The sequence below is a fragment of the Glycomyces harbinensis genome (assembly GCF_900101745.1).
GTDB classification, from domain to species: Bacteria; Actinomycetota; Actinomycetes; order Mycobacteriales; family Micromonosporaceae; genus Glycomyces; species Glycomyces harbinensis.
On sequence record NZ_FNAD01000014.1, the window covers coordinates 1 to 56,603 of the forward strand.

At 70.6% G+C, this 56,603-nt stretch carries 52 protein-coding genes (1 of these 52 running past the window's edge); 31 read left to right on the forward strand and 21 right to left on the reverse strand.

Annotated features, from left to right (window positions below; genetic code table 11):
- On the forward strand, positions 1-758 hold a 758-nt coding region (locus BLQ63_RS19915; protein WP_143015002.1), incomplete at its 5' end, for an MFS transporter.
- An 86-nt stretch (positions 759-844) separates the two neighbouring features.
- Here the strand turns inward: BLQ63_RS19915 and BLQ63_RS19920 are convergent.
- The 5 genes from BLQ63_RS19920 to BLQ63_RS19940 are packed head-to-tail and all read right to left on the reverse strand — an operon-like array spanning position 845 to position 5,385.
- A complete protein-coding gene (locus BLQ63_RS19920; protein ID WP_091039234.1) occupies positions 845-1,300 on the reverse strand; it encodes a MaoC family dehydratase in 456 nt (151 codons plus the stop codon).
- On the reverse strand, positions 1,297-2,781 hold the full coding sequence (locus BLQ63_RS19925) for an AMP-binding protein (protein ID WP_091039423.1): 1,485 nt from the start codon (positions 2,779-2,781) through the stop codon (positions 1,297-1,299). Before BLQ63_RS19925 ends, BLQ63_RS19920 begins: the two co-directional genes overlap by 4 nt.
- Positions 2,782-2,783: 2 nt before the next feature.
- Positions 2,784-3,659, reverse strand: coding sequence for an amidohydrolase family protein (locus tag BLQ63_RS19930; protein WP_091039235.1), 876 nt, complete (start codon positions 3,657-3,659; stop codon positions 2,784-2,786).
- On the reverse strand, positions 3,656-4,561 hold the full coding sequence (locus BLQ63_RS19935) for an SDR family oxidoreductase (protein WP_091039237.1): 906 nt from the start codon (positions 4,559-4,561) through the stop codon (positions 3,656-3,658). Before BLQ63_RS19935 ends, BLQ63_RS19930 begins: the two co-directional genes overlap by 4 nt.
- Positions 4,561-5,385 (reverse strand): PaaX family transcriptional regulator, encoded by an 825-nt coding sequence (locus tag BLQ63_RS19940; RefSeq protein WP_091039239.1) that lies wholly within the window; start codon positions 5,383-5,385, stop codon positions 4,561-4,563. Before BLQ63_RS19940 ends, BLQ63_RS19935 begins: the two co-directional genes overlap by 1 nt.
- Positions 5,386-5,493: 108 nt before the next feature.
- Here BLQ63_RS19940 and BLQ63_RS19945 point away from each other — a divergent pair, with 108 nt between their 5' ends.
- The 3 genes from BLQ63_RS19945 to BLQ63_RS19955 all read left to right on the forward strand — a co-directional run bounded on the left by BLQ63_RS19945 (position 5,494) and on the right by BLQ63_RS19955 (position 8,925).
- Positions 5,494-6,783 (forward strand): MFS transporter, encoded by a 1,290-nt coding sequence (locus BLQ63_RS19945; protein WP_091039241.1) that lies wholly within the window; start codon positions 5,494-5,496, stop codon positions 6,781-6,783.
- Between the two features lie 97 nt (positions 6,784-6,880).
- Positions 6,881-8,167, forward strand: coding sequence for an extracellular catalytic domain type 1 short-chain-length polyhydroxyalkanoate depolymerase (locus BLQ63_RS19950; protein WP_091039243.1), 1,287 nt, complete (start codon positions 6,881-6,883; stop codon positions 8,165-8,167).
- Positions 8,168-8,274: 107 nt separating this feature from the next.
- The gene (locus BLQ63_RS19955; RefSeq protein ID WP_091039245.1) at positions 8,275-8,925 is read left to right on the forward strand and encodes a VOC family protein; all 651 of its coding nucleotides are present in this window, start codon (positions 8,275-8,277) and stop codon (positions 8,923-8,925) included.
- 46 nt (positions 8,926-8,971) lie between these two features.
- Here the strand turns inward: BLQ63_RS19955 and BLQ63_RS19960 are convergent, their stop codons facing one another.
- The gene (locus tag BLQ63_RS19960; protein ID WP_091039247.1) at positions 8,972-9,763 is read right to left on the reverse strand and encodes an AraC family transcriptional regulator; all 792 of its coding nucleotides are present in this window, start codon (positions 9,761-9,763) and stop codon (positions 8,972-8,974) included.
- A 70-nt stretch (positions 9,764-9,833) separates the two neighbouring features.
- Here BLQ63_RS19960 and BLQ63_RS19965 point away from each other — a divergent pair, with 70 nt between their 5' ends.
- Together BLQ63_RS19965 and BLQ63_RS19970 are read left to right on the forward strand one after the other, a co-directional pair.
- The gene (locus tag BLQ63_RS19965; RefSeq protein WP_177155024.1) at positions 9,834-10,649 is read left to right on the forward strand and encodes a phytanoyl-CoA dioxygenase family protein; all 816 of its coding nucleotides are present in this window, start codon (positions 9,834-9,836) and stop codon (positions 10,647-10,649) included.
- Positions 10,646-10,906 (forward strand): hypothetical protein, encoded by a 261-nt coding sequence (locus BLQ63_RS19970; protein WP_091039251.1) that lies wholly within the window; start codon positions 10,646-10,648, stop codon positions 10,904-10,906. The genes BLQ63_RS19965 and BLQ63_RS19970 overlap by 4 nt, the downstream gene beginning before the upstream one ends.
- Before the next feature lie 61 nt (positions 10,907-10,967).
- Here the strand turns inward: BLQ63_RS19970 and BLQ63_RS19975 are convergent, their stop codons facing one another.
- The 5 genes from BLQ63_RS19975 to BLQ63_RS19995 all read right to left on the reverse strand — a co-directional run bounded on the left by BLQ63_RS19975 (position 10,968) and on the right by BLQ63_RS19995 (position 17,751).
- Complete coding sequence (locus BLQ63_RS19975; RefSeq protein ID WP_091039253.1) at positions 10,968-13,385, reverse strand: RICIN domain-containing protein; 2,418 nt, start codon at positions 13,383-13,385, stop codon at positions 10,968-10,970.
- Between the two features lie 31 nt (positions 13,386-13,416).
- Positions 13,417-14,658 (reverse strand): mandelate racemase/muconate lactonizing enzyme family protein, encoded by a 1,242-nt coding sequence (locus BLQ63_RS19980; RefSeq protein ID WP_091039254.1) that lies wholly within the window; start codon positions 14,656-14,658, stop codon positions 13,417-13,419.
- A 1-nt stretch (position 14,659) separates the two neighbouring features.
- Positions 14,660-15,487 (reverse strand): carbohydrate ABC transporter permease, encoded by an 828-nt coding sequence (locus BLQ63_RS19985; RefSeq protein ID WP_091039257.1) that lies wholly within the window; start codon positions 15,485-15,487, stop codon positions 14,660-14,662.
- Positions 15,487-16,401 (reverse strand): carbohydrate ABC transporter permease, encoded by a 915-nt coding sequence (locus BLQ63_RS19990; RefSeq protein ID WP_091039424.1) that lies wholly within the window; start codon positions 16,399-16,401, stop codon positions 15,487-15,489. Before BLQ63_RS19990 ends, BLQ63_RS19985 begins: the two co-directional genes overlap by 1 nt.
- 81 nt (positions 16,402-16,482) lie before the next feature.
- Positions 16,483-17,751: an ABC transporter substrate-binding protein gene (locus BLQ63_RS19995; protein WP_091039259.1), complete on the reverse strand. Its 1,269-nt coding sequence runs from the start codon at positions 17,749-17,751 to the stop codon at positions 16,483-16,485.
- Positions 17,752-17,885: 134 nt separating this feature from the next.
- On the opposite strand from BLQ63_RS19995, the gene BLQ63_RS20000 reads away from it, so the two are divergent.
- The gene (locus BLQ63_RS20000) at positions 17,886-18,656 is read left to right on the forward strand and encodes a FadR/GntR family transcriptional regulator (RefSeq protein WP_091039261.1); all 771 of its coding nucleotides are present in this window, start codon (positions 17,886-17,888) and stop codon (positions 18,654-18,656) included.
- A gap of 262 nt (positions 18,657-18,918) precedes the next feature.
- A complete protein-coding gene (locus BLQ63_RS20005) occupies positions 18,919-20,232 on the forward strand; it encodes a ricin-type beta-trefoil lectin domain protein (RefSeq protein ID WP_091039263.1) in 1,314 nt (437 codons plus the stop codon).
- A 77-nt stretch (positions 20,233-20,309) separates the two neighbouring features.
- Here BLQ63_RS20005 and BLQ63_RS20010 read toward each other — a convergent pair whose 3' ends face one another.
- The 3 genes from BLQ63_RS20010 to BLQ63_RS28555 all read right to left on the reverse strand — a co-directional run bounded on the left by BLQ63_RS20010 (position 20,310) and on the right by BLQ63_RS28555 (position 24,378).
- Positions 20,310-21,710: a glycoside hydrolase family 43 protein gene (locus BLQ63_RS20010; protein WP_091039265.1), complete on the reverse strand. Its 1,401-nt coding sequence runs from the start codon at positions 21,708-21,710 to the stop codon at positions 20,310-20,312.
- Between the two features lie 299 nt (positions 21,711-22,009).
- The gene (locus tag BLQ63_RS20015; protein ID WP_091039267.1) at positions 22,010-23,662 is read right to left on the reverse strand and encodes a copper resistance CopC/CopD family protein; all 1,653 of its coding nucleotides are present in this window, start codon (positions 23,660-23,662) and stop codon (positions 22,010-22,012) included.
- On the reverse strand, positions 23,659-24,378 hold the full coding sequence (locus BLQ63_RS28555) for a DUF1775 domain-containing protein (protein WP_177155025.1): 720 nt from the start codon (positions 24,376-24,378) through the stop codon (positions 23,659-23,661). The genes BLQ63_RS20015 and BLQ63_RS28555 overlap by 4 nt, the downstream gene beginning before the upstream one ends.
- Positions 24,379-25,524: 1,146 nt before the next feature.
- On the opposite strand from BLQ63_RS28555, the gene BLQ63_RS20025 reads away from it, so the two are divergent.
- On the forward strand, positions 25,525-28,767 hold the full coding sequence (locus BLQ63_RS20025) for an AfsR/SARP family transcriptional regulator (protein ID WP_091039272.1): 3,243 nt from the start codon (positions 25,525-25,527) through the stop codon (positions 28,765-28,767).
- Between the two features lie 4 nt (positions 28,768-28,771).
- Here BLQ63_RS20025 and BLQ63_RS20030 read toward each other — a convergent pair whose 3' ends face one another.
- On the reverse strand, positions 28,772-29,233 hold the full coding sequence (locus tag BLQ63_RS20030; protein ID WP_143015003.1) for a hypothetical protein: 462 nt from the start codon (positions 29,231-29,233) through the stop codon (positions 28,772-28,774).
- Between the two features lie 266 nt (positions 29,234-29,499).
- Between BLQ63_RS20030 and BLQ63_RS20035 the strand changes: the two genes are divergently transcribed.
- Positions 29,500-30,795, forward strand: a complete 1,296-nt coding sequence (locus BLQ63_RS20035; protein WP_091039277.1) for a PQQ-binding-like beta-propeller repeat protein — start codon at positions 29,500-29,502, stop codon at positions 30,793-30,795.
- Between the two features lie 66 nt (positions 30,796-30,861).
- On the opposite strand, the gene BLQ63_RS20040 is transcribed toward BLQ63_RS20035, so the two are convergent.
- Both BLQ63_RS20040 and BLQ63_RS20045 read right to left on the reverse strand, forming a co-directional pair.
- Positions 30,862-31,143 carry a DUF1905 domain-containing protein gene (locus tag BLQ63_RS20040; protein WP_091039279.1) on the reverse strand — a complete coding sequence of 94 codons (282 nt, stop codon included), beginning with the start codon at positions 31,141-31,143 and terminating at the stop codon, positions 30,862-30,864.
- A gap of 24 nt (positions 31,144-31,167) precedes the next feature.
- A complete protein-coding gene (locus tag BLQ63_RS20045; RefSeq protein WP_091039281.1) occupies positions 31,168-31,545 on the reverse strand; it encodes a DUF1761 family protein in 378 nt (125 codons plus the stop codon).
- A gap of 79 nt (positions 31,546-31,624) precedes the next feature.
- Here BLQ63_RS20045 and BLQ63_RS20050 point away from each other — a divergent pair, with 79 nt between their 5' ends.
- Complete coding sequence (locus BLQ63_RS20050) at positions 31,625-32,260, forward strand: TetR/AcrR family transcriptional regulator (protein ID WP_091039284.1); 636 nt, start codon at positions 31,625-31,627, stop codon at positions 32,258-32,260.
- Here BLQ63_RS20050 and BLQ63_RS20055 read toward each other — a convergent pair.
- Complete coding sequence (locus BLQ63_RS20055) at positions 32,239-32,949, reverse strand: hypothetical protein (RefSeq protein WP_143015004.1); 711 nt, start codon at positions 32,947-32,949, stop codon at positions 32,239-32,241. The two genes, BLQ63_RS20050 and BLQ63_RS20055, sit on opposite strands and share 22 nt — an antisense overlap.
- A 305-nt stretch (positions 32,950-33,254) precedes the next feature.
- Here BLQ63_RS20055 and BLQ63_RS20060 point away from each other — a divergent pair, with 305 nt between their 5' ends.
- Positions 33,255-33,536 (forward strand): hypothetical protein, encoded by a 282-nt coding sequence (locus tag BLQ63_RS20060; protein WP_091039289.1) that lies wholly within the window; start codon positions 33,255-33,257, stop codon positions 33,534-33,536.
- 681 nt (positions 33,537-34,217) lie between these two features.
- Positions 34,218-34,619, forward strand: coding sequence for a YkvA family protein (locus BLQ63_RS20065; RefSeq protein ID WP_091039291.1), 402 nt, complete (start codon positions 34,218-34,220; stop codon positions 34,617-34,619).
- Between the two features lie 64 nt (positions 34,620-34,683).
- On the opposite strand, the gene BLQ63_RS20070 is transcribed toward BLQ63_RS20065, so the two are convergent.
- A complete protein-coding gene (locus BLQ63_RS20070; protein WP_091039293.1) occupies positions 34,684-34,887 on the reverse strand; it encodes a hypothetical protein in 204 nt (67 codons plus the stop codon).
- A 142-nt stretch (positions 34,888-35,029) separates the two neighbouring features.
- Positions 35,030-35,608 carry a hypothetical protein gene (locus BLQ63_RS20075; RefSeq protein WP_091039295.1) on the reverse strand — a complete coding sequence of 193 codons (579 nt, stop codon included), beginning with the start codon at positions 35,606-35,608 and terminating at the stop codon, positions 35,030-35,032.
- Positions 35,609-36,276: 668 nt separating this feature from the next.
- On the opposite strand from BLQ63_RS20075, the gene BLQ63_RS20080 reads away from it, so the two are divergent.
- From BLQ63_RS20080 to BLQ63_RS20120, 9 genes are all read left to right on the forward strand, one after another.
- Positions 36,277-37,995, forward strand: coding sequence for an ABC transporter substrate-binding protein (locus BLQ63_RS20080; protein WP_091039425.1), 1,719 nt, complete (start codon positions 36,277-36,279; stop codon positions 37,993-37,995).
- 60 nt (positions 37,996-38,055) lie between these two features.
- Entirely contained in the window at positions 38,056-39,051 is a 996-nt protein-coding gene (locus BLQ63_RS20085) for an ABC transporter permease (RefSeq protein ID WP_091039297.1), read from the forward strand.
- Positions 39,048-39,929: an ABC transporter permease gene (locus tag BLQ63_RS20090; RefSeq protein ID WP_091039300.1), complete on the forward strand. Its 882-nt coding sequence runs from the start codon at positions 39,048-39,050 to the stop codon at positions 39,927-39,929. The genes BLQ63_RS20085 and BLQ63_RS20090 overlap by 4 nt, the downstream gene beginning before the upstream one ends.
- A gap of 2 nt (positions 39,930-39,931) precedes the next feature.
- Positions 39,932-40,885 carry an ABC transporter ATP-binding protein gene (locus BLQ63_RS20095; protein ID WP_091039302.1) on the forward strand — a complete coding sequence of 318 codons (954 nt, stop codon included), beginning with the start codon at positions 39,932-39,934 and terminating at the stop codon, positions 40,883-40,885.
- Positions 40,885-41,772: an ABC transporter ATP-binding protein gene (locus tag BLQ63_RS20100; RefSeq protein ID WP_091039426.1), complete on the forward strand. Its 888-nt coding sequence runs from the start codon at positions 40,885-40,887 to the stop codon at positions 41,770-41,772. The genes BLQ63_RS20095 and BLQ63_RS20100 overlap by 1 nt, the downstream gene beginning before the upstream one ends.
- A 35-nt stretch (positions 41,773-41,807) precedes the next feature.
- Entirely contained in the window at positions 41,808-42,845 is a 1,038-nt protein-coding gene (locus BLQ63_RS20105; protein ID WP_091039305.1) for a LacI family DNA-binding transcriptional regulator, read from the forward strand.
- 157 nt (positions 42,846-43,002) lie between these two features.
- A complete protein-coding gene (locus BLQ63_RS20110; protein WP_177155027.1) occupies positions 43,003-44,382 on the forward strand; it encodes a cellulase family glycosylhydrolase in 1,380 nt (459 codons plus the stop codon).
- A gap of 81 nt (positions 44,383-44,463) precedes the next feature.
- Positions 44,464-45,006, forward strand: a complete 543-nt coding sequence (locus BLQ63_RS20115; RefSeq protein WP_091039310.1) for a hypothetical protein — start codon at positions 44,464-44,466, stop codon at positions 45,004-45,006.
- Positions 45,007-45,150: 144 nt separating this feature from the next.
- A complete protein-coding gene (locus BLQ63_RS20120; RefSeq protein WP_091039312.1) occupies positions 45,151-46,293 on the forward strand; it encodes a hypothetical protein in 1,143 nt (380 codons plus the stop codon).
- A 45-nt stretch (positions 46,294-46,338) separates the two neighbouring features.
- Here the strand turns inward: BLQ63_RS20120 and BLQ63_RS20125 are convergent, their stop codons facing one another.
- Positions 46,339-46,803 carry a hypothetical protein gene (locus BLQ63_RS20125; protein ID WP_091039315.1) on the reverse strand — a complete coding sequence of 155 codons (465 nt, stop codon included), beginning with the start codon at positions 46,801-46,803 and terminating at the stop codon, positions 46,339-46,341.
- Between the two features lie 249 nt (positions 46,804-47,052).
- On the opposite strand from BLQ63_RS20125, the gene BLQ63_RS20130 reads away from it, so the two are divergent.
- From BLQ63_RS20130 to rox, 9 genes are all read left to right on the forward strand, one after another.
- Entirely contained in the window at positions 47,053-48,897 is a 1,845-nt protein-coding gene (locus tag BLQ63_RS20130; protein WP_091039317.1) for a choice-of-anchor M domain-containing protein, read from the forward strand.
- A 23-nt stretch (positions 48,898-48,920) separates the two neighbouring features.
- Entirely contained in the window at positions 48,921-49,559 is a 639-nt protein-coding gene (locus tag BLQ63_RS20135) for a choice-of-anchor M domain-containing protein (protein ID WP_143015006.1), read from the forward strand.
- A gap of 8 nt (positions 49,560-49,567) precedes the next feature.
- A complete protein-coding gene (locus tag BLQ63_RS20140; RefSeq protein ID WP_091039321.1) occupies positions 49,568-50,191 on the forward strand; it encodes a choice-of-anchor M domain-containing protein in 624 nt (207 codons plus the stop codon).
- An 88-nt stretch (positions 50,192-50,279) separates the two neighbouring features.
- Complete coding sequence (locus BLQ63_RS20145; protein ID WP_091039322.1) at positions 50,280-51,374, forward strand: WxL protein peptidoglycan domain-containing protein; 1,095 nt, start codon at positions 50,280-50,282, stop codon at positions 51,372-51,374.
- Complete coding sequence (locus BLQ63_RS20150; protein WP_091039323.1) at positions 51,371-52,867, forward strand: anchored repeat ABC transporter, substrate-binding protein; 1,497 nt, start codon at positions 51,371-51,373, stop codon at positions 52,865-52,867. The genes BLQ63_RS20145 and BLQ63_RS20150 overlap by 4 nt, the downstream gene beginning before the upstream one ends.
- Positions 52,864-54,273 (forward strand): TIGR03773 family transporter-associated surface protein, encoded by a 1,410-nt coding sequence (locus tag BLQ63_RS20155; RefSeq protein WP_091039324.1) that lies wholly within the window; start codon positions 52,864-52,866, stop codon positions 54,271-54,273. The genes BLQ63_RS20150 and BLQ63_RS20155 overlap by 4 nt, the downstream gene beginning before the upstream one ends.
- Positions 54,263-55,057, forward strand: a complete 795-nt coding sequence (locus tag BLQ63_RS20160; RefSeq protein WP_091039325.1) for an anchored repeat-type ABC transporter ATP-binding subunit — start codon at positions 54,263-54,265, stop codon at positions 55,055-55,057. Before BLQ63_RS20155 ends, BLQ63_RS20160 begins: the two co-directional genes overlap by 11 nt.
- Positions 55,054-55,908, forward strand: coding sequence for an anchored repeat-type ABC transporter permease subunit (locus BLQ63_RS20165; protein ID WP_091039326.1), 855 nt, complete (start codon positions 55,054-55,056; stop codon positions 55,906-55,908). Before BLQ63_RS20160 ends, BLQ63_RS20165 begins: the two co-directional genes overlap by 4 nt.
- Positions 55,909-56,125: 217 nt before the next feature.
- Positions 56,126-56,603: the beginning of a rifampin monooxygenase gene (gene rox, locus BLQ63_RS20170; protein ID WP_091039327.1), read on the forward strand. 956 nt of this gene lie beyond the right edge of the window; only the first 478 of its 1,434 coding nucleotides appear in the window; it begins with the start codon at positions 56,126-56,128; its stop codon lies beyond the right edge, outside the window.

Genomic DNA, 56,603 nt, shown 5'->3' on the forward strand with positions numbered 1-56,603 from the left:
CCGCGCTCAACGCCGTCGCCTTCCTCTTGGCGGGCTTCGCCTTCTGGCGGCTGCGCGGCGACTACACCACCGCCCCGGCCAAGACGGACAAGCCCTCCGGCAGCATCCGCGCCGACATCCGCGAAGGCGCCGCGTGGGCGATGCGCCACCGGGTCGTGCGACTGCTCATCGCCCTCAGCGGCATCGCCAGCGTCGCCTACATGATCCCGTTCTCCTACCTCGTCCTCTACGCACAAAAGGAGCTGGGACTCGACGGGACCGGCTACGGCCTGCTCCTCGCCTTCTCCGCCCTGGGAGGACTGCTGGGCAGCTTCATCGCGACCAGGCTGCGCAAGCGGATCGGCTACGGCTGGTCCATCGTCGCCGCACTCGCCACCGGCGCCGTCTCGTTCGCCGTCATCTCGCTGACGACCGACATCGTCGTCGTGGCGATCGCACTCGCCGTCTACATCGCGCACGCGGTCGTCTGGAACATCATGGCCACCACCGTGCGCCAGCGGGCCACCCCCGACGCGATGATGGGACGGGTCGGCTCCCTGGGCGGTTTCGTCGGCCTGATCGGCCTCGCCCTCGGCGCCGGTGCGGGCGGCCTGCTCGCCTCCGCACTCGGCTACCGGACACCGTTCGCGATCGCCGGCGCGGTCTTCGCCGCCGCCGCTATCCTCTGCCTCGTCTCCATCCGCAGCCTCCACGAATGGGAAGACAACGAGGCACACGCAAGACCAGCGGTGTCCGGCACTGCCCGAAACCCCGCCTAGCGGGAAGAACAGGGAGCCCACCCGTAGCCGGAACGCACCGGCGAACCGCAAGCCGGGAATCTCCGTTCTTCAGGGTGGAGAGGATGTCAACGGTAGTAGCGGTAGACCGCTTGGGCGACGCAGGCCGGTTTGGCGCCGTTCTCGATCTCGACGGCGCAGTCGAGGGTGAGCTGCGCGCCGCCTTCCACCGCTTGGGTCTCGGCCACGACGGCGTGCAGGCGGATCCGGTCGCCGACCTTGACGGGGGCCGGGAAGCGGACCCGGTTGAGCCCGTAGTTGACGCTCGCGGTGACGCCGCCGATCTCGAGGAGCTCGCCGAACATGGGGATGATCAGCGAGAGCGTGAGGTAGCCGTGGGCGATGGCGGCGCCGAACGGTCCCGTCTTCGCCCGCTCTGGGTCGGTGTGGATCCACTGGTGGTCGCCGGTGGCGTCGGCGAACCGGTCCACCCGGTCCTGGAAGACCGCACGCCACTCGGTGCGGCCGAGGTCGGTGCCGGCCAGGGCGATGACCGCCGCGACGCCGTCGGTGCGATGACTCATCGGAACTCCTCTCTCAGGGTGTTGCGCAGGATCTTCCCGGTGGGGGAGCGGGGGAGCTCGTCGGCGAAGGCCACCGACTTCGGGACCTTGTACCCGGCGAGCCTGCCGCGCAGGAACGCCAGGAGTGCGGGGCCGTCCGGCGGCGCGCCGGCCGGGACGACGACCGCCTTGCCGACCTCGCCCCAGGTCGCGTCGGGCACCCCGACGACCGCGCAGTCCGCGACGCCGGGGTGCTCGCGCAGCGCCAGTTCGACTTCGGCGGGGGAGACGTTCTCGCCGCCGGAGATGAACATGTCCTTCGCCCTGTCCACGATGGATATACAGCCGTCGGTGTCGGCGACGGCGATGTCGCCGGTGCGCAGCCACCCGTCCGCGAAGGCCGCCGCCGTCTCCGCCGACCGGCCCCAGTACTCGCGCATCACGTTGGGGCCGTGGACCATCACTTCACCGCGCTGCCCGGCGGCCACCGGACGCGCCGCGGCGTCGACCACCTCGACGTCGGTGAAGAAGTGCGGCACGCCCGCCGTCCCGGCCTTGGCGGCGCTGTCCTGCGCGGGCAGGAACAGGACGCCGGGGGAGGCCTCGGTCATCCCGTAGCCCTGGCTGAAGACGATGCCGCGGTCGAGGTAGGCGCTGATCGTGGCGGCCGGGACCGGGGCGCCGCCGCACGCGAGGCGCCGCAGGCTCGACAGGTCGGCGCCCGCCCAGGACGCGCTGCGCGCCATCGCGTCGAACATGACGGGGACGCCGAACATGTACGTGACGCGGAGGTCCTCCACGAGCCGCAGCGCGCGCTCGGGGTCGAAGGCGGGCTCCAGGACCACCGTGCCGCCCTTGAGGAGCGTCGGCAGGCAGGTCATGTTCAGGCCCGCGGTGTGGAACAGCGGGGCCGCGCACAGCGTCACCTCGTCGTGGGCGAGGTCCATGTCGACCAGGACGTTCACCGCGTTCCAGGTGAGGTTGCCGTGGGTGAGCAGCACGCCCTTGGGTCGGCCGGTGGTGCCGGAGGTGTACATGATGACGAACGGGTCCTCGAGCGCCACGTTCTCGTCGATCGGGGCCGCCGGTGAGTCGGCCAGCAGCGCCTCGTATCCGAGGGGACCGGCGCCGCCGACATCGATCGTCCGGCGCACTTGCGCGCCGGGAACCGATCCGCCATGGCGGATCAGGACTTCGCTGCCGGAGTCCTCCAGGCAGTGCGCGAGCTCCGGTGCGGCCAGGCGGGTGTTGAGCGGCACGACGATCGCGCCCAGGACCCCGCCGGCGAAGAGCGCCTCGAGGAACGTGTGGTGGTTCGGGCCGAGGTAGGCGACCCGGTCGCCGCGGCGGACGCCGAGCCCGCGCAGGCCGTGCGCCAGGCGGTGGACCCGCTCGTGCAGCTCGGCGTACGTGAAGCGGCCGCCGGGGCCGACGACGGCGGTCCGGTGCGGGGTCTTGCGGGCCCGGCGCGCCGTCCACGACCCGATGCCGAAGTCGCGCACGGTCACCCCGCCCCGCTCAGGCCGAGCAGGCGCGCGGCGTTCTCCTTGAGGATGAGCGGGCGCACCTCGTCCTTGAGGTCGAGCGCCGCGAAGTCCGCCAGCCACCGGTCGGGGGTGAGCAGCGGATAGTCGGACCCGAACAGCACCTTGTGCTTGAGCAGCGAGTCCGCGTAGCGCACCAGCAGCGGCGGGAAGTACTTCGGCGACCACCCGGCCAGGTCGATGTGGACGGACGGCTTGTGGACGGCGACGGCCAGCGCCTCCTCCTGCCACGGGAAGGACGGGTGCGCCAGGACGATCGGCAGGTCCGGGAAGTCGGCGGCGACGCCGTCGAGCAGCATCGGGTCGGAGTACTTGAGCCGGATGCCCCCGCCGCCGGGCAGTCCGGCGCCGATGCCCGTCTGTCCGGTGTGGAACACGGCGGGCAGGCCCAGTTCCGCGATCGCCTCGTACACCGGGTAGAACCGCCGTTCGGACGGGTCGAAGGCCTGGAGGCTGGGGTGGAACTTGAACCCGCGGACCCCGTGGTCGGCCGCGAGGCGCCGGACCGCCCGCACCGCCGCGGCGCCGCGCCACGGGTCCACGCTGCCGAACGGGATCAACACGTCCGCGTTGCGGGCGCACGCGGCCGCGACCTCCTCGCTCGGGATCGGCGCCCGGCCGGTGGCGTGCTCGGCGTCCACGGTGAACACCACCGCGGCCATGCGGCGCTCGCGGTAGTGGACGGCGATCTCGTCCACGGTGGGACTGCGGCGCCCGTGCGCGGCGAAGTGCGCGGCGGAGGCGTCGAGCAGCTCGCCGGGGAGCGAGGTGCGCCCGTCCTCGCCGATCTCGGCGTGGACGTGCATGTCGATCGCCGTCAGCTCCGCGAGGTTCACGGCTCCTCCGGCGCTTCGACCGCGGGCACGCCGACCGTCTCGGCCCGCGGCCCGAACACGCTGGGCCACAAGGCGGCGATGTCGTCGGCGGCCCAGCCGCCGTCGCGGCAGGCGGCGACGGTCTCCTGCGGGTGGGTCCACAGCGCGAGCCGGTCGCCGCCGAGGCCGATCGCCTGGCCGGTGACCGCGGCGGCCGCGTCGGACATGAGGAACACCGGGAGCGCCCCGACGTCCTCGGGGGCGCCGAAGCCGGCTCCGGCGCGCAGCCACGCGGGCAGCGGCCGGCCCTCCTCCTCCCAGGCCCGCGCGTACGGCTCGAACGCCGGGATCGTGCGGGTCATCGCGGTGGCGGCCACCGGGATCACGGCGTTGACCGCGATCCGATCCCTCGCGCACTCCATGGCCCAGGTGCGGACCATGCCGACGATCGCGGCCTTCGCGGCCGCGTAGTTGGTCTGGCCGACGTTGCCGCGCTGCCCGGCCGGGGAGCCGACCGCGATGATCCGGCCGCCCTCGCCCTGGGCCCGCATCCGCCGCACGGCGGCCCGCACGCAGGTGAACGTCCCCCGCAGGTGGACGTCGACGACGGTGTCGAAGTCCTCATCGGACATCTTCCACAGGATCCGGTCCCGCAGCACTCCCGCGTTCGTGACCAGGCCGTCGAGGCGTCCGAACGCCGTCATCGCCGTCTCCACGAGCATCTCGGCCGTCTCGGCGGGGCCGACGGCCCCGGGCGCGGCGACGGCCTTCCCGCCCGTCTCGGCGGCCACCCGTTCGGCGGCCTCGGCGTCGACGTCGTTGACGACGACCGAGGCGCCCGCCGCCGCCAGTGCCAGCGCGTACGCCCGGCCCAGTCCCTGTCCGGCGCCGGTGACGATCGCGCTCTTGCCGCTGAGGTCCATCAGTGGTCTCCTTCGTCCGCTTCGGGAGTGGTGTCCAGGACTTCGAACGCGACGGCCCTGGCGCGGGGCTCGAGTTCGGCGTGGAGGCGCCGGAAGAGGCGCTGGGCCCGTTCGGCGGGCCAGTCATCGGGCAGGTGCCGGATCGGCAGGCGCGGGTCCTTGCGCAGCAGGTGCAGCCATTCGGCGGTGAGCAGGAGCTGGCGGGCCAGGGGGTCGGCGGCGTCGGTGTCGGGCGACCACCGCTCGATGAACCGGTGGTAGTGCTTGGCGAGCGCTTCGAGGTCCCAGGCGCTCTCGACGAGGTCGCGCACGTCGGTGGGGGCGAGCGCGCGGGCCTGGAAGACCTTGACGTGCTCGGCCGCCTCGATGCCCTCGAGCAGGGTGTCGGTGTCGACGGGGGAGGGGGCGATCCACAGTCCGCCTTGGAGGCTGCCGAATCCGGCCCACATGAGCCGCGAGCGCAGGAGGTGGCGCTGGCTGCGCTGGGATTCGGGGACGGTGAAGCCCAGGAGGGTCCAGGTGCCGTCCCAGCGGTCGTCCATGACCCCGATGCGCCAGATGCGGACTTCGCCGTCGTTGAGGATCTCGCGGGAGCGGGGGGTGAGTCCGAGGTAGACCTTGCGGCCGTGCCGGTGCCGTTTGAGGAGGCCGTGTTCGGCCATGCGGGCGAGGGTCGACCGGGCGGCGGGTTCGGCGACGCCGACGCGGGAGAGCACTTCCAGGACGCTGCCGGTGGCGACGCGCACGCCGCGGCCGAGCACGTGGCCGCCGAAGAGGGTGAGCAGCAGGCCCTGAGGGCGGACCTCACCGATGTCACTCGTCATGGAATCAGTATATGCAGATCCTTGACTGTCGTCATGTATTTACATAGATTAATTTGTAGGGACCGGCCGTCCGACCGGCCCCGCCCCCAACCCCACCGGAGGCACGCCATGTCTCGGACCGAACCGGCCACGGGGAGCCAGCTCCGCCGCGCCGTCCTCTCCAGCTACCTCGGCAGTCTCATCGAGTTCTACGACTTCCTCCTCTACGCCACCGCCGCCGCCCTCGTCTTCAACAAGGTCTTCTTCACCGACATGGACCCCCTCGTGGGCACCGTCGCCAGCTTCGGCACCCTCGCCGCCGGCTACCTCGCCCGCCCCCTCGGCGGCATCATCTTCGGCCACTTCGGCGACCGCCTCGGCCGCAAGCGCATGCTCGTGATCACCATGGCCACCATGGGCGTCGCCAGCACCCTCATCGGCCTGCTGCCCACCCACGACCAGGTCGGCGCCCTCGCACCGCTCCTGCTCGTCGCCCTCCGCATCGTCCAGGGCATCGCCCTCGGCGGCGAGTGGGGCGGCGCGGTCCTGCTGTCGGCCGAGCACGCCCGCACCCGCCGCGGCCTGTGGGCCTCGTTCACCAACGCGGGCGCGCCCAGCGGCATGGTCCTCTCCACAGTGGTCCTCGCCCTGGTCGCCGCCGGCACCACCGAAGCGCAGTTCCTCGCCTGGGGCTGGCGCCTCCCCTTCCTGCTCAGCATCACCCTCCTCGCCCTCGGCCTCATCGTGCGCTCGCGCGTCGCCGAGACCCCCGTGTTCGAGGACGCCGAGAAGGACGCCGGGGTCGCCGAACGCTGGCCCCTGCGCGAAGTCCTCCGCAACCACCCCAAGAACCTGCTCCTGGCCATCGGGATCGGCTTCGGCGTCTTCGTCGCGCAGTCCACGCTCACCGCGTTCGCCATCGCCTACGCCGTCGAGGCCGGCTTCCCCCGCGGCACCGTCCTCAACGCCCTCGCGCTCTCCTCGGCCCTGGCGGTGATCGCCATCCCCGCGTACTCGGCCTGGTCGGACCGCATCGGCCGGCGCCCGGTCGTCCTCACCGGCGCACTCGCCATGGCGGCCTTCGCCTTCGCCCTGTTCCCGATGATCGACACCGGATCGGTCCTCATGCTCACCCTCGCGGTGGTCCTCGGCCAGGCCGTCGTGCACCCGATGATGTACGGGCCCCTGGCCGCCCTCTACAGCGAGATGTTCGCGACCCGCACCCGCTACACCGGCGCCTCCCTCGGCTACCAGGTCTCCTCCACCGGCGCGGGCGCCTCACCGCTGGTGTTCGCCGCGCTCCTGGCGGGCGGGGCCGGCCCCCTCGTCCTGTCGATCGTGATCGCCGCGTGCTGCCTGCTCACCGCCGTGTGCATCCGCGCGGCCGCCGAGACCCACCGGACCGACCTGACCCGATGACCACTCCGCGCACCGCTGTATCGATCGTCGCGCATTCGACGAATGACCCGGCCGAAGCGAGCACTCGCCTCGGCACGACAGAAGGAGAGCATCCACCATGAAACGAACGAGAGCCGCGTTCGCGGCGGTCCTCAGCGGACTGCTGCTCACCGCGGCCGCCATCGCCCTCGCACCGCCCGCCGCCGCGGCCGCCCTCACCGAGGTGACCGACTTCGGCGACAACCCCGGCAACCTCCGCATGCACCTCTACGTGCCGGACGTCCGCCCGGCCGAACCGGCGATCCTCGTCGCCATGCACGGCTGCGGCGGATCGGGGACCGGGTTCTACTCGGGCTCCGAGTTCGCCGCGCTGGCCGACCAGTACGGCTTCATCGTCATCTACCCCACCGCCACCAAGCAGACGGCGATGGGCAACTGCTTCGACGTGTGGTCGGCGGCGTCCAAGACCCGAGGCGGCGGCAGTGACCCGGCATCCGTCGTCTCGATGGTCGAATACGCCCAGCAGCAGTACAACGGCGACGCGGAGCGCGTCTTCGTCACCGGCAGCTCCTCGGGCGGGATGGAGACCAACGCGCTCCTCGCGCTCTACCCGGACGTGTTCGCGGCCGGCTCGGCGTTCATGGGCGTGCCGTTCACCTGCTTCGCCAACGAGGCCGACTTCCCGCCGCAGACCAGCAGGTGCGTCAACGGCAGCATGGACCGCACCCCGCAGTCGTGGGGCGACTCGGTCCGCCAGGCCTACCCCGGCTACAGCGGACCGCGGCCCCGCGTGCAGCTCTGGCACGGCAGCCAGGACAACCTGGTCCCGTACCAGCTCCTGCAGGAGGCGGTCGACCAGTGGACGAACGTGTTCGGGCTGAGCCAGAACCCGACCGCCACCGATCGGCCGCAACCGAACTGGGAGCGCAAGCGCTACGCCGACACCGCCGGGAACGTCCAGGTCGAGGCCATCACCGCCGTCGGCGCCGGCCACAACCTGCCGCAGTCGGGCATGGCCAGGCTCGCCATCGAGTTCTTCGGCCTCCACCAGTCGGATCCGGGAGGCGGCACGACCCCGCCCGAGGAGACCACCCCGCCGCCCTCCGGCGACTGCACGGCCGCCGTCCGCGTCGTCGGCGACTGGGGCTCGGGCTGGCAGGGCAACGTCGACGTCACCGCCGGCTCGCGCGCCCTCACCGCCTGGACGCTCACCTGGACCTGGCCGGGCGGACAGACCGTCTCCAGCAGCTGGAACGCCCAGGTCAGCACCGCCGGAACCACGGTGACCGCCCGCGACGTCGGCTGGAACGGCGCCGTCGCGGCCGGCCAGACCCGCACCGCGGCATGGGGTTTCATCGCCTCCGGCAGCGCCGTCTCGCCCACCGTCACCTGCGCGGCGAGCTAGGAACACTCCGCGTCCGGGCCGGAGGAATCTCCGTCCCGGACGCGGCACCGACCGTGCCGCCTGTCCGAACCGGTGCCGTTGTCGGAGGGTGCTCCTACGATGGCGCCATGACCGTTTCCATCACTCCGAAGCAGTTCCACGAATCCGGCGGCGTCGACGACTGGCGGGTGCTGTGGTCGGTGGCGTTCGCGCTCTACCGCACGGGCGACTTCGCCACCGGCGTGCGGCTCGTGGCGGAGATCGGCCGTCTCGCCGAGGCCGCCGGTCACCATCCCGACCTGAACCTCCGCTCCGCCGTGCTCGAGGTCCGCCTGATCACCAAGGACCGCTGGTCGCTGACCGACACCGACCTCGAGCTGGCCCGGCAGATCTCCGCGGCGGCCGAGGCGCTCGGCGTCCGGGCCGACCCCGGCTCCACGCGCACCTGGGAGTTCGCGATCGACGCCCTCGACGTCGACAGGGTCCGGGCGTTCTGGTGCGCCGTGCTCGGCTACGAGACGGCCGGCGACTCCGGCATCGCCGATCCGGACGGGCTGTACCCGCCGGTCTACGTGCAGCAGATGGGCGTCATGCGGGAGGGCCGCAACCGCATCCACATCGATGTCGGCGTCCCGCACGAGCAGGCCGAGTCGCGCGTCGCCGCGGCGCTGGCCGCCGGCGGCAGGCTCGTCACCGACCGGTTCGCCCCGATGCACTGGACGCTCGCCGACCCCGAGGGCAACGAGGTGGACCTCGCCACCTGGGTCGGCCGCGACTGAGCGCGCTCCGCAGCCTTCCTCGAGCACAAGTGAGGACCGCGGACGGTCAACCCGGCCCGTCGGGCGTGGTGCCCAGGCCCCGGCGGATCGCCCTGGGCGAGGCGCCGAGCTCGTGGCGGCACGCCTTGTTGAACGCCTGGAGGTCGGCAATCCCCACCGAAGCCGCGATGGCGGGGATGGACAGGGTCGACTCGCGCAGCAGGTGCCCGGCGCGCTCGAGCCGGCGGCGCCGGATGTGGGCCACGACGGTGGCGCCGGTGGCCGTGCGGAAGAGCCTGGTGAGGTGGTTGTGCGAGACGCCCACCGCGGCGGCGACCTCCGGAACGGTGATCGGCAGCGGCAGGTGCTGCTCGATGTGGGCGAGGGCCGCGGTCACCACCTGAGGATTGCCCGCACCGTTCTCCTGGTGCGGCAACCGGACGATGCGCCACAGCGCCGCCCACGCCTCGGCGGACGCCTGCGCCGGCGACTCCGGGGCGGCGGTGATGGCGCGCCGGAACATGTCCGCCAGCATCGGCGCCGCCGACCCGGCGTCCCGCATCGCCGGCGTCACGACCTCTTCCCCCCGCCCGCCCATGCGGAGGTGGAGATAGAGGTGCTCGGACCGGCCCCGGTAGCGAAAGCGCGCCTCGACGCCGGCCGGGATGAGGCTGACGTGCCCCGGCCGGACCGCGTGCAAAGTGCCCCCGATCCACAGGTCGGCCTCGTAGTCGAACAGGTGCAGCTGCCACAGCTCGGGCAGCCGGAAGAGGTCCTCGGCGACGGTCAGGCCGTGCACTCCGATGCCGGCGCCCGTGACCCGCGGGGGCTCGTCCAGGTGAAGTCGAACGTTCTGCACAGTGAAAACCGACCACTAGTTGGTGATTACCTCCAATTGCAAGGGGGAGATTACCTCTTAGTCTCGTCGTATGACAACCACCAAGTATCTACTGACCTCGGTCGAGATGGCACGGTTCGTCGCCAACGGCTTCCACCGGTTGGACGCGGTCGTGCCGGCCGAACTCAACGAGCGGGCCATCCCCGCCTTCGACGCCGGCCAGCAGCCCGGCGTCGCCTACGGCACCCCGGTGAAGGACGCTTTCCCCGAAGGCTCGATCTCGCGGGAGCTCCTGGACCTCCCGGTCGTCGCCGGAGCCCTCCAGAGCCTCCTCGGCTCCGACCCCACGGTCGACCACCACCACGTCCACGTGCGCGAGCCGCACGAAGGCGGCGCGCAGCCCCTCCACGGCGACGCCATCATCGACACCCGCATCGACGCGTTCGACGTGCAGCTCATGTACTACCCCCAAGAGGTCACCACCGACATGGGCGGCACCCTCTCCGTCCCCGGGTCGCACCTGCGGCGCACCAACGAGTCCGACACCGGCCGCTACCAGAACCTCCGCGGCCAGACCCGCCTCACCTGCCCGCCCGGCACCGTCGTCCTGCTCCACCACGGCATCTGGCACGGCGGGCGCCGCAACGACTCCGACATCCGCCGCTACATGTACAAGATCCGCTTCAACCCGACCGTGCCGCAGGTGCGCACCTGGGACGTCGCCGACCTCGGCGACCCGGACGTCGCCCGGGAGCTCTCGGTCTTCCACCCCTGGAGCGAGCACGCCACCGCCCGCCTGGAGGTCTACAACCGCATCAAGATGTGGCGCGCACTCACCAACGACGCCTCGTTCGACATCGACTACTGGGCGACCCGCGTCGCCAACCGCCCCGGGAGGGCCGCATGAAGCAGCAAGTCCTCGTCCTCTACCTCAACACCTCCGCCCTCGACGCCGAAGTGCTGGCCTGGGCCAACTACGACGGCACCGGCCGGACCAACCCCACCACCGGCGACGGCGACGTGCCGCCCTACGAGACCGGAGTGGACGCCCTCAAGGACGGCTGGCGGCTCTTCCAGGCCTCGCAGCTCATCCCGCCCTACCCCGGCCACGAGTACGACACCTCGTTCCTCAAGCACGAGTTCTGGTTCGAGAAGATCGAATAGGCGAACCGACGGCGGCCCCGGCGACGCGCGCGTCGCCGGGGCCGCCTCGTGCCGATGCGGTCTACCCGAGGGTCCACCGCTGATTGGTCCCGCCGTTGCACCCCCACAGGATCACCTTCGTGCCGTTGGCGGTCGCCGCACCCGAGACGTCCAGGCACAGGCCGGAAGCGGCATTCGTGATGGTGCCGTCGGCATTGCGGTTCCAACGCTGATTGGTCCCGCCGTGACACGACCAGATGATCACCTGCGTCCCGTTGGCACTGCCGCCGTTCGAAGCGTCCAGGCACTTGCGGTTCGCACCCGTATAGACGCTCAGCTCGCCGGCCGCCGAATAGGTCCACTGCTGGTTCGCGCCGGTCCAGCAGTCCCAGATCTGCACCTGCGTCCCGTTCACCGTCGACTGGTTCGGCACGTCCAGGCACCGGTTCGCGGCCGCCGAACGCAATGTCCCGGTTCCGCTGCCGCCGCCGTCGCCCCCGTTCGGACCCGCGTCCTCGATGATCTGCGCGGCCGCGGCCGGGATCGACCCGGCGTTGAACGTCGTGTTGTTCCGCACGGTGTTGCCGCGCTGGCCGTCGACGAGCCCGGTGATCGCGCTGTTGGTGGTGTAGTTCCCGGTCACGGACATGTCGCCGGTGAGGTTGCTGTTCTGGTTGTTGGCATGGGCCCACTGGCCGTACGTGTTGCGGAAGACGTTGCCGGTCAGGGCGAAGTACCGCGAGCCCTCGTCGAAGTACATCCCGAGCTGCCCGCTGTTCTCGCAGTAGTTCCCGCTGACGGTGCTGTTGGGGTGCGCCGACAGCGAGTAGATGCACCCGGCGTCGAACAGCGTCTCCACGACATTGCGGACGTGGTTGCCCGTGACGTGGACGTTCTGCGAGGTCGTCGCCGTCTGGTAGATCGGCTGGAAGTCGTACAGGCCCCGGCTCAAGTACTCGGGGCTGCCGCCGGGATCGTTGGCGCCCCAGCCGAATCCGACGTTGATGCCGCTGTAGGGCATGTCGGACACGTAGTTGTGGTCGATCGTGAGCCGGGTGGCGTAGGTCCCCAGGATCGCGGCGTGGTCGAGGTACTCCAGCGCGGTGTCGTGGACGCTGTTGTCGCTGATCACGATGTCGCTGTTGAGCATCCGGGAGTCGGACGGGTGGTGCGCGTCGGGGCGCACCCCGCCCACCACGATGCCGCCGCCCGCGCTGGCGGTGAAGGTGTTGCCGGTGACGAGGATGTTCTTGGCGCCGAGTCCGACGCCGGTGCTGTGCGCGTTGGCGTCGTTGCCGATGCCCAGGCCCACCGAACCGAGGTTGGTGAACGTGTTGTCGGCGAACGTGATCCCGTCGGCGGCCGAGACCTGCACGGCGGCGGGCGTCTGCGCCCAGCCGTTGCGGGCGGCCTCGAAGCCGCGGCAGCCGGACCGGCACGAGGTGAACGCGTCGGAGGGGCGGTTCGCCTGGACGCCGGTGATGAAGGTGCCCGTCTGCTGGTTCGCGTAGCCGTTGTTCGACCCCGGGTCGAGCCACGAGGTGCCGGTGAAGGCGAGCCCGGTGAACTCGAGTGCGCGGACGGGCTGGTCGTAGGTGCCGCCGACCTCGATCAGGGTCTCCAGCCGCGGCAGCTCGACCTTCGCGTTCGCCATGTTCTGCCCGGAGAGCGGCTTGTAGTAGAGCCGCCCGGCGCTCGTGTCGAGGTACCACTCGCCGGCCTGGTCGAGGAACCGCTTGGAGTTGAGCAGGAAGAACTGCGGGTTGCGGAACGGGTTCTGGATCGCGTCGTACCCGTAGGTGTTGTTGTTCCAGGCCGGCTGCTGCATGGTCACCGTGCGCCCGCTGATGCTCTCGACCGGCGCGAACCGGTTGGTGAACGACAGCAGGGCCTGGAGTTCGATGCGCTGCTTGCTCGGCAGCGACGCCAGGTAGTCGAAGTTCCCGTTGTTGAGCGTGAACCCGGTGGCGTTGAGCGTCATGTCCGAGGGCGCGATGCCCGTGCGCGCACGCTGCGCCTGGACGCCGTCCACATAGAGCTGCCGGGTGTCGAAGCCGGTGCCGACGTCGGCCCGGTAGATCCCGGTCGCGGCGTCGTCGAGGACCCAGCCGGTGACGGCCTGGGCTCCGGTGACGACCGGTTCGGCCCCGTCCGCGGCCTGCCAGGTCACGGTGTGGCCGTTGCGGCCGGAGTCGTTCGCGTTGAACCGCAGCGGGGCGCTGAGCCGGTAGGTCCCGTCCATGAGGGTGACGGTGACGTCGCCGTCGCCCGCGGCGGCGGCCTGCCGGGCGAGCTCCTGCGCCTTGGTCAGGGTCTTGAGCGGCTGGCCGGAGGTGCCGGTGTTGTTGTCGTTGCCGGTGGGGGAGACGTAGATGTCGTGCGCGGTCTGCGCGTGTGCCGGGGACGCGCCGGGGCCGGCGAGGGCTCCGGTCACCGCGAGGAGGAGGGCCGCCGCGAGGGCGTGGACGCGGGGGAGGCGTCCGGGGGGTGAATGCCGCATTGCATTCCCTTTCCGTTGTCGGTGAGGCGCTTCAGTGCTCGGTGGCGGGTACGCGCCGGTCGGAGGGCGGTGCCTCGGTGTCCGCCCGCTCTCGGCGCGTAGGGGATCGGTCGGTCTCGGTGGTCGGCTGCGTGGTCGCGAACAGGCGCAGCCCGGCGCGTTCGGGGCGCACGCCCGGTCCTTCGGGCTTCACGGGGCGCGGGCGCAGGCCCAGCTCGGCGATGGACTCCTCGAAGACGGTGAGGCCCAGGCCGGGGGCGTCGCCGAGGATGAAGGCCCCGTCCTCGATGTCGAGGTCGGCGGCGATCCCGACGGGCGGCCGCAGGTCCTGCAGTTCGCTGACGAGGTGGTTGGGCACGGAGGTCGCGGCGTGCAGCAGTCCCACGGGGATGTTGCCGATCGGGCTGACCGGGAGGTCGTGCGCGTGGGCGAGCGCTGCGACGCGCAGGAAGTGGGTGATGCCGCCGACGGCGGCCGTCTGGACGATGTCGAGTCCGCCGGCCCTGAGGAGCGGGCGGAACTGCTCCAGCCCGGTGAGGTTCTCCCCGCTCGCCACCGCCGCATTCACACCATTGTGGACGGCGGCCATGCCCTCGGCGTCCCAGCGCCGCACCGGCTCCTCGATCCAGGTGAGGTCCACGGTGCGCTCGAGTTCGCGCACGTGGCGGACCGCCTGCTTGCGCGACCAGGTCTCGTTCGCGTCGAGCATGAGGCTCGGCCTCGCGCCGCCGCCGGCCTCGGCCAGCACCTCCCGCACCAGTGACAGCCGGTGCCGGTCCTGTTCGACGTCCATGCCGCCCTTGAGCTTCGCCGCCCGCAGGCCGCGTTCGGCGTAGAGGCCGTAGGCCGCGACGAGCTCATCGTCGCCGAGGCCGATGTCGAGCCCCGACGCGTAGGCGGGCACGACCCGGTCGCGCCCGCCGAGGAACCGCCAGAGCGGTTCGTCGGCGGCCTGCGCCTTGATGTCCCACAACGCGGTGTCGAGCGCTCCGACCGTCGCGAACACCGCGCCCGCGTGCCCAGCCTTGAAGGCGTACCGCAGCATCCGGTCGTACAGCGCGGTCACGCTCCGGGGGTCCTCGCCCTCGATCGCGGCGAAGACGCCCGCGACCTCCACGTGCGATCCCAGTCCGACGCCGGTGATGCCCTCGTCGGTGTCCACCAGGACGACCGGGAGGACGGTGACGCCGTCGGCCAGGACGCCGTTGGCGTCGCCGACGGGCCGCGCCCATTCCTGGATCGTCGTCAGCGTCCGGTAGCCGGTGATCCGCATGTCATCCCTTCGTGGAACCGGCGGTGACGCCGGAGGCGATCTGCCGCTGGAAGAACAGGTAGAGCACGAGCACGGGCACCGCCGCGATGAGCACGCCCCCGGCGAAGGTCGGGATGTCCGCCGAGTACTGGCCGCGCAGCGAGGTCACGCCGACCATCAGGGTGCGGTGCTCGGCCGAGGGCATCATGAGCAGCGCGATGAGCACGTCGTTCCAGCAGAACAGGGCGTTGAGGATGCCCACCGAGAGCAGGGCCGGCCGGCCCAGCGGCAGCATGATCCGCCCGTAGACCCCGTACGTCGAGTTGCCGTCGATCCGGGCCGCGTCGATGATCTCGGCCGGTATGCCGCTGTAATAGCTGGTCATCAGGAAGACCGTGAACGGCAGGAACTGCGCGACGTAGGCCAGGATCAGCCCGGGGTAGGTGTCGATGAGCCCGGTCTGCCCCATGGTGCGGGCGAGCGGGACCATGATGACCTGGAACGGGATGAACAGCGCCGCGAGGCAGCCGAGGAACAGCGCGCGCGAGCCCCGGAACCGCAACTGGCTCAACGCGAACCCTGCCATCGATCCGAACAGGAGCAGCAGCGCGACCGAGCCGGTGACCACGATGAGCGAATTGGTGAGGTAGCGGCCCATGTCGGCGCTGCCCCAGGCGGTGGCGAAGGCGTCCCAGCGCAGCGCCTCGGCGGGGGAGAAGCGGTCGAGGACGTACTCGTGCCGGGTCTTCATGGCGACGTTGGCGGTGAACACGAGCGGGTATATGGTGGCGATCGCCAAGGCCGCCATGGGAACGGCGACGAGCCATCTGCCGGCGCGGACCGGTGCCATCAGTCCTCCCTTCCGGAGCGTCGGAGGATGGCCAGTTGCAGCAGCCCGACCGCGAGCATCACGCAGAAGAGCACTGTGGACGCGGCCGAGGCGAGCGCCGGGCGGCTCATCTGGCCCTGCTGGAACCAGATGTAGTACTCCGGCAGGTAGGTCGAGCCTTCCGGTCCGCCGCCGGTCATGACGTAGATCAGGCCGAACATCGAGGTCAGCATCCCGATCATGGTGGTGACGACGACGAACTGGATCGTGCGCGAGAGCCCGGGGACGATCACGTGCCGGATCACGCGCGGCAGTGAAGCCCCGTCGACGCGGGCGGCGTCGATGAGCGAGGCGTCGAGCGTGGCGAACCCGGCGAGGAACACCACCAGCGCCATCCCGAACGTCGCCCAGACGTGGACGGCGACGACGGCGTAGATCGCGACGCCGGGGTCGCCGAGCCAGTCGACCGGGCCGAGCCCGACGGCGCCGAGCAGGGCGTTGGCGGGCCCGTCGAAGGCGAGCAGCAGGTTGAAGATCGCGCCGATGATGACCGGGGACAGCACGGCGGGGAAGAAGTAGACGCTCCGGTAGACCCGGTGCCCGGGCACGCGCAGGTAGATGAACGTCGCCAGGAGACCCGGGATCAGCACGGCCACAGGGAGCAGCAGCACGAGCAGGCCCACGTTCCGCATGGACTCGGTGAACAGCGGGTCGTCGAACAGGATCGCGTAGTTGTCCCATCCGACGGCCTGGCCGTTGCGGTCGCCGTCGCCGGTGAAGGAGAAGTTGACGCCGAGCGCGAGCGGATACAGCCGCAGGCCGGCGATGACGAGGACCGCGGGCGCCACGAGGACGTAGGGGGCGAGGCGTTCGGCGAGGGGGCGGCGGCGCGCCCTCCCGCGCCGAGGCCCCCGCGCCTGCCGGTGCGCCGCCACGGGTGCGGTCGCCTCGGCGGGCCCGACCACGGCGGTCCCGGCCGAGGGCGGCGGACTGCCGGTCTCTTTCTCGAGCACGGCCTAGCCCGCCTGGTCGCTCTCGGCGAGCTGGTCGAGCGCGTCGTCCACGGTGACCGATCCGCTCAGCAGCTCCTGCGACAGGCGCCCCATGAGCTCCAGGGTCTCGGCGGAGAGGGCCACGTGGAGCGCGGGCCGCCCGGTCGGGATCTGCGCGACGATGTCGGCGGTCGCCGGGCCGGCGGTCGAGGCGTCGATCGTGGTGTCGGCGGCGATCGCCCCGGCGTCGGCGTAGAACGCCTCCAGGGCGGCGGTCGAGGTGAGGGACCTGACGAGGTCGGCCGCGAGTTCGGGGTCGCCGGTCCACTCCGCCACGCCGTACCCGATGCCGCCGTCGAAGGGCAGGTTCGGTGCGGCCTCGGGATTCACCAGCGGCGCGGGCATGACGCCGACGTTCTCGGCGCCGATGAACTCGCCGAACTCCTTCCAGTGGCCGATGTCCGACATCAGGCCGATGACGTGGGCGGCCTCTCCGGCGTCGAAGATCGCGAACTCGTCGTTGAACATCGCGGTGGAGTTGACGCCGTCGTTGTTGAGCCCGGCCTGGTCGGCCTCGACCCACAGCTCGAAGATCCGCTTCACCCCGGGGGAGTTCCAGTCGCGGTTCCCGGCGATCCAGTCGTCGTACTCCTGGGCGGTGAGCACGCCCGAGCCCAGCCCCGAGAGGAAGAACTGGATGCCGTAGCCCTCCTTGTTGCCCATCGCGAAGCACTTCGCGCCGGTGGCCTCGGTGATCGTTTCGCAGTCGGCGAGGAAGTCGCCCCAGGTCGCGGCGGGCGCCTCGGGGTCGAGGCCGGCCTCCTCGTACAGCGCCTTGTTGTAGTAGATCGGGTGGCCCTGCAAGGTGACCGGCGCGGCGTAGACGTGGCCGTCGGCGGAGAAGGCCTCCCACCCGGCCAGGCGCTCCATGTCCTCGGCGAGGTAGTCCTCCAGCGGCAGCAGGGCGTCGGCTCGGTCGCGCAGCTGGCCGCCGCCGTTGAAGAGCATGACGTCGGGGCCCTCGCCGGACTGGATCGCGGTGCCGAGCAGGTTGTAGTACTGGTCGAACGGCTGGGCCACGAACTCGACCTCGACGTCGGGGTGCTTCTCGGCGAAGTCGGCCTTCGCCTCTTCGATGTAGGACTCGGCGGTCGCGTCCGCGGACTTCCAGTCCCAGACCACGAGGGTGCCGTCGCCGCCGCCTTCGGAGGATTCCGGTCCCGCGGCGCTGCCGCATCCGTACAGCGCCAAGGGCGCGATGAGGGCGGTCGACCACAGTGCTCGTCGCTTCATTGCAGATCACTCTCCGTGGGGGGTGGGCCGTGGGGGCCGGCTCGCAGGGTCGCCTGCAAACATAACTTGTATGACGTATGACGTCAATGGAGTGACGTATACTGAGCGCGATCAGTGCGGCAGGCGGAGGGCAGATGACGGCATTGCAGGAACCGGCCGCGAGCGGACCGGCCCATCCGGCGTGGGCCCGGCGCCCGGCCAGCCTGGGCAGGGCGGTCACCGCGGAGCTGGTGCAGCGCATCGTCCGCGGCGACTACCCGCCCGACTCCGTGCTGCCGGCGGAGCACGCCCTGTGCGCGGCGTTCTCGGTGAGCCGCACCGTGATCCGCGAGGCCGTGAAGGTCCTGCAGGAGAAGGGGCTGGTGCAGATCCGCCAGGGCTCGGGCACCACCGTGCTGCCGTCGACCTCGTGGAACATGCTGGACGAACTCGTGCTCGCCGCGACCATCGACGAGGACGAGACCCTGGGCATCCTCGACGACCTCGTGGTCACCCGGCGCCTGCTCGAGTCCGACATGGCCAACGTGGCCGCCCGCGTCGCCGATCAGGACGCCCTCGGGAGGCTCGGAGCGCTCGTCGACAGCATGGACGAGCTCGTGGACGACCCCGCGTCCTATCACGAGCACGACCGGGCCTTCCACGACACCGTCATGCGGGCCTCGGGCAACCGCATCGCGCGGGCCGTCGTGCGCTCGCTGGAGAGCCAGGTCATCAACACCGCCAGCTACATGGGCCGGACGGAGCGCTCCCTCTGCGTGGCCTCCAACCGCGGCCACCGCCGCATCTTCGAGCGCATCGCCGCCCGCGATCCCGACGGCGCGGCCGAGGCGATGTTCGCCCACATCACGGACGCATGGCTCGTGCGCCGCAGCGCGAACGGCGATGCGAACCGGCTCGCGCGCTGAATCGAGGGCGCAAAGATCTGATGTCTGCCCTTGCGGGACACGGACATTCGGCGGCAAATATCTTAAATTGCTCTGGTGTTGACTGCATACATCCAATCTATATAGACTAGCGTCAATATTCAAGGCATCGCACGATCCGATTCGACCTGATCTGGGAGCGATCCCAGTCGGTCGGCGAACCGCGTCTCCTCATTGGACCTCTCATGCGTTGCCGGTCCACAGCGCAGTCTTCGATGTGCCTGACCCCAAGGAGTTTCCCCTGATGTCGAGATTCAGATCCGTGTTCACCTGCCTCGCGGCCGCGGTGCTGCTGGCGGTGGCGGGAGGCGCGACGGCCCAGGCCGCCGACGTACCCGCGGCGCCCGCCGCCGACGTGGCCGCCGCGGCCAGCTCCGGCTGCGGCAAGGCCCCGACGCTCAACAGCGGCACCCACACCATCCAGAGCAGCGGCCAGAACCGCAGCTTCATCCTCAAGGTCCCCGCCGGCTACGACGCGAATCGCCAGCACAAGCTGATCTTCGGCAACCACTGGTGGGGCGGTACCGCCAACGACGTCGCCTCCGGCGGCACCGACGGTGCCGTCTACGCCCACTACGGACTCGACGCGCTCTCGAACGGCTCGGCGATCTTCGTCGCGCCGCAGGGCCTCAACAACGCCTGGGCCAACTCCAACGGCCAGGACGTCGTCTTCTTCGACGACATGATCCGGGTGATCGAGGGCGCCCTCTGCGTCGACGAGTCGCAGCGGTTCTCCCTGGGCTTCAGCTACGGCGGGGCGATGAGCTACGCGCTCGCGTGCGCCCGGCCCGACACCTTCCGCGCGGTCATCGCCATCGCTGTCCCGGGACCGGTCAGCGGCTGCACCGGCGGCAGCGGGGACACCGCGTACATGGGCGTCCAGGGCGTCACCGACAGCATGGCCCAGGCGCGGTCGATGCGCGACCGCTTCGTCGCCAACAACGGGTGCACGTCGCAGAATCCGCAGGAACCCGCGGCGGGCAGCGGCAGGCACATCACCACCGCGTACTCGGGCTGCCGGGCCGGGTTCCCGGTCGTGTGGGCCGCGTTCGACGGCGGCCACCAGCAGGGTCCCGTGGACGGCTGCACCGGCTGCGAGAGCGGCAGGAACAGCTGGGTGAAGGGCGAGGTCTGGCAGTTCATCAGCCAGTTCGGCTCCACCCCGCCCGCCGAGACCGACCAGGTGCGCAACTCCAGTGCGAACCGCTGCCTGGACGTCGCGGCGCAGTCGCAGTCGAACGGCGCCCTGGTGCAGCTGTGGGACTGCCACACCGGCTCGAACCAGCAGTGGACCCGGACGGCCTCCGGGCAGCTCTCCGTCTACGGCGGCAAGTGCCTCGACGCGGAGGGCGCCGGGACCACGGCCGGGACCCGGATCATCATCTGGGACTGCCACACCGGGGCGAACCAGCGCTGGAACGTCAACGCCGACGGCACCATCACCGGCGCCCAGTCGGGCCTGTGCCTGGCGACTACCAACGGCGGCACCGCCAACGGCACCGGCGTGGTCCTCTCGAGCTGCAACGGCTCGACGGTCCAGAAGTGGGCCCTGAGCTGACCGCCGAACCGGCGCGCCCGCGGCGCCGGGCATGAGTGAACGGGCCTCCCTCGCAGGAGGCCCGTTCCGCTGCGCCGTCAGGCGGTGAACTGCCACCAGTCCACGTTGTACAGGTAGCCGCTGCCGCCGGTGAACTTCAGGTACAGGTCGTGGTTCCCGGTCGCGCCGCTCACGGGGCAGGTGACGTTCGCCCAGTTCTGCCAGCCGCCGGTGCCCGAGACGCTGCACGTCCCGACCCGCGTGCCGTTGGGCCCGTCGAGCCGGAGTTCGATCGTGCCGCCGGCGGTGGCCGAGGCGACCCGTGCGGTGAACGACGACGCGCCGGTGCCGAAGGCGGCGCCCTCGACCTTGATCGAGTCGCCGTTCTCGATCCATCCGACGTTCATGCCGCCCCCGCTCGCGGGCTCGGTCTCCACGCCCGTGCCCCAGGCGATCGTCTCGGCCTCTTGGCGCACATACGGGTTGAGGCTGCCGACCTGCGGCGCCCCGCCGGTGGTCATGTTGATCGTCGGGATCGTGCCGTCGGCGTTGTAGGTGAACTTCTCGACGGCGACGGAGCGCGTGAAGCCGCCGCCTCCCGGCAGGGCCCCGTTGTGGTAGAAGAAGTACGAGCCGCCCTTGAAGTCGATCACCCCGGCGTGGTTGGTGAAGCTCGAGCCCTGCGCGGGCATCACCGTCCCCCGATAGGTCCAGGGCCCGGTCGGCCCGGGCGCCGTGGAGTAGGCGATGAACTCAGAGCAGCACTGCGCCGCGAACACGTTGTAGTACAGGGAACCGCGCTTGTAGACCCACGGCCCCTCCTCGTAGAGCGTCGGCCGGTCCGTCCCGCCGGGACGCGTGCCGAAGCCCTGGGTGGTGAGGGGGATCTTGGCGGGCGAGCCCGAGTACGAGGTCATGTCGGCGTTGAGCTTCACGTACCACAGGTTCGGGTTGCCCCAGTACAGATAGGCCTGCCCGTCGGTGTCGATGAAGACGGTGGGGTCGATCTCGGCGTTGTCGATCAGCGGGCGCCCGATGGCGTCGCGGAACGGTCCGGTGGGGCTGTCGGCGACGGCCACGCCGATGGCGTTCCTTCCGGTGGCGTCGTTGATGACCGGGACGTACCAGTAGAACTTGCCGTTGCGTTCGACCGCCTGGCCCGCCCAGGCGTCCTGGCGCGCCCAGCTGAACGTGTCGATGTTCAGCGGCGAGCCGTGGTCGGTCCAGTTGACCATGTCGTCGGAGGACCAGACCCGCCACTCCTTCATGGTGAACCAGGTCGAGCCGTCCTCGTCGTGCCCGGTGTAGAGGTAGACGCGGCCGTTGTGGACCAGCGGCGCGGGGTCGGCGGTGTAGATGGTCTGGACGATCGGGTTGTCGGCCTGTACCGGGGAGGGCGACGGGTCGGCGACGGCGCTCAGCGTGGCCGCCAGGAAGGCGGACGCCAGCGTGATCGCCAGGGTTGCGAGTCGGCGCGGACTTCGATTCGGTGTGCTCATGAGAGACCTCTCTGACCGCGCTCGCGCGCGCTCGGCTCGCCGCTCGGGACCCGAGCGTCTGGAAAGATTTCGGCGCTCGCTTCGAAACTTAGAGCGCTGTCCACAGGGTATCCGGCCGAGTCGTCACATGTAAATAGATCAATATCCGGCGATACCTCGCCGCCTAGCCGCGCGGCTTGACGAGAAATCGGGCTGCATCCATCGCTCAGAGGCCTTAAGTTTCGGTACTTCCATGGAAAGTTCAGCGACGAACCGGGTGCGGGCACGTGCGCCAAAGCGATGACGTTCCGGAGGCGCTGTCACCCCACCTCGACGGTCATCGTCGTGGTCACGGACTCGAACTCGGAGAGTCGGGTCTGGACGGTGAGCTCCCACTCACCGGCCAGCGGCAGGTCGACGACGCAGTGGTACTTGCCGAGCTCGAGGTCGTGGACCTGCGCGTTGACGGGGCCGAAGTCGTCCTCGGGGAGGAACGCCGAGACGGTCGGCGCTTCGAGCGGCTGGAACGGAAGCCCTTCGGCGTCGGTCAAGGTCAGCATGACGGTGTTCTCTCCCATCAGGCCCGGGGTGAGGTGTGCTTCGATGCCGCCGTCGCCGAGTTCTTCGTGCACGCTGGTCACCCCGCCGAGCGGAAGCACCGCCGCCGGCGGCGGCTTCTCCACGGCCGGACTGAGGTTGACCAGCAGTCCGGTGAGGACGGCGACGGCCGTGACGACCGCGGCCTCGACCGTGAGGATCCGCCGTAGCCGGGCGAGACCCGCCCGCCGGGCCCCGGCGTCCGCGACGGCGGGGACCAGTCGGAACCGGTTCCAGGCGGCGAGCGCTAGCGCGACGGCGACGAGCGCGAGTTTGACGATGAGGGCGCGTCCGTGGTCGGTTGCGAAGAGGCCGTCCCAGGTCCGGTGGATGGACAGGGCCATGACCAGGCCGCTGGCGCCGAGGACCGCCACGGCGTAGCCGGCCCAGGCGGAGAACCGGGCGACGATCCGAGCGTTCTCGGCTGCATCGCTTGCGCGCCAACGAAGTGCGATCAGCAGCCCGGCCAGGCCCCCGGTCCAGATCGCGCCGGTCGCGAGGTGGACGAGGTCGGCGGCGATCATCAGCCAGCGCTCGCCGAAGGCCATCGAGTGTCCTACCAGGACCGGTGCGGCGACCGCGGCGGCGACGGCGACCAGTGCGACCCGGGTCCGGGGGCCGCGGGTGAAGGCCGCGTACGCCGTGAGGACGCCGACCGCGGTGAGCGCCAGGACGATCAGCGGCGCGGGCTCGACCAGTCCGGCCCATGAACCGGTGTCGGTGATCCGCCCGAACGGGAGCCCGGCGATGTCGAGCGCGCCGAGGGGAACGGCGAGCGCGGCGCCGGTGATCGCGGCCGCCGCACCCGCACGGAGGAGGCGGTGGCGGGGGCGGCCCCGCCGGGCGCCGCGGGCGATCACGATGCGGAAGAACAGCAGTCCCGCGAAGACGAGCAGCCCGACGTAATGGAGTGCGGTCGCGGCCGCGAGCGGCAACGGGACGGTGTCCTCGGGCTCGCTCGGCGGCGCCGGCGCGGCTCCGGCCGGTGGATCGCCGACGGTGAAGGCCAGGACGCCCGCGATCGGGTGGTCGTCGGCGGAGACGACCCGCCAGTTCACGTAGTACCGGTCCTCGCCGAGGTCGGCGGGCAGCTCGATGATCACGTCGTCGTCGCGGGTCGTCGCGGTGAGGGTCCGCTCGGTGCCGGTGCCGTCGACCAGGACGGTGCCGTCCTCGATCGGTCGGACCGGCTCGTTGAAGCTGAGCGTGACCGTCGCCGGGGCCTCGTTCAGGGCGGCGCCGTCGGCGGGGTCGGTGCCCAGCAGGACGGCGTGCGCGGAGGCCGCGCTCGCGGGCGCGAGCGCGAGCGCGAACAAGAGGACTGCCAGGGCGAGCAGCGCGGCCCGCCCCGGCGGTCGTACGGCGTGTGCCCTCACGCGGCGCGGCGTCCTCGCACGAGGGCGATGGCGCCCAGGGCCGCGCCGATCATGCCGATCGCGAGCGCGACGTAGGTGACCGGGTCGGTGCCGCCGTCGTCGCCGCTCTCGGCCGCGTCCTCGGTGTCGGCGGGTTCCTCCGCGGCGTCGACGGCCGCGGTGTCGGCGGCGGTCACTTCGATGAACGGTGCGGGCGACTCGAGTTCGTCGGGGTTCTGCCCCTCTTCGGCGATCTCGATCCAGGGGTGGTCGGAGGCGGTGCAGGTCTGGACGACCGGGAAGTGCAGGGTCTGCCCGGCGGTCTCCTCGGGGAGGCGCAGGGAGAGCTCGAAGGCGTCGCGCAGCCCGTCGGGGAGCGGGGTCTTCGCGGTGTAGACGACCTGGTCGACGCGTTCGGTGATCTCGTTGCCGTGTGCGTCGGTGACGGGTTCGGGGAGGTCGACCATGACGTTCTGGACGTCCCAGTTCGGGTTGACCGAGGGGGTGACGGCGTTGAGGGGTTCGGGGATCTGGATGGCGATCGCGGTGGTCGCCTCGCCGTCGCAGCCGTGCGGCACGGAGACGGTGAGCAGGGTGTAGGTGCCGGCGACGGTGTTCGCGGCGGAGATGCCGACGTGGGCGGAGGCGGGCGCGGTGGCCGCGAGGACGGCGACGGCGGCCGCTGCGGTGACGGCGGCGGTGCGCGCGAGGGCGCGGTGAACGGTGTTCTGGTGCATGACGAATACGGCTTTCTCGATCGAGTTGCGGCACAGGGAGGGCCGCAGGAGGTGGCGGAGGCGGCGGTGCGCGGCGGGCCGCGTCTGCCGAGCGCGCCGACGGCCTCGATCAAGCCTTGCGGCACTTGGGTCTGGGGGAGGGCGGGGCGCGGCAGGCTCGATCGGATCGGCGGGAGGGCCCGCCGCGGCTCGGTCAGCAGCGCGGTGGCGAGCCGTGCCCGCAGGCGCGGCAGCTCGGGTTCGACGCGGACGACCCACAGCACCGCGATCGCGGTGGCGCCCAGGTGGAGGAGCGTCATCGAGGCGTTCTGGCGCGGGTCGTGGGCGGCGTGCCCGGTCGCGGTCATCGTGAACAGGCTGTGCAGGATCGCCTGGGCCACGAGGAAGACGGTGAACAGCCATGCGGCCCTGCGGGGGCCGCGCTGCGCGCACAGGTGGGCGGTGGCGGCGATCGGCATGGCGGCGAACAGGAGTGCTTCGAGGGAGACGGTACCGCCGCCGAGGCGGTGTGCGAGTGCGGCGGCCGGGACCGCGACCAGCGCGAAGGCGCAGGCCTTGGCGGCCTTGGGAAGCGACCCGTGTGTGAGCACGCTCCCATCCTCCCAGAAGATTGAGAAACGTCAATACCTCTGCCGTGTCCTTCGTGCGGCTGCTCCTCAGTGGAGACGCCCTCGGCCGCGAAGGCGAACGCGCCCGCACGGCCGGGCGCGTCTCGAGGTTGAGCCGAAGTGGTCGCACGATGACCACATCGGCTTATCCACATTGACGCATTTGATTGCAAATGTGTCGCTGCCGGGATCATTCGGGCAGTGGGGAACCGGCCGTTTCGAGGCGGGACACCGGCAGAACAGCGGCAGGAAAGCCCCGCCGAATCCCCGAACGAGCCCTGCCCGACAACGTGCCCACGGCAACCTGACGCCGTCCGGCGATCACGCGGCCCACGGGGCGGAGAACCGGGAAATGGCTGCCAGACATCGGAATCCCTCCCGCCCGCGACCGCCCGGAGACCGCCCCGATCATCATCCCGATCGCCGATTACAGCTCGATTACACCCGCCTCGCCCCCGTCCTCGGCATCGAACGGCGGCCTGCAGTTCTGCACTAGCTTGGACCGCGATACGTACTCCTCTGCGAGGGCGGTGAACGAGTGCAGGCACGCGCGGGCACGCTGCAATTCCGAGTGCTGGGTCCGATCGAGGTGACGCTGGACGGCCAGCCGCTCCTGCTCCGCGCGCCGTTGCAGCGCAAACTCCTGGCGGCCCTGCTGGCCGGCGCCGGACAGGCCGTCCCGGTCGACGCGCTCACCGACGCGCTCTGGGCGGACCTGCCGCCCGACCAGGCACGGAAGGCCCTCCTGGTCTGCCTGCACCGGTTGCGGCGCGCCCTCCTCGATCCGCAGCGGATCACCCTCGAGCCCGCCGGCTACCGCCTCGGCGTGACACCGGACGACCTCGACGCCGCCGCCTTCGGCGAACTGACCGCCGCGGCGAGGCGGGAGCGCTGCGCGGGAAGGTTCGAGAAGTCGACCGTCATCTACGCGCAGGCGGTGCGGCTGTGGCGAGGCCCCGCCTACGCGGACATGTCCGACATCGACCTGATCGCCGCGGAAGCCGACCGGCTCAACGAAGAACGGCTGCTCGCCCGCCAGGAACTCCTCCAGATCCAGCTCGATCAGGGCCTGCACGCCTCGGTGATCGGGGACCTCGAAGCGCTCGCCCGCGAACACCCCTTCCGCGAGCAGCTGATCGCCCTGCGAATGCTCGCGCTGCACCGCTCCGGACGGCAGGCCGAAGCGCTGCAGGTGTACCGCGAGAGCCGGAAGATCCTGAGCGAGGAGCTGGGCATCGACCCCGGGCGGCTGCTCCAGCGCGTGCACGAAGCGGTCCTGCACAACGACGAGCGCCTCGCCTCGGTCGCGACCGAGAGCCTCGACGGCACCTGGGTCCCCCTCGCCGAACCCCGGATCGAGGCCGCCGCCGTCACCCCTCGCGAACTGCCCGCGGACGTCATCGGATTCACCGGCCGCGACAGCGAACTGCGCGAACTGGAATCGGCGCGACTGGGCCAGGAGGAGGAAGGGATTCCGGCCTCGCCCGTCGTCGTCATCTCGGGCATGGCGGGCGTCGGCAAGACCGCGTCGGCGGTGCACTGGGCCCACCGCATCGCGGACGACTACCCCGACGGGCAGCTGTACCTCAGCCTGCGCGGATACTCCGCGCTCCCCGCACTCCAACCGATCGAGGCGCTGACCGCGATGCTCCGGTCGCTCGGCCTCGACAGCGACCAGGTGCCCGGCGAAACCGACGAGGCGGCCGCCCGACTGCGGACCGAGACGGCCGGAAAGCGGATGCTCATCCTCCTCGACAACGCCGAGACGGCCGGGCAGGTCCTCCCGCTGCTCCCGGGAGGCCCGCGCTCGCTGGTGATCGTGACGAGCCGGCACCGACTCGGCGACCTCATCGCACGGCACGGCGCCTTCCTCCTCGACCTGGAGCCCCTGACACCGGACGAGGCGACCCGCCTGCTGAAGTCCCTGCTGCGTATCCCCCGGTCCTCCGACCGCCCGGAACTGGGCGAACTGGCCCGCAGCAGCGGCTACCTGCCGCTGGCCCTGCGCATCGCGGCCGCGAACCGGGCCGGAGGACACCTGGTGGTGCCCGTCGGCGACGGACCGCACGCCGCACTCAAGGCCACCTTCGACGGCTCCTACCAATCCCTGCCGGACGACGCGCGCCACCTGCTCCGGCTCCTGGGCATCGTCCCGGTCCGGTCCCTCGCCGTCGAGGCCGCGACCGTGCTCGCGGACCTGTCCGCGTCCGCGACCGAGCGAGCGGTCGAACAGCTCGCCCACGCGCACATGGTCAACCGGGACGGACGCGGCCGGCTCTATCTCCACGATCTCATCAGGGACTACGCGAACGACCTGGTCGAAGCCGAGGATCCCGCGCGAGTCGACGCCCTCGGGCGCCTCTTCGACTGGTACCTCGACACGGCCGACGCGGCCTGCGACATCCGGTATCCGCGCTACGCCAGGCTCTCGACCCGCGACAGGTCCGGCGCCCCTCCGTCGATCGGCGACGAGGCACAGGCCGTGCAATGGCTCGACGACGAGCGGGAGAACCTCGTCGCCGTCGCGCGGTACGCCGGCGAGAACGGTTTCGGCTCAGTGGCCTGGGGACTCGCCGACACGCTCCGCGCCCACGGCTGGATGGAGATGAGCGCCGCGGACTTCCTCGCGCTCGGACGGTCGGCGCTGAACGGCGCGTTGGCGGAAGCGAGCCTCCCCGGCGAGGCGGTGGCCGAACTCTGCATGTCCACCGCGTACATCAAAGCCCGCGACTTCACCGACGTGGTCCGCCACGCCGAACGCGCCATCGAGCGGACGCACCTGGTCGGCTGGGACGCCGGACTCGCGTCGGCGCACCACGACCTGACCCTCGCCTGCTGGAACCTCGGACGACTGCGGACCGCGATCGAACACGGCGAGATGGCGCTCGCCATGAACCGCGCCCTCGGCAGGACGCGCGCCGTCAGCGTCAACCTCGGGGCGCTGGCAGTCGTCCACGGCGACATGGGGAGCCTGCGGATCGAGGCGCGGCTGCTCGCGGAAGCGCTCGAGTTGGCCGAGGGCACCGACGACGCCGCCCTGCAGGCGTCGCACCTGCGGCGGCTCGCCTCGGTGTCGATCCGCCAGGGCTCGGTGGAGGCGGCTGAGGCGTACCTGGACCGGGTCATGAAGATCGACATGAACGCGGGAGAACGGGAACTCAGCTCCGATACGGCCGAATACCTCTCGCAGCTCCACACCGCCAAGGGGAACCACGACGACGCGCTGGTCTACGCGGACATGGTCGTCGGCCAGGCGGACCTGCGGGGCGACAGGATGAGCAAGGCGATCGGGCTGACCGCGGTCGCCGTGGCCCTCAACCGGCTCGAACGCCACGAGGGGGCGGTGGCCGCCGCCGCGCAGGCGCTGCGCGTGATGAACGACGAACTGACGGGCGTCAGGATCAACGCCCTCATCGAGCGTGCCATCGGCAGGATCGGGCTCGACGAGGTCGACGCCGCCGAGGCGGACGCGCGATCGCTGCTCGGACTGGCGAGGGAGTACGGATACCGGACCAGCGAGGGCACGGCGCTCAATCTCCTGGCCGAAGTGCGGCTCCGCCGGGGCGCGGCGGGCGAGGCCCGCGAGCTCGCCGGACAGGCCCTCGACCGGCACCGGACCTCCGGCCACCGCACGGGCGAGTCGTGGTCGCTCTGGGTCCTGGGATCGGCCGCGCGGCACGAAGGCGATGCCGCGGCGGCCCGCCGGCACTGGCGCGAAGTCGAGGAGATCTACGCCGCGATGGGCGCGCCGGTGCCGGCGAGGTTCAAGCGGGACGCCTGAGCCGCTACTCGTCCTCCAGCGTGGGGCCGACGTCGGCGGCCTCGATGATGATGCCGGCGATCTCGCCGGCCGGGTCGCTGCCGACGAATCCTCCGTTGCCGTTGGACACCTGGTCGTCCCCAGTGGTCAGCGACCAGAGGTAATCCGGCACGACCGTCGTCCCGGCCATGTCGTTGTCGGGGTCCACGGGAAAGTCGGGGGCGTCGACCAACTCGTCGATGCGCCGGACCTGCTCCTCGGTCAGCACCCCCGCATCCGTCTCGGTGCCGGTGCGCTGCCACGAACCGTCCGAGGCGACCTCGACCGTCGCCTCCATGACGACCTCCAGGCCGTCGTCGTACTCGGTGACGGACAACGTCATCTCGGGCATGGTCGGGGGTGAGTCGGCGGCCGCGCTTTCGTCCGGCTGCTGCCCGCAGGCGCTGAGCAGAAGGACGGTCGCGGCGAGCAAGGAGAATTTCAACATGCGCCTGAGACGTGCCCGGCGCGACTACGGTTCCCGACTCGCCCATATTGTCGGTATCGGCAAGGCGCAGGCCGGGGGAGGACCGTGATCGAGCAGGACCGCGCCGGTGTTCGCCGGCCTCCGGCGCTCTTCCCCCCGGCTCCCGGGCCACGATTCTCGCCTCCGCCGCGACGGAGCGGTCTCGGGCCGGCGGGCGGGTGGCGACCCGTCCCTACACTGGGCAAGTTTCTTCGTCAGTGCCCGGCAGGAAAGCGAATGACACCACCATGAGAATCAGAGCACTACTGTGCTGCCTCGGCGCCTCCGGACTGCTCCTGAGCGCGGCGTGCGGCGAGGCCGCCGGCACCATCGACGAGCCCTCGGAGGAGGCCCCGACCTCCTCCGAGGCGGCCGAGCAGGCGATCGACGCCGAAGCGTTCGACCCGCCCATGCAGTTCGACACCGGAGCCGGCGTCCCGCTCCCCCCGGAGGCCGGTGCCGGCAACATCAACCTGGCCGGCAACGCCGTCCAGCCGCTTCCAGTGGTCCTCTCCGGTACGAAGGCGTTCATCGCCTCGGCGAACCAGCTCCAGATCGTCGACACCCGCAACGCCGAGGTCCTGCCCGCGATCGTCCCCCAGTCCGGCACCCCGATGGACCCGGCGACCGTCGTGTTCGCGGGCGACAACCCGATCGAGGCCCCGATCGTCGTGAACCTCGACGGCAAGGACCTCGTGGTGGTGCCGTTCCTGACCACGGGCGAAGCCGTGGGCACCGCGGTGGCGCACCAGAGCCTCGAAGTGATCGCAGTGGACCCGGCCACCGGCGAGCAGGTGTTCAGCGTGGTGCACGAACTGCCGATCGGCGAGGGCGACGTCGACGGCCGCTACGACAACGCCGTGGTCAAGGGCGAGACCGGCGGCATCGTCGTGGTCGACCTCGAGATCTACGGGTCGTACACCGTCGCAGTGGACCTGAACGCGCAGGCCGTGGCGTGGGAGAGCGCCTTCGCGACCCAGGCGGTCTCGGGCGACACCGTGGTCGGCATCCCCGGCGACGACGAGCTCAACCGGCACCACAGCGGTCTCGCGATCGCGGACGGCACGGTCAAGTGGGACGACCCGGAGTTCGGCTACATCGACCTGCGCCCGGCCGGATCGAAGTACGTGTTCGGCTTCGGCGGCTGGGACCGGATCGACGGCGGCCTCTTCCTGGTCGAGGCCGCGACCGGCGCGGTGACGAGCCTGGAAGCCGAGGAGCGCGACTCGGGGATGTGCCGGTTCGACGGGCAGACGACCCTGGTCTGCACCGACACCTGGGGCTGGCTCGGGGCCGTGAACAGCGAGACCGGCGAGTTCCTGTGGCAGCGCGAGCCGTCCGCGGACCGCGCCGGCGTCGGGATCACCGCCGTCTGGCACGGTGCCGTCTACGGCACCACCGAGAACGGCCCGGTCGTCCTCGACGCGCTCACCGGTGAGGACGCCGAGACCGCGCCCGGGATCGCCCCGTGGGTGCTCAACGAGTACGTCGGCATCGCCCAGGACCCGAACAGCGGCGTCTCCGCCTACCCCGCCATCGGATAGCACACGATCCGGGGCACGGCTCGCAGCCGTGTCCCGGACACCCCTTCAGCGCGGCGACCGCGCTGGTCAGTTCAGGCGCTGCGTGAGGTGCACGTCGACCTCGTCGCCGTCGCCCTTGCCGATCCGCTTGCGGATCGCGGCCGTGACGGGGAGCTTGTGGGTCCCGTCGCCCAGGGCCATGAACGCGCCCCGGAACGGGACGCCGTCGATGGTGCCCTCCACTTTGACCAGGCCTCGGGTGCCGAACACCGCGGCCGAGTCGGGCAGTTGGACACAGGTCCAGGTGTCTCCGGGCCGGACTTTGCCGAGGGTGGAGCTGAACTGGATGTCGAGCGGTCCTGCGGGCATGGCGCCTCCTTCGATTGACGCAGCTTAGGCGAGCAGGCCGACGAGCGCGCCGATCACGGCCAGTTTCACGACCCAGTCGAGCGCGTGGATCGCGGCGAGCGCGACGGGGGTGCCCTCGTGCACGACGGCGCCGGTGAGGATGGCCGTCGGGAGCACGCCGAGCGCCAGCCCGAGCAGCGCCCCGGCGCCGACCCCGTCCCACCCGGCCGCCTGCATGAGGCCGGCGATCAGGCACGCCGCGACGAGACTGCGCGCGACGACCGCGCCCATCTGGACGACCGTCGGCAGGCCGGGACGCGGCGTGCTGTGGCGCCCCACGTAAGCGGCGACCGGCGGTGCGGCGTACAAAGCAGCGCTCCAGACGAACGAGACGATCGTGGCGGTCGCGACGGCGAGGATCATGGCGGACTCCTTCAGTACTTACTAGTACTGAAATACGCTAGCCCTCGTTTTCAGTCCCGTCAAGTACTAAAATGAAGGCATGACGAACGCCGCCCGCCGCCGAGGCCGCCCGCCCGGCAAGACCGGACCCGACCTCATCGCCGCCGCCCGCGAAGTGTTCCTCGAATCCGGTTACGGCGCAGCGACCATGGACGCGGTCGCCGCACGGGCGCAGATCTCGAAGGCCTCGCTCTACCGCGAGCACCCCTCCAAGGACGCGCTGTTCGCCGCGGTCGTCCGCGCCTGGGCGGAGGCCGGGCGCGACGCCATGCGGCCGCACCTGGAGCGGCTCGCGGCGGGCGAGGACACCCGGGCGGACCTGATCGATCTGGCCGAGGTCATGCGCATGGGCGTCCTCAGCCGCGACGTGCTGGGCATGCGGCGCCTGGTCACCGCCGAGGCCCGGCGCCTCCCGGAGGTGGCGGCGAGCTACCTGGAGGAGAGTTGGGACCGCAACATCCGCGCGCTCGCGGCGGCCCTCCAGGACCTGGGCGAGCGGGGGCGGCTCACGATTCCCGATCCGCTCGTCGCGGCCGACCAGTTGACCTGGCTCGTGATCGGCTCGCCCCTCAACCGGCTGCTCCTGACCGACGCCGACGGCGTCGCGGCGCCCGCCGCTCCGGTCGCCGACGCCGTGGACCTCTTCCTGGCCGGCTACGGGCCTTCGGGCCGTTGACCGGTCCCCGTCGAGTCGAGCGGGGCGGCGTCGAACACCTTGAAGTCGCTGTAGCTGACGATGCTCTTGGCCCTCAGGCTTTTCAGCACCCGTCGGCGGACCGCGAGGAGCACGTCGACCTCCTCGGGCGACAGCGCCTTCACATCGACCGCCGGCGGCTTCACCGTGGTGCGGAACCGGTAGTCGCCGACGATCGCGCCGATCGCGACGATGAGCATGACGGCGCACGGGGCGGCCAGCAGCCACCGCGGCGCCGCCTCGAAGTCCCGCGCGAAGATCGAGCCGATCGACACCACCGCGATGACCGCGATCATCACCGAGATGCCGCACAAGGTGCGGTCCCACTGCCGGTACGGCGTCAGCGCCCACGGGACGTAGAGTCCGGCCACCACGGCGCAGCCGAAGGCCGTTCCGACGTACACGATCGGGACCAGCGCCACGCCGTCGACGCCGGTGACCAGGCAGAGTCCCAGTGTCACCGCCGCCATCAGGCCGATGATGACGACGGAGTACAGCAGGCCGCCGAACACCCGGCCCAGCGCCGAGCGCCGGGTCCACCGGCTCGCCATGTGCAGTTCGATGTAGGCGTAATCGAGGACGACGCGGTTCAACTCGCCGATATCGAACGTTCCGAACCCCGGGTGGATCGTCGCCCACTCCAAGGGCTGTATCGCCGCGGCTTTCGGCATCGGGAACTCCCACTCTCAGTAACGGTCGGCCGGTGATCTTGTCAGACTGGTCGAAGTCGCGCCATCCGACGTGGCGCCGCTCCAGCACCCGCCGCCACTCGCGCTCGTCGAGGCCGTCGAGTTCGGACCAGTACCCCAGCGGCATCTGGGCGACCCGGATCCGGTCGCCCTCGTCGAGGTCGACCAGCCCGCGGTGGACGACGACCTCCAGCAGCCGGTTGCGCGCCTTCAGCGCACGGTTACGCCGGTCCGAGCCGCGCGGCCCTCGGCGCGGCGGCTTGCGGCTCTTCGGGCGGCCTTCGGGTTTGGACCTCAGCTCCAGCACCAGCGTCACCGCCCCGATCAGCGCCGCCGCCGGCATCAGCAGCGTCAGCCATGTGCCGTCGGCTGAGGCGCTCGAGACCGCGAGGACGGCGAACGCGGCGACCGAGGCGAACACGGTGAGCCCGTTGAGGGCGAGCGTCAGAGGACTGCGGCGCCGCGTCTGCCACCACACGCTCAGGCCGGTGAAGGCGGCGACCACCGCGATCATGAACATGAACGACGCCGCCGAGAACCATTCGCGGGCGGTGCCCGCACTCTCCTGAGCGCTGCCGATCGCGACCAGCACGAGTCCGACCGCCGCCGCCCCTATGGTCGGCACCGCGAGTACCGCGGCGACGACCCAGCCGACGATCCCGATGACGCGCACCATGAGCGAACCGGGGAGCGGCGGGTAGTCGCGGGCGAGCACCGCCGCCTCGGCCTCACCCCACCGGAAGGGCCGCGAGAACTCCGCGGTGCGGGCCCACCCGTCGACGGCGCCGCGCGCCCACTCGACCTCGGCCTGATCGACCTTGCGCGCCCACGCCGCCACCGATTTCGGAAGCTCCATTCCCACTCCTGTTCGAGACCGGCGCCGGCGGACGACCGCCGGAGCACCGGATGTTCGGATCCGCGCCGACACCCGCGACGAACCGACCCGCCTGCAACACCGCGGGCAAGTCTATGAAGTCCATGCAAAAGCCTCGTACCGGTGCGAGCGGGCCGCCGCGGAGCCGTCAGGCGAGGGCCGAATCGACCAGCGCGGTCTGCCCGGCGGACGCCGGCGCCCAGTCCGGCACCGGCCCGAGCCCGTCGTCGAACGTCTCGACGCGCACCACCTGGCTCGACGGTCAATGGTGCTCCGCCCGGGCATGTCTCGTTGCGCCGGTACCGTGCCGTACCGTTCCGTCGGAGACGATCGCGGCGGGCGGACCCCGCCGCCGGACGCGCACGGAGCTGATGCGATGCGGCAGTGGCTGATCGGCCTGGGCATCGCCCTGGTCTGCCTGATCGTGCTGTGGGGCGTCCTCGTACTCCTGGCGAGGCGCCTGCCGCCGGGTCTGCTGCGCGACCTGGTCGAGTTCATCCCGCATCTCGTGACCGCCGTTCGACGGCTGCGCGGCGACGAGCGCGTGCCCCGCCGCGCCAAGGTCGCGCTCCTGGTCGCCGCGGTCTGGGTCGCCAGTCCCATCGACCTCATCCCGGAGTTCCTGCCGGTCATCGGCCCGCTCGACGACATCGTCGTCGTCGCCCTGGCGTTGCGCTACGCCGGTCGCACCGTCCCCCGCGAGGTCCTCCTCGACGCCTGGCCGGGCAACCCGCAGCTGCTCGAACGACTCCTCGGCCCCGAGCGGTCGGGGGAGTAGCGGCGCCGCTCACGGTTCGAGCCCGCGGCGCGCGCCTTCGAGGCCCTATCGGCCTTCCGGCCGGTCAAGCCCCGTCGGATCGGCGACGAGCCGAGCGGTTCCGGATGAGCGCGTAGACGATGAACACCGGAAGGCCGGCGGCCACGATCCAGTAGAGCGGACGCAGTCCGGGGCTGTCGGTGAGGATCGCGGCCGTGACGACGACCGCCTCGATGGCGATCGCGCTGAATACGGTCGAGCGTTTGAATGGAGCAGGCGGTCGACTCATGACACTCCGATTCTCGATGCACGGGCTTTCTCCGAACGGCGACGATCGCTTTGCGCGAACGGTGCCGCGGGGCGTCCCGCGGCACCATTCGGCTTCGATCGCCGCTCATTTATGGGTGGAGTCCCAACGGCCAGGTTTCACGTCAGCAGTTCAATTCGCCGACGGTGAGCCAGTAGTAGATCTTGATGCAGTTGCCCCGGTTGTAGTAGCGGGCGGCGTAGGAGGCCCACGCTCCCTCGATCAGGGCCCCGATCGCGCAGGGCCTGCAGCCGAGGTACGCGGCGATCGCGTAGATGATCGCGGCCTGCTGGCCCTCGCTCGCGAGCTCCCTCGTCTCGGCCCGGGTCAGTTCCCACCCGTTCCAGGTCACCCGGTAGAGCGGCCCGAACTCACCGGGCTGCGGCTCCGCATACGACTTGGTCAGCTCGTACGTGAACTCCTCGCCGGTCGCCCGGTCGGCGAAGCTGATGGTCGTGACCTCGTCGGTCTCGCTGATCTCCGCTTCCGTGTAGGTCGCTTCGAGATCGGCCCAGATCTCCTCCGCGAGGCGCATCGTCTCCTCGGAGTACTCCGGGTACGCGCAGGTCCCGTCCTTCTGGACGGCCATGCCGGGCTCGCACTGGGGCAGGGAGTCGGCCGAAGCCGGGCTCGCGGCCAACGTGGCGAAGGCCCCGAAGGCGACCGCGATCGCGGCGACGACCGCTACGACCCTTCGTGACATCGTTCTGATTGCACTGTCCATTTGACTTGATCTCCTTCGACTGAAGCGAAGATGCGATCTGACGCCTTTGGAGTCAACCATCCACGCTTATTCATTCGAAGCTAAGAAGGGGATCCGGGCGTGTCAATACGGGTGGAAGGCAATTGATCCGAAATGCTCACCCGGTGATCCGATCGGCTCAATGCAGCGCTGTCGCCGATGCGCGAATGCACCCGATTCGATGCCGCCGACGCGCTCGACCGGGCCGAAGAGGTCGACGCCGATCGTAGCAACCGGCCGTAGGCGACCCGATCACGCCAGGTGCGTGCCGGCGGCCGTGGAACGCGCTTAACCGCGTAACCGGACGGCCGCCCCACCGGCGCCTCGCCGGACGACGCCCCCGTGAACCGTGGCCGAGTCGTGATCTTCGGATTCGAAACCCCTCGGAAATCACCTCATTGCTGCTGCGCGCCAAGCGATCAGACGTCATGACCTGCGGAATATTCGCTTGACAGGACGCGACGCGGGCCCTTGTTTTCTCCGGCTCCCCTTGACATAGATATACGCCCATGGTTCAGTGTCTTAACTGACCCGGTTAACCTGCTGCGTGCCAGGGGAATCCCGCCGCTGTGCCGCTCATCGGAACCCGGATCATCGGCCATCCCTCGGCGGCGAAAGTTGAGCAGACCATGACGAAACGGCGCACCCTCTTCGCACTCGCGGCAGGTTCGGCGGCCCTCGGGGCCGCGGGCTGCAGCGACGACAACGCGAGCGAGGACCCCTCCGACCTCTCGATGAACGAGTTCCCCCGCAACCAGACCCTCTACTCCACCGGTACCGCCTGGGGACCGCCCGCGGACTGGAACACCATCAACCCCGGCGAGTCCACCGGCCTCAACGGCCTCGGCTACGAGACCCTCTTCCTGTTCGACCCCCAGACCACCGAACTCACCCCCTGGCTCGCCGAGTCGGGCGAATGGACCGAGGAACTGGTCTACACGCTCAAGCTCCGGCCCGGCATCAAGTGGTCCGACGGCGAGGACCTGACGGCCGACGACGTCAAGTACACCGCCGAGCTCGGCCAGATCGAAGCCGTTCCCTACCACAACATCTGGGACTGGCTCTCGGCCGTCGAAGTCGTGGACGACCTCACGGTCGCCTTCACCTTCACCGAAGCGCGCCACCAGGAATGGAACAACTTCCTGTGGGCCGAGCAGATCGTGCCCGAGCACGTGCTCTCCAAACTGTCCGAAGAGGAGATCCTCACCGGCGCCAACGAGAACCCCGTGGTCTCCGGCCCCTACGAGATCCACTCCTACGACCAGGACCGACTCGCCTGGGTCAAGCGCGACGACTGGTGGGCCACCGAAGCGCTCGGCCTGGAGGTGGCGCCGACCTTCATCGTCGACATCGTCAACACCTCCAACGAGGTCACCCTCAACCTCATGGCGCAGGGCGAGCTCGACATCTCGAACAACTTCCTGCCGGGCATCCAGGACCTCATCGCGTCCAACCCCGACCTGAGCACGTACTACGACGAAGCGCCGTACATGCTCTCGGCGAACACCGCGATGCTCATCCCCAACACCACGATCGAACCGCTCGACGACCCCGAGTTCCGCCGCGCCATGGCCTTCGCCATCGACAGCGGCAAGATCGTCGACTCGGTCTACTCAGGGATCGTCGCCGCGGCCAACCCCACAGGGCTGCTTCCCATCTGGGACAAGTACCTCGACCAGACCGTCATCGGCGAGGTCGGCTTCAGCTTCAGCACCTCCGAGGCCGCCTCGATCCTCGCCGCGGCCGGCTACGAGGACGCCGACGGCGACGGCTTCGTGGAGACCAAGAACGGCGACCCGATCGCGTTCAAGCTCAACGTGCCCACCGGCTGGACCGACTGGGAGGAGGCCGCGCGCAGCATGGCCACCGACCTGCGCGCCGCGGGCATCAACGTCACCGAGGAGTTCCTCGACGCCGGAGCCGTCGACGACGCGCGCACCACCGGCGACTTCCAGCTGATGCTCAACAACTGGAGCGGGACCAGCCACACCCCGTGGACCCACTACCGGTACCTCTTCCAGCTCCCGGTCATCGACACCCAGTCCACGGCGAACTTCTCGCGCTGGACCAACGAGGCCGCGTGGACCCTCACCGAGGAACTCGCCGCGACACCCGCCGAGGACCCCCGCTACCAGGAGATCCTCTCCGAACTCCAGCGGCACGCGCTGGTGGACATGCCGGCCATCCCGATCTGGTACAACGGCGCCTGGTCCCAGGTGAACAACAGCGTCTGGACCAACTGGCCCTCCGACTCCGGAGGCGGCCCGCAGGTGTTCCCGTCCATGTGGAACAGCCTGTGGAACATGGGCGCGATCTACATGCTGACCGAGCTCAAGCTCGCCGAGTAGGCCCCCGGGGCCGGGCCGACAGGCCCGGCCCCGACCCGACCCCGTCTTCCAGGAGTTCACATGGGCCGATACTTCAGGCGCAAACTGCTCATCTACGGACTGACCTTCTTCATCGCCGTCTCGATCAACTTCGCGGTCCCGCGGCTCATGCCCGGCGACCCCGTCGCCCGGATGCTCACGCGCAACTCGGTGTCGAACCTCGAGTCCTCCGAGGCCATGCGCGGCTACTTCAACGACATCTTCGGCCTCGACGTGCCACTGTGGAAGCAGTACCTCAACTACTGGGTCGCACTGTTCCAAGGCGACCTCGGCGTCAGCGTCTTCGCGTTCCCGGCACCGGTGTCCTCAGTGGTCGCCGACGCGCTGCCCTACACGCTCGCGCTGCTGCTGCCCTCGATCCTCCTCAGCTGGATCGTCGGCAACGCCATGGGCGCCATGGCCGCCCGCAACAAGTTCCTCGACAACGGCGCCCTGCCGATCGGCTACGTCCTCACCGCCGTGCCGTACATGTGGCTGGCGATCCTCCTCGCGTGGGTCGGCGGCATCATCCTCGGCTGGTTCCCGGTCGCCGGCGGCTACAGCTTCGCGCTCACCCCCGCCTTCACCTGGACGTTCATCGTCGACCTCGTTCACCACTGGGTCCTGCCGTTCCTCTCCCTCTTCCTCGTCGCCCTCGGCGGCTGGGCGATCGGCATGCGCAACCTCGTGATCTACGAGCTCGAATCCGACTACGCCAACTACCTCCAGGCCCTCGGCGCCCCCAACCGGCTCGTGCGGCGGTACGCCTTCCGCAACGCCGTCCTGCCCCAGGTCACCGGGCTCGCGCTCCAACTGGGAGTGGTGGTCGGCGGCGCCCTCGTCACCGAGGTCGTCTTCGCCTACCCGGGACTGGGCAGCCTGCTGCTCAACGCCGTCAGCAACCAGGACTTCTTCCTGCTCCAGGGCATCCTGCTGTTCATCGTGATCGGCGTCCTCGTGTTCAACTTCCTGGCCGACATCGTGTACGTCCTGATCGACCCCCGCACCCGCCTCGGACTCGAAGGAGGCCAGTCATGAGCGCCGAAGTCGTACTCCAGACCGAGGTCGTCGGCCGACGCAACGAGCACCTCTACTTCGCCCTGCGCAACCCGAAGGTCGCCATCGGCCTCGGCATCGTGCTCGCGCTGCTCGTGCTCGGCCTCGTCGGACCGTTCTTCCTCTCCGACTCCCCGAACGAGTACGTCGGCCCCAAGTCCGAGGCGCCCTCCGGCGAATACTGGCTGGGCACCACCTACTTCGGACAGGACGTGTTCACCCAGTTCGTCCACGGACTGCGCTCGTCCTACCTCGTCGGCGCGCTCGGCGGGGGCATCTCCTTCGTCATCGGCCTCGCGATCGGCTTCGCCGCCGGCTACCGGGGCGGCATGGTCGACGAGATCCTCAACATGATCACCAACGTGGTCCTGGTCCTGCCTGCCCTGGCGGTGCTCATCGTCATCAGCTCCTACCTGGAGGTGCGCGGCGTGGTGACCCAGGCGGTCATCATCGGCATATTCTCCTGGCCGTGGGTCGCCAGAGCCGTTCGGGCGCAGACGTTCACGCTGCGCAACCGCGACTACGTCGACCTCGCGCGCCTCACCGGCAAGCGCGCCCCGCAGATCATCATGCGCGAGATCATGCCGAACATGGCCTCCTACCTGCTCATGTCGGTGATCCTGCTCTTCGGCGGGGCGATCCTCTTCGCCGCGATGCTCGACTTCATCGGCCTCGGGCCCACCAACGCGGTGTCGCTGGGCACCATGATGCAGCAGTCGATGGCGTGGAGCTCGCTCCACTTGGGAATGTGGTGGTGGTTCGTCCCGCCCGGCCTCGCGATCACCCTGATCGTCGGCGCCCTGTACATCACCAACGTCGGACTCGACGAGGTCTTCAACCCCAAGCTGAGGGAGATGTAGCGATGACCTTGGAAGTGGAGGACCTGCAGGTCCACTACCGCACCATGAAAGGCGACGTGCGCGCCCTCGACGGGGTCTCGTTCTCGCTGGCGGACGGCGAGATCGTGGGTCTCGCGGGCGAGTCCGGCTGCGGCAAGACCACCCTCGGCAAGAGCCTCATCCGGCTCGACGGCCGGATGCAGCACGTCGGCGGCAAGGCCGTGCTCGACGGCGCCGAGCTGCCCATCGGCGACGACCGGGCCATGAACACGCACCGCTGGAAGGAGGTCTCGATCATCCCCCAGTACTCGATGAGCGCGCTGAACCCGACCCGCAAGATCGGGAAGATGATCGCCGAGTTGCTGCGCTCGCGGGGGAAGTCGTACCGGGAGATCAAGGGCGAGCTCGTGCACCGCCTCGAACTGGTCGGCCTCTCCGAGAAGGTGCTCGACAACTACCCGATCGAGCTGTCGGGCGGGATGAAGCAGCGGGTGGTCATGGTCCTGTCGACCCTGCTCGACCCGAGCCTGCTCATCGCCGACGAGGTGACCTCCGCGCTCGACGTCACCAACCAGAAGGCGGTCGCCGAGACGCTGGTCCGGTTCCGCGACATGGGCTTCGTGAAGTCGATGATCGTGGTCACCCACGACCTCTCGCTGGTGTACCAGATCGCGGACACCATCATGATCATGTACGCCGGGAGGATCGTCGAGAAGGCTCCGGCCGAGACGATCATCAAGGCCCCCAAGCACCCTTATACGAAGGCGCTCATCGGCGCCCTGCCCGAGGTCGGGCTCGAGCACGGCGACGAGCGGCTCCAGAGCATTCCCGGCAAGCCGCCGCAGCTGCTCAACCCGCCGACCGGGTGCCGGTTCCGCGACCGGTGCCCCCTGGCCTCGGACGAGTGCGCCGAGGAACCGCCGGTCGTGGCCGTCGACGCGGGCCATGAAGTGTCGTGCTGGAAGGCGGAGGACTGATGCTCGAACTCAAACAGGTCTGGAAGTCCTACCGGGTCGGCGCGCTCGGTTCGAAACGGCTCGTGGCCGTGCGCGACGTGAGCATCGACATCGCGCCCGGCGAGGTCCTCTCGGTCGTCGGCGAGTCCGGCAGCGGGAAGACCACGGTGGGGAAGATGGTCCTCCAGCTCACCTCCGTGACCCGCGGGTCGATCCTGCTCGACGGCGTCGACGTGACCGCGAAGGGCCACTACGAACGCAAGGTGTACTACCGCAAGGTCCAGGGCGTGTTCCAGGACCCGTTCAGCAGCTACAACCCGATCTTCAAGGCCGACAGGGTCTTCGACACGGTCCGCGAGTCGTACTTCCCGCAGCTCAAACGCGCCGAGTGGACCGCGAAGGTCGACGACGTGCTCCAGTCGGTCCGGCTCGACCCCGGCTCGGTGCTCGGCAAGTACCCGCACCAGCTCAGCGGCGGGCAGCTCCAGCGCATGCTCATCGCCCGCGCGCTGCTGCTCGACATCCAGGTGCTCGTCGCCGACGAGATCATCAGCATGCTCGACGCGTCGACCAGGATCGACGTGCTGAACCTGCTGGGGGAGCTGCGCGAACGCGGCCTCGGCGTCCTGTTCATCACCCACGACCTCTCGCTCGCGAACTACATCAGCGAGCGGGTCGTCATCATGCGCCACGGCGCGGTGGTGGAGATGGGGGCGACCGGGAAGGTGTTCACCGACCCGCAGCACCCGTACTCGCGAAATCTGATCGCGTCGGTGCCCCAACTGCACCGAAAATGGTCGGACGACCCCCAGACGCCCGAGGAACTCGAACCCGACGGCGACCGCGAGGTCGATCCTTCGCCGCTGACGGAGGTCTCGGAGAACCACTGGGTCGCGGCCCACCCGTAGCAGTCAGCCGGCACCCCACCACACCGAGGAAACCCATGGCCAGGCGTGTGACGATCGCTGACATCGCCGCTGCGGCGGGCGTGTCCAAAGGCGCGGTCTCGTACGCGCTCAACGGCAGGCCCGGCGTATCGGCGACCACGCGGACGAAGATCCTCGCGATCGCGGCCGAGATGGGGTTCGTGCCCAACCGGGCCGCGCGCTCCCTCTCGGTCTCGTCGGCCCAGACCGTCGGCATCGCCCTGCGCCGTACCGCCCGCACCCTCGGCATCGAGCCCTATTTCATGGAGCTCATCTCCGGGATCGAGGCCACCCTCTCCGCCGGCTCCTACGGCCTGACCCTCCAGATCGTCGGCACCGTCGACGAGGAGCTCGAGGTCTACCGCCGCTGGTGGGCCGAGCGGCGCGTCGACGGCGTCTTCCTGTGCGACATCGGCATCAACGACCAGCGGCTCGACTACGTGGCCGACCTGGGACTGCCCGCCGTGGTCGTCGGCGGCCCCGTCGAGAACGTCCGGCTCCCGGCGGTCTGGCACGACAACGCCGCGCCCTGCCAGGAGATCCTCGAATACCTGCACACCCTCGGCCACCAGCGGATCGCCCGCGTCGCCGGACTGCCCCGCCTGCTCCACACCGGCGTCCGCGACACCGCCTACGCCCACACGGCCGCCGCGCTCGGCCTCGAATCGGTGACCACCATCCACGTCGACTACACCGGTGAGCAGGGCGCGCAGGCGACCCGGCGCCTCCTCACGACCTCCGGCCGCCCCACCGCGATCATCTACGACAACGACGTCATGGCCGTCGCCGGACTCGCCGTCGCCCACGAGCTCGGACTCCTGGTCCCGCAGCAGCTCTCCATCGTCGCCTGGGACGACTCGTCGCTGTGCCGGCTCACCCACCCCGCCCTGACCTCGCTCACCCGCGACATCACCGCGTACGGGATCACCTGCGCCGACATCCTCCTCACGCTCATCAACACCGGGACCCCCGCCGCCGACGCCCGGTCGATCACCGTCGAGTCCCAGTCGGCGCAACTGTTCCCGCGCGGCTCCACCGCCCCTCCGCCCGCATAGGGGCGGTTCGCCGGCACCACTCGGGAAGGATCTTGACTCCGCCAGACAATATTGGCAAACTTCAATATAAAGCTTGGGAGCGCTTCCCCGGCTTCCGCAACCCGACCGGCCGTCGCCGAGTCGGCCATCCAGGCCAGTGAAGGGCGAGGACATGCGAGTGGACCGAAGACGAAGGAGAACGGCGATCATCGGGGCGGCCGTCGCCGCGCTCGGAGCGAGCGCGCTGACGATCGTCGCGGCGCAGGGCGCCAGTGCGGCCGAGGGCTGCGAGGTCGAGTACGACGTCGTCGGCGACTGGGGCTCGGGCTTCCAGGCCAACGTCAGCATCACCGCCGACGAGCCGATCGACGGCTGGACGGTCGAATGGGACTTCACCGGCGCCGTCTCCGGCATCAGCGCCTGGAACGTCACCGGCCAGTCGCTCAACGGCTCGCACTTCGAAGCCTCCGACGCGGGATGGAACGGATCGATCGCCTCGGGCCAGACCAAGGAGGTCTTCGGCTTCACCGCGAGCGGCACCGCGGGCGACATCGTGAACGCCGCCGTCAACGGCGCCGTCTGCGGCGAAGGCGACGGCGAGCAGACCACCGAACCCGAGCCCACCGACCCGGACCCGACCGACCCGCCGCCCGCCGGCACGCCGGTGGAGCGGCACGGGCAGCTGAGCGTGTGCGGCAACAACATGTGCAATGAGGATGGACAGGAGATCCAGCTGCGCGGCGTCTCCAGCATGTGGCTGCACTGGCAGACCCAGCCCTACGCCCAGAACCTCTCGGCGCTGGAGTGGATGCGCGACAACTGGAACATCGAGGTGTTCCGCGTCGCGATGGGCGTCGAGCCCGAGGGCGCGTACCTCGACGACCCGGACGGATGGAAGGCCGAGGTCGAGACCGTCATCCAGAACGCCGCCGAGGCGGGCGTCTACGTCATCGTCGACTTCCATGCGCACCAAGCGCATCAGCACCAGTCCGAGGCGGTCGCGTTCTTCTCCGACCTGGCCGACCGCTACGGGCACCTGCCGAACGTCATCTGGGAGACGTACAACGAGCCCGAGCAGGTCTCCTGGACCGGCACGCTCAAGCCCTACCACGAGGCCGTGACCGCGGCGATCCGCGCGCAGGACCCCGACAACATCGTCGTGCTCGGCACCCCGACCTGGTCGCAGGACGTGGACGTCGCGGCCGCCAGCCCGGTGTCCGGCACGAACCTGATGTACACGCTGCACTTCTACTCGTGCACGCACGCCCAGTGGAACCGGGACAAGGCGAACACCGCGATCAACGCCGGCCTGGCCCTGTTCGTCACCGAGTGGGGCGCGAGCGCCGCCGACGGCGGCCTCGACGGGCGCGTCTGCCTCGACGAGGCGCAGCGCTGGGTCGACTGGATGGCGGCCAACCGGATCTCCTGGACCGCATGGAAACTGGACGTCGGCACCGACTCCACCAACCTCTTGTCGGACGGAGCGCCGCTCACCGGCGGCTGGGACGGCCACCTCCACGGCCACGCCCCGTTCGTCATCGCCAACCTGCCCCAGTGACGGAGCGGGCCCCGTCCGCCTCGGCGGACGGGGCCCTCAGGTCGACTAGGCTCGGCGAAGCCGACCCGCGAGGATCGATCCATGCCGACGCCTTCCCCGATCGTCGTCCGCGGCGCCGTGACCACTCTGGAGGCGCCGTGGTACGGCGACGCCGCGGCCGCCGAGATCGCCGCCGCGCTCGGTGCCGCCGGCCGCACCGCGTACACCGCGCCGGTCGGCCCCGCGACAGCCCGCCCGCGCGCGGTGCTCGACAGCTCGATCCGCCCCGAGCACTCGATCCTGTTCCTGGACGCGGGCATGGAGGTCATCACCGGCTACGACGGCGGTGAATGGGCCGGGCCCGAATGGTCGCTGTACTGGGGCACGTGGAGCCCCGCGGGCACCCTCGCCACGCCCGGCACCGGCCGCTGGTCCTTCCTCAGCCGCAGGGTCCTCACCGAGGACCGCGGGATCGGCGGCCTCGACCCCGCCAGGACGATCACGCCTATCCTCAAGCGGCTCAACGCCTTCGAGCGACCACCGGAGACGACCGAGGCGCAGCGGGCCGCCCTCGCCGACGCCCGCCGCCTCGCGATCCGGGCCCTCGAAGCGTCAGAGCACGGCGAACCCGGCGCTGCCGACTGATGCTCGACGGTGCCGACGCGCCCGCCGTGCCCCGTATCGCCGATTCGCCGCTTTCGCGCGGTGACCGGATAGGGGTTGAACACTGTCGGTGTCGAAGGGCATACTCGACTCCACGATTTCCGGAAGGGGACATCCTCTATGCCGATGACCGAGGCAGACCGAGAACGGTGGATACAGACCCTCGACGGGTTGCCCGCCGACCAGACCCCCGCGCCCGACGACCGCATCGCCGTCGAGGCGAACCTGTCGGGGTTCCTCGGCAACATGTGGTTGAACGCCACGATCCCCGAGGTCCAGGGCGTTTCGGTGGCCGAGTTGCAGATGGTCGCCGTGCAGTACTTCCTCAACCGGGCCGACGCGTACTCGGCGGCGAGCCTCGCCGCGATGACGGAGCTGGCGGAGACGCCGGGCGGGCGGCGCGCCGCGCTCAAGGCGCTCGAGCGCCTCGAGAAGCTCGGCGTCGCGGCCCCCTCCTGGTACGGCGAGGAGCTGGTGCTGGACGCGTGCTGGGAGAGCGGCGACGTGTACGGCGACTGCCGCACCTACTTCATGTCCTTCCTCGCCCCCAGCGGCGACTTCGCCCTGTCGTACACGGTGGACTACTCCGACTTCCACTTCGACATGGTCACCGCCTGCGGGCACCACCCCGACATCGAGGTGCTGCTGAGCCCCCACCGGGAGCGGAACGCGATCTTCGTCGACCGGCTGTACGTGCCGCGCCGGTGCGAGCCGCTGGAGGTCTACAAGGGCACGTTCAGGTCCCTCGACGACTGGGACATCTTCTGCGTCGGCGGCGATCCCGGCAAGCTCGACTTCAGCTATGTCGCGGTCCGCTCGATGTGGAAGGCCCGCCTGCGGATGCTCCCGCAGGTGGAGATCGATCCCGGCGAGATGGTCGCGCCCACCGACGAGGAGCAGGGGCTGCGCAACGGCGCGTTCCTCACCTATCTCATCAGCGGGAACCGCGAACTCGAAGAGCCGCACATCAAGGCGATCGACGAGATGTGCTGGTTCCACGGCTTCAACGGCTTCTCCGTCAGCCCCGTGAGCGCGTTCGTCTTCCTGGAGCGCTACCTGCCCGGGAAGTACGAGCCGGGCGACCCGGTGATCCGGGCGGTCAGGGACCTCATGCCGGACTTCGTGACCTGGGCCGCCAACGTCACCGACGTGCCGCTCGAGGCCGTGCCGCACCTGGAGTACAAGACCGGGCAGCTCCTCAAGGGCTACCCGAAGTGGAAGGCCATGAACAAGGACATCGCCCGGATTCCGCGGCCCCGCTCGCTCTGAACCGGCCGCCGCCGGAACGCGTTCCGGCCCGCCCCGGCGCGCCGCTCATCGTTCAGTCTGCCCGCCGCCCACCAGAATCCAGCTTTCGTGCTCCTCGGTGCTCACCGCGACCATCGCGGAGCGGTCCAGGCTGGACGCGATGAACCCCGGCTGCCCCGGGTAGGGGCCGAGGTCCCCGATCCTCGGGCTCCCGTCCGTCCGGACATGAAACCACGGCCTGCCCCACGCTCCCTCGCCCTCGACGCTGAGCAGGAACTCCCCGACGTCCGAGACGACGCCATTCCGGCGGGCCACCGCGACCCAGGCGTGTTCCAGGACCGCTTCCGCGGCCTCGCCCAGCGCATCCGAGATCCGTACCGAAGGTTCGGCGTCCGCCGAGACGAACACCTTCCACGCCGACCGGACCTCCTCGACGGTGCCCGCTTCACCGAGCAGCACGAGTCCGGCCCGCGCGAGCCTCTCGGCGTCCCACGCCGGCCCAGGTGCCCAGTCCGCCCCGCGTGACGTCATCCGGCTTCACCCCCTCCCGAACCGAACCCGGCACTGTCGCCGCATCGTACCGGCCGGTCCATGGCCGCGTCTGCATATGCGCATCTCCTTGGTATTCAAGGTCACTCGGGGTCCAATGTGCCCCGCTGCCTGGCCCTGGACGGCACGCGGACCCCGCCCCCCGAATTCCCACCACTCCGGACTCGATAATGACAACGATTTTCGTTACCATGAGTTGGACGCTCGCCCCCCGACCGACAAGGAACCCCGATGGCCCCCGCTCGCTCACGCCCGCGCCCGGCGCTGCTCGCCGCCGTGCTGTTGCTGCCACTGGCCTGGCCCTCCCCGGTCGCGGCCGAGCCCGTCGGCGACCGCACCCTCCTGTCCGTCGGCCACACCGACGCGATGCAGGTCTATATGGACGGCGACCGCCTCGACCTGCGCGTCAAGGACGACACCGGCGCTTCGACGCGCTACCACGACCCCGCCGACGTGCTCTTCCAAGTGCTCCCCGAGGCCGAGACGGCCATACCGGGCGGCGGCATTTGGGACTTCATCGGCGACGCCGGCGACCCGATGTGGATGCTGCCGCTCACCCAGGACCCGAACCTGCTGTGGCCGGGTTGGAGCACTGAGCCGATCGCCAAGGGGCAGTTCAAGAACGACAAGATCTCCCTGAACCTCGTCGACGTCTCCGGCCCGGGCGACGCGGTCCTGTGGACGGTGCGGAACTTCGGCGAGCCCACCCTCTTCGCCTCCTCGCGCGACGGCCTGCCCGACGCGATCCCCGTCGGCGTCCCCGCGCACGTCCACGCCTTCTGGGCGTTCACCGCCGAAGGCGCCTACACGCTCACCTGGCAGGCGACCGGCACGCTCGCGGACGGCACCGCCGTCACGACCGAGGAGGTCGAGTACCACTGGCACGTCGGCGAACTGCCCGCCGATCCCGATCCCGATCCCGACCCCGATCCGACCGACCCCGACCTCCCCGACGAATCCGACCTCGAAGGCCGCCTCGTCCTCGACGAGGGCCACGTCGACGTCCTGTCGGTCGACGACACCGAGAACGGACTCGACCTGCGCGCCAAGGACGGCACCCGCCTCCACGGCCCGGCCGACGTCTACCGCGACCCCGACGACGTGGCCTTCCACGCCGCCCCCGAATCCGAGATCGTCCTGGGGGACCAGTTCGCGAACCCCGGATACGACCAGGTCGGCGCCCCCGGCGAGACCCGCTGGCACCTCCCCGACACCCAGAAGGACGGCGTCCTCTTCGCCGGCTGGGACACCGCCGAGATCCCGACCGGCGTCCTCGCCGACGACGCGGTCGACCTGACCCTCACCGGGTTCAGCGGACCCGGCGAACTCGTCATGCTCACCGTCGACGACTTCGGCGACGCCTCCGTGAAGGTCGACACCGCCGACGCGCTGCCGCAGTCGATCGCCACCTCGGCGCGCACCCACGCCCACGCCAACTGGTTCTTCTCCGAACCCGGCGTCTACCGCCTCACCTGGCAGGCCCGAGCCGAGGCGACCGACGGGACCACGCTGTCGTCGCCGCCCCGGGACTACCTCTTCGTCGTCGGCGAACGGCCCGACGGCGGCGACCCCGACCCGGACCCGGTCCTGGAGAACACCCAGACCATCACCGCCGAACTCGACACCGACACCGGCGGCCTGGTCCTCAGCGTCGACCCGGCCGACCGCACCGTCACCCTCCCGGCGATGACCCTCAGCCCCGACGCCACCCGCTGGTCCACCGCGGGCGACCTGCGACCGGTCACCGTCACCGACACCCGCTCGGCCGACCCCGGATGGAACGCCACCGCGCAGGTCTCGGCCTTCGTCTCCGGGGAAGACCAGCTGCCGGGCTCCCACCTCGGCTGGCTTCCGACCCTCACTTCCAAAGGCGCCGAACAGACCGTGAACCCCGGCCCGGCCGTCGAAGGCCTCCTCGACGGCGGCCCCGGCCTCGCCACCTCTCAACTGCTCGCCTCCGCCGCCTCCGGCGCGGGCACCGGCACCGCAGTGCTCCAGGCCGACCTGTTCCTGGACCTGCCCACCGACGTCGAGTCCGGGACCTACACCGCACTCGTCACGTTCACCGCAATCTGAAGCACCCGAAAGGAACTCCCACCTTGCGCACCATCGTGAAGTACGCCGCCGCCGCGGCCGCCGCCGCAGCGGCCCTGGCCACCGCCGCCGCCCCGGCGACCGCCCAAGGCTCCACCCTCACCGTCCTCTCCGAAGGCCACGTCGACGCGTTCGGCATCGCCTACGAGGACGGCGCCCTCGACCTCCACGTCCACGACGAGGAGAACGACGCCGAACACGCCCCCTCCGACGTCCTCCTCGCCGTCAACCGCGAGGCCAAGACCACCGCACCCGCCGGCTACGACTTCCTGGACGACGGCGACGCCGACGTCTGGATCCTCCCCGACACCCACGTCGAAGGCCTCCTCTTCCCCGGTTGGGCCACCGAGGAGATCGCCCCCGGCGACTTCGCCGACGACACCCTCACCATCACCGTCCACGACGCCTGGGGCGACGTCGACCTCTACACCGTCGACGACCTCGGCGACCCCACCGTCCTCTTCGACTCGGACCAGGGCCCGGGCTCCTGGGACGTCACCGCCGGCGGCCACGGCCACCTGAACTGGGCCTTCGGCGAGGCCGGCCTCTACAAGCTCACCGTCGAGGCCGAAGGCGAACTCGCCGCCACCGGCGAGACCGTGTCGACCGGCGAGGTCGACTACTGGTTCTGGGTCGAGAAGTAGGAGTCCCCATGCGCAGCACCGCGATCAAACTCGGCGCCGTCCTCGGCGCGGCCCTCGCCCTGGCCTTCGCCGGCCAGGCCCAAGCGGCCACGACCATCGGCTCCGGCCATGTGGACGTGCTCGCCTTCTCCTACGACGACACGGCGAACGCCCTCGACATCAACGTCCACGACGAGGCCGCCGCCACCACCTACGAAGCCGCCGACGTGGTCTTCGACGTCCACTCCGGCCACCTCGTCAACCGCCCCGGCGCGCTGGCCTGCAAGCTCGACGCCGGCGACAACTGGGTCCTCCCGCGCACCCAGACCACCGGCCTGATCTGGGCCGGCTGGAGCACCGAGGACCTCACGCTCGCGGACTTCGGCGGCAGCCTGAACGCCGAACTCGTCGACGCGGTCACCCCGGCCGGCGGGAACGCCTCGGTCTACGACGCCACCACCGGCGTCGTCCGCTTCCACACCGACCCCGCCTGCAACGCCTCCGGCACCGCCATCACCGAATCCCACCACCACCCGACCTGGGTGTTCACCGAACCCGGAACGTACGAACTCACGTTCCAGGTCACCGGCACCCACGCCGTCGACGGCGCGGTGACCTCCCCGGAGATCACCTACACCTTCGACGTCGGCTAGACCGCTCCTCCCCAGATAGGGGCGGCCCCACCACTCGGCGAGCGCCGAGCAGGCCGGGGCCGCCCCGCCCCCGACCCGAGAGACCCCCGTGAGACGACCCGCCCTGACCACCGCCGCGCTGGCGACCCTCCTCGTCGCGAGTCCCGCAGCAGCCCAAGAGGACACCGATCCCGCACCCGCCACATGGGGCGTCAACCCGTCCGGTCGGGACGGACCCGACGGCCGCGCCGCCTTCGACTACGCCCTCGACCCCGGCGAGACCGTCATCGACTTCGTGGGCGTCTCGAACTTCTCGACCGAACCGATCACGTTGCGCCTGTACGCCTCCGACGCCTACACCACCGAGACCGGCGCCTTCGACCTCCTGCCCGCCGACGAGGAGCCGCTCGACGTCGGCTCCTGGATCGGCTTCAACGAGGAGACGCTCACCATCGAGCCGCAGACCCGCCTCGACGTGCCCTTCGCGCTCACCGTGCCCGCCGACGCGACCCCCGGCGACCACGTCGGCGGCATCGTCGCGGCGGTGACCGAGGAGGCCGCCGACGCCGAAGGCGGCGACGTCCTCGTCGAACGGCGCGTCGGCGCCCGCGTCCACCTGCGCGTCTCCGGCGAACTGGACCCCGGCCTCGCGCCCGACACGGAGGACGCGACCTACCACTACGAGTGGAACCCGATCGAACCCGGCTCGCTGACCTTCGACTACACCGTCGAGAACACCGGCAACGTCCGGCTCCAAGGCGAACTCGTCGCCCGCATCGGCGGCCCCTGGGACCTCCTCGAACGGGAGGTCGTCATCGCCGAACTCCCGCAGATCCTCCCCGGCGACACCTTCGAGGGCACCGCCGACATCGACGGCGTCTGGCCGCTCGCCCGACTCGACCTGCGGCTCGACGTCAGGCCCGAGGCCGTCGACGCGGCCGACCTCGAATCCCGGCTCCCCTCCCGCAGCGACGAGACCGCCCTCTGGGCCCCGCCCTGGCCGCAGGCCGCCGTCGCCGCCGCGCTGCTCCTGCTGATCCGGATCGTCCTCAGAATCCGCAAACGCAAGCGCCGCAGGGCACTCGAATCCGATCCAGATCCGCGAGCCGCCGAATCCGCGGAACCGGACCCAACCGCAACCGGCGACGCCGATGACGTCCCGATCGCCGAGGACCCGCACCCCAAGGAGACCGCCACCTCATGAAGCGATTCCGCGCCCTCGCCGCGCTGGCGGCCCCCCTCCTCGCCGCGACCGCCTGCACCGGCGCCGCCGGCGCCGACGGGCTCCAAGTCGTCGTCACCACCGAGATCATCAAGGACTGGACCGAGATCATCGGCGGCGACCGGGTCGAGGTCGAGAGCATCGTCCCCGCCGGCGGCGACCCGCACTCCTACGAGCCCAGCCCGAACGACGCCGCCACCGTCGCCCGCGCCGACCTCGCCTTCACCAACCACCTGCTGCTCGAGGAACACGCGCTCATCAAGCTGTTCGACTCCAACGTCCCCGAGGACGCCCCCAACATCTCCCTCGCCGAGAACGCCGAACCCTACGGCGCCAAGCTCATCCCACTGGTCGAAGACGTCGGCCTCGACGTGATCTGGCTCGGGTTCGGCGTGCGCGGCGAGACCGAGACCCGCTCGGCCGAGATCGACATCCGCCTCACCGGGGCCACCGGGCCGGGCGCCGTGGCCATGTTCCTCACCGACGCCTTCGGCACCCCGGAGATCTACTGGAACACCGCCGACGGCATCGACCAGGCCGATGCGATCACCCTGCCTCCCGAGGCGCACACCCACGTCAACTGGACCTTCACCGAACCGGGCGTGTACGAGCTGACCACTGCGGCGACCGTTCACGACGACGGGCGGACCACCGAGATCGGCGAGGCCGCCTTCAGCTTCGCCGTCGGCGTCAACCCCCGCGAGGTCCGCGCGGGCGCCACGGTCCTCGACAGCGGCCACACCGACCTCACCGCCGACCTCGACACCGGGTCCTTCGTCGTCCGCGACGACGAGCGCGGCGACCTCGACCCGGCCGAGGTGGTCATCGACGTGCCCACCCGCTCCATCGAGGAGATCCCCGACGCCGAGGCGTTCGCGTTCCTCGGCGAACCCGGCCAGGAGCTGTACCAGCTCCCGCAGGCCGTCCTCGGCAAGCACGTCCACGGCGAGATCGACCCGCACCTGTGGCAGAACGTCGACAACGCCAAGGCCTACGCGGAGGTCATCGCGAACGCCCTCATCGAGACCGATCCCGAAGGCCGCGAGACCTACGAGGCCAACCGCGACGCCTACCTCGCCGAACTCGACGGGCTCGACGCCGAGGTCGCCGCCGCGATCGACTCGATCCCCGAACCCGACCGGCAGCTCATCACCACCCATGACGCCTTCGGCTACCTCGCCGACCGCTACGGGATGCAGATCGCCGGGTTCGTCGTCCCCAACCCGGCGGCCGAACCCAGCGCCAAGCAGGTCGAGCAGCTGACCGAGACCATCGCCGACCTCGACGTCAAGGCCGTGTTCGTGGAACCGAACCTCCACGCCCGCGCCAGCGTCCTGCGCCAGGTCGCCGAAGACCAGGGCGTCCAGGTGTGCACCCTGCACGGCGACGCACTGCCCGAAGATTCACCAACCTATGTGGACATGATGCGGCAGAACGCCGCGGAGCTGAGCCGCTGCCTGGGAGGAACCTCATGAGACACCGCACACCGCTGACCGCGGCCGCCAGTGCCGCCCTCGCGCTCGGCCTGTGGGCGGCCCCCGCCGAAGCCCAAGCGCCCGAGGGGATCGCCGCGTTCGAGACCGACGGCGGCACTCTCGCCGTCACCGCCCCGTCCGAGCTCGCGACGCTGCCCGCGCTCGTCCCCGAACGCGAGGACTTCGCGTTCCTCGGCGACGCCGGCGACCTCGTCTGGGTCGCGGGCACCGTCGACGGCACCACCTACCCGACCCTCGACGCCTCCGCCGCCGACGGCGACCTCACCCTCGGACTCGACAAGGTCGAAGGCCCCGGCGACGCCTGGCTCTACACCTTCACCGGCCCCGGCCTGGCCCGACCGCTGGCCTCCACCGCGGACGGCGACACCTTCGACCTCGCGGCGGGCACCACCGCCGTCGTCGTCCTGGCGGTCGATGAACCCGGCGACTACACGATCGAGCTCCGCGCCCGACAGGACGCGTCCGGCCACGGCTCCACGCCCACCGGACACGCCCAGACCGCCGCCGCGACCGCCGTGACCACCTACGCGCTCACCGCCGAAGAGACCACCACCGAGGAAGCGGCCCTCATCGCCGCCGACCCCGCCGGCGACGGCAACGCGCAGGCCGCGGCCTCGTGCGAGGTCATCGCCGACGGCCACATCGACGTCGGACCCCGATTCGTCGACGGCGAATGGACCGTGCAGCTGCGCGACGACCGCGCCTCCGAATCGGTCTGGCGCGACCTCGAGGACGTCGTCCTCCAGGTCCCCGACACCGCCCTGTTCCCCATCCCCGAAGGCGACTACGGCTTCCTGGGCGAACCCGGCCAGGAGATCTACATGCTCCCGCAGGTCCAGGCCCCCGGGATCGTATGGCCCGGTTGGAACACGCAGGACGCCTCCGTCATCGAAGCCGTCCCCGGACCGGTCGACTGGAACCTCCAGGCCGTCGACGGCCCCGGCGCGTTCACCCTCTTCCTCACCGGCACCTTCGGCGGCGCCGAAGTCCTCTTCGACTCCTCCCAGACCCTCCCGCAGACCATCGCGGTCCCCGAGAACACCCACGCGCACGGCAACTTCACCTTCGCCGAGGCCGGCGTCTACCGCCTCACCGCCGAGTTCACCGCCACCACCGCCGACGGCGAGACCGTGAGCGACACCAAGGACCTCCAACTCGCCGTCGGCGACGCCACCGACCCGAACGAAGCCTGCTCGGGCGACGGCTCCGGCTCCGGCGACTCCGACGACGTCGGCAAGGACGACGACGGCGGCTTCCTGCCCACCACCGGCACCGGCTGGCTCCTGTGGGGCCTCGGCGCCGCCGCCATCGCCGTCGTCGTCGGCGCGGTCATCATGGCCGCCACCCGCAAGCGCCGCTCGACGGAGGACGCCGATGCGAGCTGACGACACCCGCACCGACGGCCTCCGCATCGACGGCCTCTCGGTGAGCCTCGGCGGCCGCCCGGTCCTCGACGGCGTCGACCTCGCCGTCGCCACCGGTGAGACCGTCGGCCTCATCGGACCCAACGGCGCCGGCAAGACCACGCTCCTGCGCGCCGTCCTCGGCCTCATCCGACCCGACGCCGGCACCGTCGCCACCGGCCCCGGCCGACCCGGCTACGTCCCGCAGAAGCACGAGTTCACCTGGGACTTCCCGATCACCGTCCACGGCGCGATCCTCAACGCCCGCACCAGCACCCGCCGGCTCGACCGATTCACCGCCCGCCGAGCGGGCCGAGCCTCCAAGCCCGGTCGCGGGGGAGGACCGGCCGACCGCGAGGCCGCCGCCGAAGCCCTCGAACGCGTCGGCCTCACCGACCTCGCGGGACGCCCCGTCGGCGAGCTCTCCGGCGGCCAGCGCCAGCGCGTCCTCGTGGCCCGCGCCCTCGCCCGCCGACCCCGGCTCCTCCTGCTCGACGAGCCCTTCACCGGCGTCGACGTCCCCACCCAGGAACTCCTGACCGGCCTGCTGACCCGGCTTGCCGAGGAGGGCACCGCGATCCTCATGACCACCCACGACCTGGCCCAGGCCCGCGCCACCTGCACGCGCATCTGCCTGCTCAACCGCACCGTCGTCGCCGACGGCGCCCCCGAGGACCTCACCGACCCCGACCTGTGGCTGCGCGCCTTCGGCGTCGCGGCCTCGGGCGAGCTCAAGGCGCTCCTCGCCGGAACGGAGTCCACATGATCGAATGGCTCACCGAACCGTGGACCCACGTGTTCATGCAGCGCGCCTTCGCCGTCGCCGTCATGTCCGCGGTCGTGTGCGTCGCGGTGGGGGCCTTCGTGGTCCTGCGCGGCATGGCCTTCATCGGCGACGCCGTCGCGCACGCGGTCTTCCCCGGCGTCGCGATCGGCTTCGTCCTGAACATCAACCTGTCCTTGTCCGGCGCGGTCGCGGGCGTGGCGACCGCGCTGGCGATCGTCCTCATCAGCCAGACGCGAAGACTCAAGGAGGACACGGTGATCGGGATCTTCTGGGCCGCCGCGTTCGGCCTGGGGATCGTGGTCGTCTCCACGCAGTCGTCCTACACCGGCGACCTCGCCTCGTTCCTGTTCGGGCAGATCCTCGCGCTCGACGACGGCGACGTGGTCCTGGTCGGGGCGGTGGGCGCCGTGCTCGTGCTGGCGACGTTCCTGCTGCGCCGCCAGCTCATCGCCGTCAGCCTCGACCGCGAGACCGCCCGCGCCTCGGGCCTGCCGGTGCTCGCGCTCGACATCGCCCTCTACGTCATGGTCACCGTGGCGATCGTGATCGCGCTCCAGGCCGTCGGGAACATCCTGGTGCTGGCCCTGCTGGTGACGCCCGCCGCCGCGGCGCGGCTGGTCACCGACCGGCTCGGCCCGATGGTCCTGGCCGGGTGCGCGGTGGCCGCGTTCGGAGCGGTGGCCGGGCTGTACCTGTCCTTCTACTACAACCTCGCGGCCGGAGGGCTCATCGTCCTGGTGATCACCGGGGTGTTCCTCCTGGCGTGGCTGTTCGCGCCCCGGCACGGCGTCATCGCCCGCTTGACGGGACGGCGCAGGGCGGCCGCCTGAGGGTTCACCGGGCCGTCGCCCGATTCCGAGCCGGAAAGGACTGGACGCGCCGATGCCCGCGCTTGTAGCTTGGACCGGACCGTGACACCGCCCGAGGAGGTGAGACCCATGAACGCTGTATCGACGTGGGTGCTCCCCTTCTCGTCACGGCCGGGCGATTGACGCAGGTCTCGCCGGGAGCGCCCCGAACCTGAGGCACTCCCGAAAGGCAACACCAATGAACGCTTCGACCGACGTGATCATCGCCGGATGCGGGCCGACCGGCGCGATGCTCGCCGCCGAGCTGCGGCTGCACGGCATACGGGTACTGGTCCTGGAGAAGGACACCGAACCCGCCTCCTTCGTCCGCATCGTAGGCCTGCACATCCGCAGCCTCGAACTGATGGCGATGCGCGGACTGCTCGACCGCCTGCTCGCACAGGGGCGGCGGCGCCCGGCCGGCGGATTCTTCGCCGCCATCGGCGCACCCGCGCCCGAGCACCTGGACTCCGCGCACGCCTACCTGCTGGGCATCCCGCAGCCGGTCGTCGTCGACCTCCTCGAAACACATGCGGTCCAGTCGGGCGCGCAGGTCCGGCACGGCGTCGCGGTGGCCGCTTTCGAGCAGGACGACGAGGGCGTGACCGTCGAGCTGGCCGACGGCGAACGCCTGCGGTCGCGCTATCTCGTCGGCTGCGACGGCGCCCGCAGCACGG

Bases quoted from the DNA above. Each gene is read 5' to 3' on its own strand.
- BLQ63_RS20065 (WP_091039291.1), top strand. From the start codon at position 34,218: ATGCGGCAGTGGCTGATCGGCCTGGGCATCGCCCTGGTCTGCCTGATC.
- BLQ63_RS19995 (WP_091039259.1), bottom strand. From the start codon at position 17,751: ATGAAGCGACGAGCACTGTGGTCGACCGCCCTCATCGCGCCCTTGGCG.
- BLQ63_RS20010 (WP_091039265.1), bottom strand. From the start codon at position 21,710: ATGAGCACACCGAATCGAAGTCCGCGCCGACTCGCAACCCTGGCGATC.
- BLQ63_RS19985 (WP_091039257.1), bottom strand. From the start codon at position 15,487: ATGGCACCGGTCCGCGCCGGCAGATGGCTCGTCGCCGTTCCCATGGCG.
- BLQ63_RS19950 (WP_091039243.1), top strand. From the start codon at position 6,881: ATGAAACGAACGAGAGCCGCGTTCGCGGCGGTCCTCAGCGGACTGCTG.
- BLQ63_RS20130 (WP_091039317.1), top strand. From the start codon at position 47,053: ATGGCCCCCGCTCGCTCACGCCCGCGCCCGGCGCTGCTCGCCGCCGTG.
- BLQ63_RS20140 (WP_091039321.1), top strand. From the start codon at position 49,568: ATGCGCAGCACCGCGATCAAACTCGGCGCCGTCCTCGGCGCGGCCCTC.
- BLQ63_RS20040 (WP_091039279.1), bottom strand. From the start codon at position 31,143: ATGCCCGCAGGACCGCTCGACATCCAGTTCAGCTCCACCCTCGGCAAA.
- BLQ63_RS20055 (WP_143015004.1), bottom strand. From the start codon at position 32,949: ATGCCGAAAGCCGCGGCGATACAGCCCTTGGAGTGGGCGACGATCCAC.
- BLQ63_RS19965 (WP_177155024.1), top strand. From the start codon at position 9,834: ATGACAACCACCAAGTATCTACTGACCTCGGTCGAGATGGCACGGTTC.
- BLQ63_RS28555 (WP_177155025.1), bottom strand. From the start codon at position 24,378: ATGCACCAGAACACCGTTCACCGCGCCCTCGCGCGCACCGCCGCCGTC.
- BLQ63_RS20100 (WP_091039426.1), top strand. From the start codon at position 40,885: ATGCTCGAACTCAAACAGGTCTGGAAGTCCTACCGGGTCGGCGCGCTC.
- BLQ63_RS20070 (WP_091039293.1), bottom strand. From the start codon at position 34,887: ATGAGTCGACCGCCTGCTCCATTCAAACGCTCGACCGTATTCAGCGCG.
- BLQ63_RS19975 (WP_091039253.1), bottom strand. From the start codon at position 13,385: ATGCGGCATTCACCCCCCGGACGCCTCCCCCGCGTCCACGCCCTCGCG.
- BLQ63_RS19970 (WP_091039251.1), top strand. From the start codon at position 10,646: ATGAAGCAGCAAGTCCTCGTCCTCTACCTCAACACCTCCGCCCTCGAC.
- BLQ63_RS20165 (WP_091039326.1), top strand. From the start codon at position 55,054: ATGATCGAATGGCTCACCGAACCGTGGACCCACGTGTTCATGCAGCGC.
- BLQ63_RS20120 (WP_091039312.1), top strand. From the start codon at position 45,151: ATGACCGAGGCAGACCGAGAACGGTGGATACAGACCCTCGACGGGTTG.
- BLQ63_RS19920 (WP_091039234.1), bottom strand. From the start codon at position 1,300: ATGAGTCATCGCACCGACGGCGTCGCGGCGGTCATCGCCCTGGCCGGC.
- BLQ63_RS20125 (WP_091039315.1), bottom strand. From the start codon at position 46,803: ATGACGTCACGCGGGGCGGACTGGGCACCTGGGCCGGCGTGGGACGCC.
- BLQ63_RS20030 (WP_143015003.1), bottom strand. From the start codon at position 29,233: ATGTTGAAATTCTCCTTGCTCGCCGCGACCGTCCTTCTGCTCAGCGCC.
- BLQ63_RS20115 (WP_091039310.1), top strand. From the start codon at position 44,464: ATGCCGACGCCTTCCCCGATCGTCGTCCGCGGCGCCGTGACCACTCTG.
- BLQ63_RS20095 (WP_091039302.1), top strand. From the start codon at position 39,932: ATGACCTTGGAAGTGGAGGACCTGCAGGTCCACTACCGCACCATGAAA.
- BLQ63_RS19945 (WP_091039241.1), top strand. From the start codon at position 5,494: ATGTCTCGGACCGAACCGGCCACGGGGAGCCAGCTCCGCCGCGCCGTC.
- BLQ63_RS20085 (WP_091039297.1), top strand. From the start codon at position 38,056: ATGGGCCGATACTTCAGGCGCAAACTGCTCATCTACGGACTGACCTTC.
- BLQ63_RS19940 (WP_091039239.1), bottom strand. From the start codon at position 5,385: ATGACGAGTGACATCGGTGAGGTCCGCCCTCAGGGCCTGCTGCTCACC.
- BLQ63_RS20045 (WP_091039281.1), bottom strand. From the start codon at position 31,545: ATGATCCTCGCCGTCGCGACCGCCACGATCGTCTCGTTCGTCTGGAGC.
- BLQ63_RS20000 (WP_091039261.1), top strand. From the start codon at position 17,886: ATGACGGCATTGCAGGAACCGGCCGCGAGCGGACCGGCCCATCCGGCG.
- BLQ63_RS20160 (WP_091039325.1), top strand. From the start codon at position 54,263: ATGCGAGCTGACGACACCCGCACCGACGGCCTCCGCATCGACGGCCTC.
- BLQ63_RS20050 (WP_091039284.1), top strand. From the start codon at position 31,625: ATGACGAACGCCGCCCGCCGCCGAGGCCGCCCGCCCGGCAAGACCGGA.
- BLQ63_RS20075 (WP_091039295.1), bottom strand. From the start codon at position 35,608: ATGTCACGAAGGGTCGTAGCGGTCGTCGCCGCGATCGCGGTCGCCTTC.
- BLQ63_RS19955 (WP_091039245.1), top strand. From the start codon at position 8,275: ATGACCGTTTCCATCACTCCGAAGCAGTTCCACGAATCCGGCGGCGTC.
- BLQ63_RS20080 (WP_091039425.1), top strand. From the start codon at position 36,277: ATGACGAAACGGCGCACCCTCTTCGCACTCGCGGCAGGTTCGGCGGCC.
- BLQ63_RS19935 (WP_091039237.1), bottom strand. From the start codon at position 4,561: ATGGACCTCAGCGGCAAGAGCGCGATCGTCACCGGCGCCGGACAGGGA.
- BLQ63_RS19980 (WP_091039254.1), bottom strand. From the start codon at position 14,658: ATGCGGATCACCGGCTACCGGACGCTGACGACGATCCAGGAATGGGCG.
- BLQ63_RS20035 (WP_091039277.1), top strand. From the start codon at position 29,500: ATGAGAATCAGAGCACTACTGTGCTGCCTCGGCGCCTCCGGACTGCTC.
- BLQ63_RS20090 (WP_091039300.1), top strand. From the start codon at position 39,048: ATGAGCGCCGAAGTCGTACTCCAGACCGAGGTCGTCGGCCGACGCAAC.
- BLQ63_RS20150 (WP_091039323.1), top strand. From the start codon at position 51,371: ATGAAGCGATTCCGCGCCCTCGCCGCGCTGGCGGCCCCCCTCCTCGCC.
- BLQ63_RS20155 (WP_091039324.1), top strand. From the start codon at position 52,864: ATGAGACACCGCACACCGCTGACCGCGGCCGCCAGTGCCGCCCTCGCG.
- BLQ63_RS20005 (WP_091039263.1), top strand. From the start codon at position 18,919: ATGTCGAGATTCAGATCCGTGTTCACCTGCCTCGCGGCCGCGGTGCTG.
- BLQ63_RS20105 (WP_091039305.1), top strand. From the start codon at position 41,808: ATGGCCAGGCGTGTGACGATCGCTGACATCGCCGCTGCGGCGGGCGTG.